Source organism: Buttiauxella cochleicola, from assembly GCF_021282435.1.
GTDB lineage: Bacteria > Pseudomonadota > Gammaproteobacteria > Enterobacterales > Enterobacteriaceae > Buttiauxella > Buttiauxella massiliensis.
Genome location: NZ_JAJSOT010000011.1, coordinates 57,672 through 115,342, shown reverse-complemented (window position 1 = coordinate 115,342; position 57,671 = coordinate 57,672). Strand labels below are relative to the sequence as shown.

Annotated in this window: 54 protein-coding genes (2 of these 54 cut by a window edge); 28 read left to right on the top strand and 26 right to left on the bottom strand. The window is 50.9% G+C overall.

Annotated elements, in window-relative coordinates; all coding sequences use genetic code 11:
- The 3 genes in view from LVQ77_RS20420 to argC are tightly spaced (at most 28 nt apart) and all read right to left on the bottom strand, a layout consistent with a single transcriptional unit that may run on beyond the window.
- Positions 1–402, bottom strand: partial view of an argininosuccinate synthase gene (locus LVQ77_RS20420; RefSeq protein WP_232905361.1) — the 5' portion only. 816 nt of this gene lie to the left of the window's left edge; the window shows 402 of its 1,218 coding nt (coding positions 1–402); it begins with the start codon at positions 400–402; the stop codon falls past the left edge of the window.
- A 28-nt stretch (positions 403–430) separates the two neighbouring features.
- Positions 431–1,207, bottom strand: coding sequence for an acetylglutamate kinase (gene argB / locus LVQ77_RS20415; RefSeq protein ID WP_120066756.1), 777 nt, complete (start codon positions 1,205–1,207; stop codon positions 431–433).
- A 15-nt stretch (positions 1,208–1,222) separates the two neighbouring features.
- Positions 1,223–2,227 (bottom strand): N-acetyl-gamma-glutamyl-phosphate reductase, encoded by a 1,005-nt coding sequence (gene argC / locus LVQ77_RS20410; RefSeq protein ID WP_232866031.1) that lies wholly within the window; start codon positions 2,225–2,227, stop codon positions 1,223–1,225.
- A gap of 184 nt (positions 2,228–2,411) precedes the next feature.
- Between argC and argE the strand changes: the two genes are divergently transcribed.
- From argE to LVQ77_RS20395, 3 genes are all read left to right on the top strand, one after another.
- Complete coding sequence (argE, locus tag LVQ77_RS20405; RefSeq protein ID WP_232905360.1) at positions 2,412–3,563, top strand: acetylornithine deacetylase; 1,152 nt, start codon at positions 2,412–2,414, stop codon at positions 3,561–3,563.
- A gap of 241 nt (positions 3,564–3,804) precedes the next feature.
- Positions 3,805–6,456, top strand: a complete 2,652-nt coding sequence (gene ppc, locus LVQ77_RS20400; protein ID WP_064515102.1) for a phosphoenolpyruvate carboxylase — start codon at positions 3,805–3,807, stop codon at positions 6,454–6,456.
- Between the two features lie 115 nt (positions 6,457–6,571).
- Positions 6,572–7,432: a helix-turn-helix transcriptional regulator gene (locus LVQ77_RS20395; RefSeq protein ID WP_232866029.1), complete on the top strand. Its 861-nt coding sequence runs from the start codon at positions 6,572–6,574 to the stop codon at positions 7,430–7,432.
- Here LVQ77_RS20395 and LVQ77_RS20390 read toward each other — a convergent pair.
- Genes LVQ77_RS20390 through LVQ77_RS20370 form a run of 5 tightly spaced genes read right to left on the bottom strand, consistent with a single transcriptional unit; the run spans position 7,419 to position 12,378 of the window.
- Positions 7,419–7,763, bottom strand: coding sequence for a PTS fructose-like transporter subunit IIB (locus LVQ77_RS20390; protein WP_232866028.1), 345 nt, complete (start codon positions 7,761–7,763; stop codon positions 7,419–7,421). The two genes, LVQ77_RS20395 and LVQ77_RS20390, sit on opposite strands and share 14 nt — an antisense overlap.
- A gap of 21 nt (positions 7,764–7,784) precedes the next feature.
- A complete protein-coding gene (locus tag LVQ77_RS20385) occupies positions 7,785–8,660 on the bottom strand; it encodes a [formate-C-acetyltransferase]-activating enzyme (protein ID WP_232905359.1) in 876 nt (291 codons plus the stop codon).
- Positions 8,626–10,923 carry a formate C-acetyltransferase gene (locus LVQ77_RS20380; protein WP_232905358.1) on the bottom strand — a complete coding sequence of 766 codons (2,298 nt, stop codon included), beginning with the start codon at positions 10,921–10,923 and terminating at the stop codon, positions 8,626–8,628. Before LVQ77_RS20380 ends, LVQ77_RS20385 begins: the two co-directional genes overlap by 35 nt.
- 29 nt (positions 10,924–10,952) lie before the next feature.
- Entirely contained in the window at positions 10,953–11,273 is a 321-nt protein-coding gene (locus LVQ77_RS20375) for a PTS fructose-like transporter subunit IIB (RefSeq protein ID WP_034461400.1), read from the bottom strand.
- A gap of 22 nt (positions 11,274–11,295) precedes the next feature.
- A complete protein-coding gene (locus LVQ77_RS20370) occupies positions 11,296–12,378 on the bottom strand; it encodes a PTS fructose transporter subunit EIIC (RefSeq protein ID WP_232866025.1) in 1,083 nt (360 codons plus the stop codon).
- A 308-nt stretch (positions 12,379–12,686) separates the two neighbouring features.
- On the opposite strand from LVQ77_RS20370, the gene ptsP reads away from it, so the two are divergent.
- Genes ptsP through gldA form a run of 3 tightly spaced genes read left to right on the top strand, consistent with a single transcriptional unit; the run spans position 12,687 to position 16,998 of the window.
- On the top strand, positions 12,687–15,188 hold the full coding sequence (gene ptsP, locus LVQ77_RS20365; protein WP_232905357.1) for a phosphoenolpyruvate--protein phosphotransferase: 2,502 nt from the start codon (positions 12,687–12,689) through the stop codon (positions 15,186–15,188).
- A gap of 21 nt (positions 15,189–15,209) precedes the next feature.
- The gene (fsa, locus tag LVQ77_RS20360; protein WP_232905356.1) at positions 15,210–15,872 is read left to right on the top strand and encodes a fructose-6-phosphate aldolase; all 663 of its coding nucleotides are present in this window, start codon (positions 15,210–15,212) and stop codon (positions 15,870–15,872) included.
- Positions 15,873–15,894: 22 nt separating this feature from the next.
- Complete coding sequence (gene gldA / locus LVQ77_RS20355; RefSeq protein WP_232905355.1) at positions 15,895–16,998, top strand: bifunctional L-1,2-propanediol dehydrogenase/glycerol dehydrogenase; 1,104 nt, start codon at positions 15,895–15,897, stop codon at positions 16,996–16,998.
- Positions 16,999–17,052: 54 nt separating this feature from the next.
- On the opposite strand, the gene katG is transcribed toward gldA, so the two are convergent.
- The 4 genes from katG to metB form a co-directional block, all read right to left on the bottom strand.
- The gene (gene katG / locus LVQ77_RS20350; protein ID WP_232905354.1) at positions 17,053–19,233 is read right to left on the bottom strand and encodes a catalase/peroxidase HPI; all 2,181 of its coding nucleotides are present in this window, start codon (positions 19,231–19,233) and stop codon (positions 17,053–17,055) included.
- A gap of 243 nt (positions 19,234–19,476) precedes the next feature.
- A complete protein-coding gene (gene metF / locus LVQ77_RS20345; protein WP_232905353.1) occupies positions 19,477–20,367 on the bottom strand; it encodes a methylenetetrahydrofolate reductase in 891 nt (296 codons plus the stop codon).
- A gap of 228 nt (positions 20,368–20,595) precedes the next feature.
- Positions 20,596–23,028 carry a bifunctional aspartate kinase/homoserine dehydrogenase II gene (locus tag LVQ77_RS20340; RefSeq protein ID WP_232905352.1) on the bottom strand — a complete coding sequence of 811 codons (2,433 nt, stop codon included), beginning with the start codon at positions 23,026–23,028 and terminating at the stop codon, positions 20,596–20,598.
- Positions 23,029–23,030: 2 nt separating this feature from the next.
- Complete coding sequence (gene metB, locus LVQ77_RS20335; protein WP_134187637.1) at positions 23,031–24,191, bottom strand: cystathionine gamma-synthase; 1,161 nt, start codon at positions 24,189–24,191, stop codon at positions 23,031–23,033.
- Between the two features lie 263 nt (positions 24,192–24,454).
- Between metB and metJ the strand changes: the two genes are divergently transcribed.
- Positions 24,455–24,772, top strand: a complete 318-nt coding sequence (gene metJ / locus LVQ77_RS20330) for a met regulon transcriptional regulator MetJ (RefSeq protein WP_034461414.1) — start codon at positions 24,455–24,457, stop codon at positions 24,770–24,772.
- 191 nt (positions 24,773–24,963) lie between these two features.
- Here the strand turns inward: metJ and rpmE are convergent, their stop codons facing one another.
- A complete protein-coding gene (rpmE, locus tag LVQ77_RS20325; RefSeq protein WP_124022232.1) occupies positions 24,964–25,179 on the bottom strand; it encodes a 50S ribosomal protein L31 in 216 nt (71 codons plus the stop codon).
- Positions 25,180–25,387: 208 nt separating this feature from the next.
- Between rpmE and priA the strand changes: the two genes are divergently transcribed.
- The 7 genes from priA to rraA all read left to right on the top strand — a co-directional run bounded on the left by priA (position 25,388) and on the right by rraA (position 33,405).
- Positions 25,388–27,583, top strand: coding sequence for a primosomal protein N' (gene priA / locus LVQ77_RS20320; RefSeq protein ID WP_232866018.1), 2,196 nt, complete (start codon positions 25,388–25,390; stop codon positions 27,581–27,583).
- 165 nt (positions 27,584–27,748) lie between these two features.
- The gene (gene cytR / locus LVQ77_RS20315; RefSeq protein WP_232905351.1) at positions 27,749–28,783 is read left to right on the top strand and encodes a DNA-binding transcriptional regulator CytR; all 1,035 of its coding nucleotides are present in this window, start codon (positions 27,749–27,751) and stop codon (positions 28,781–28,783) included.
- A gap of 89 nt (positions 28,784–28,872) precedes the next feature.
- Entirely contained in the window at positions 28,873–29,856 is a 984-nt protein-coding gene (ftsN, locus tag LVQ77_RS20310; protein WP_232866017.1) for a cell division protein FtsN, read from the top strand.
- A 90-nt stretch (positions 29,857–29,946) separates the two neighbouring features.
- Positions 29,947–30,477, top strand: coding sequence for an ATP-dependent protease subunit HslV (gene hslV, locus LVQ77_RS20305; protein ID WP_232866016.1), 531 nt, complete (start codon positions 29,947–29,949; stop codon positions 30,475–30,477).
- A 9-nt stretch (positions 30,478–30,486) separates the two neighbouring features.
- A complete protein-coding gene (gene hslU, locus LVQ77_RS20300; RefSeq protein WP_151995365.1) occupies positions 30,487–31,821 on the top strand; it encodes an ATP-dependent protease ATPase subunit HslU in 1,335 nt (444 codons plus the stop codon).
- Between the two features lie 76 nt (positions 31,822–31,897).
- Positions 31,898–32,827 (top strand): 1,4-dihydroxy-2-naphthoate polyprenyltransferase, encoded by a 930-nt coding sequence (gene menA / locus LVQ77_RS20295; RefSeq protein WP_151995366.1) that lies wholly within the window; start codon positions 31,898–31,900, stop codon positions 32,825–32,827.
- Between the two features lie 92 nt (positions 32,828–32,919).
- The gene (gene rraA, locus LVQ77_RS20290) at positions 32,920–33,405 is read left to right on the top strand and encodes a ribonuclease E activity regulator RraA (RefSeq protein WP_120066734.1); all 486 of its coding nucleotides are present in this window, start codon (positions 32,920–32,922) and stop codon (positions 33,403–33,405) included.
- 45 nt (positions 33,406–33,450) lie between these two features.
- On the opposite strand, the gene zapB is transcribed toward rraA, so the two are convergent.
- Entirely contained in the window at positions 33,451–33,690 is a 240-nt protein-coding gene (gene zapB / locus LVQ77_RS20285) for a septal ring assembly protein ZapB (RefSeq protein ID WP_034461423.1), read from the bottom strand.
- 444 nt (positions 33,691–34,134) lie between these two features.
- On the opposite strand from zapB, the gene LVQ77_RS20280 reads away from it, so the two are divergent.
- The 4 genes from LVQ77_RS20280 (at position 34,135) to fpr (ending at position 38,476) form a co-directional block, all read left to right on the top strand.
- Complete coding sequence (locus LVQ77_RS20280) at positions 34,135–34,986, top strand: MIP/aquaporin family protein (protein WP_232866015.1); 852 nt, start codon at positions 34,135–34,137, stop codon at positions 34,984–34,986.
- Between the two features lie 21 nt (positions 34,987–35,007).
- Positions 35,008–36,522 carry a glycerol kinase GlpK gene (gene glpK / locus LVQ77_RS20275; RefSeq protein WP_064515068.1) on the top strand — a complete coding sequence of 505 codons (1,515 nt, stop codon included), beginning with the start codon at positions 35,008–35,010 and terminating at the stop codon, positions 36,520–36,522.
- 95 nt (positions 36,523–36,617) lie between these two features.
- Complete coding sequence (glpX, locus tag LVQ77_RS20270; protein WP_064515066.1) at positions 36,618–37,628, top strand: class II fructose-bisphosphatase; 1,011 nt, start codon at positions 36,618–36,620, stop codon at positions 37,626–37,628.
- 101 nt (positions 37,629–37,729) lie between these two features.
- Positions 37,730–38,476, top strand: coding sequence for a ferredoxin--NADP(+) reductase (fpr, locus tag LVQ77_RS20265; RefSeq protein WP_154154153.1), 747 nt, complete (start codon positions 37,730–37,732; stop codon positions 38,474–38,476).
- A gap of 2 nt (positions 38,477–38,478) precedes the next feature.
- Here fpr and LVQ77_RS20260 read toward each other — a convergent pair whose 3' ends face one another.
- On the bottom strand, positions 38,479–38,898 hold the full coding sequence (locus LVQ77_RS20260; RefSeq protein ID WP_034461428.1) for a DUF805 domain-containing protein: 420 nt from the start codon (positions 38,896–38,898) through the stop codon (positions 38,479–38,481).
- Between the two features lie 147 nt (positions 38,899–39,045).
- On the opposite strand from LVQ77_RS20260, the gene LVQ77_RS20255 reads away from it, so the two are divergent.
- Entirely contained in the window at positions 39,046–39,612 is a 567-nt protein-coding gene (locus tag LVQ77_RS20255) for a DUF1454 family protein (RefSeq protein WP_370645071.1), read from the top strand.
- Between the two features lie 109 nt (positions 39,613–39,721).
- On the top strand, positions 39,722–40,489 hold the full coding sequence (gene tpiA / locus LVQ77_RS20250; protein WP_064515060.1) for a triose-phosphate isomerase: 768 nt from the start codon (positions 39,722–39,724) through the stop codon (positions 40,487–40,489).
- Between the two features lie 44 nt (positions 40,490–40,533).
- On the opposite strand, the gene LVQ77_RS20245 is transcribed toward tpiA, so the two are convergent.
- From LVQ77_RS20245 to cpxP, 5 genes are all read right to left on the bottom strand, one after another.
- On the bottom strand, positions 40,534–41,292 hold the full coding sequence (locus LVQ77_RS20245; protein WP_370645070.1) for a CDP-diacylglycerol diphosphatase: 759 nt from the start codon (positions 41,290–41,292) through the stop codon (positions 40,534–40,536).
- Positions 41,293–41,387: 95 nt separating this feature from the next.
- Positions 41,388–42,377: a sulfate/thiosulfate ABC transporter substrate-binding protein Sbp gene (gene sbp, locus LVQ77_RS20240; RefSeq protein WP_232905348.1), complete on the bottom strand. Its 990-nt coding sequence runs from the start codon at positions 42,375–42,377 to the stop codon at positions 41,388–41,390.
- 152 nt (positions 42,378–42,529) lie between these two features.
- Positions 42,530–43,492 carry a 6-phosphofructokinase gene (gene pfkA, locus LVQ77_RS20235; RefSeq protein ID WP_064515054.1) on the bottom strand — a complete coding sequence of 321 codons (963 nt, stop codon included), beginning with the start codon at positions 43,490–43,492 and terminating at the stop codon, positions 42,530–42,532.
- 183 nt (positions 43,493–43,675) lie between these two features.
- Positions 43,676–44,578, bottom strand: a complete 903-nt coding sequence (gene fieF / locus LVQ77_RS20230) for a CDF family cation-efflux transporter FieF (RefSeq protein WP_151995373.1) — start codon at positions 44,576–44,578, stop codon at positions 43,676–43,678.
- A gap of 124 nt (positions 44,579–44,702) precedes the next feature.
- On the bottom strand, positions 44,703–45,215 hold the full coding sequence (gene cpxP / locus LVQ77_RS20225) for a cell-envelope stress modulator CpxP (RefSeq protein WP_232866010.1): 513 nt from the start codon (positions 45,213–45,215) through the stop codon (positions 44,703–44,705).
- A 150-nt stretch (positions 45,216–45,365) separates the two neighbouring features.
- Here cpxP and cpxR point away from each other — a divergent pair, with 150 nt between their 5' ends.
- The 3 genes from cpxR to trmL all read left to right on the top strand — a co-directional run bounded on the left by cpxR (position 45,366) and on the right by trmL (position 47,994).
- Positions 45,366–46,064: an envelope stress response regulator transcription factor CpxR gene (cpxR, locus tag LVQ77_RS20220; RefSeq protein WP_034461436.1), complete on the top strand. Its 699-nt coding sequence runs from the start codon at positions 45,366–45,368 to the stop codon at positions 46,062–46,064.
- A complete protein-coding gene (gene cpxA / locus LVQ77_RS20215) occupies positions 46,061–47,431 on the top strand; it encodes an envelope stress sensor histidine kinase CpxA (protein ID WP_151995375.1) in 1,371 nt (456 codons plus the stop codon). The genes cpxR and cpxA overlap by 4 nt, the downstream gene beginning before the upstream one ends.
- Before the next feature lie 89 nt (positions 47,432–47,520).
- Positions 47,521–47,994, top strand: coding sequence for a tRNA (uridine(34)/cytosine(34)/5-carboxymethylaminomethyluridine(34)-2'-O)-methyltransferase TrmL (gene trmL / locus LVQ77_RS20210; RefSeq protein WP_064515046.1), 474 nt, complete (start codon positions 47,521–47,523; stop codon positions 47,992–47,994).
- Here the strand turns inward: trmL and cysE are convergent.
- The 5 genes from cysE to LVQ77_RS20185 all read right to left on the bottom strand — a co-directional run bounded on the left by cysE (position 47,991) and on the right by LVQ77_RS20185 (position 51,168).
- Positions 47,991–48,812 carry a serine O-acetyltransferase gene (cysE, locus tag LVQ77_RS20205; RefSeq protein WP_151995376.1) on the bottom strand — a complete coding sequence of 274 codons (822 nt, stop codon included), beginning with the start codon at positions 48,810–48,812 and terminating at the stop codon, positions 47,991–47,993. The two genes, trmL and cysE, sit on opposite strands and share 4 nt — an antisense overlap.
- Before the next feature lie 94 nt (positions 48,813–48,906).
- The gene (gene gpsA, locus LVQ77_RS20200; RefSeq protein ID WP_232905347.1) at positions 48,907–49,926 is read right to left on the bottom strand and encodes an NAD(P)H-dependent glycerol-3-phosphate dehydrogenase; all 1,020 of its coding nucleotides are present in this window, start codon (positions 49,924–49,926) and stop codon (positions 48,907–48,909) included.
- Positions 49,926–50,399 carry a protein-export chaperone SecB gene (gene secB, locus LVQ77_RS20195; RefSeq protein ID WP_034461441.1) on the bottom strand — a complete coding sequence of 158 codons (474 nt, stop codon included), beginning with the start codon at positions 50,397–50,399 and terminating at the stop codon, positions 49,926–49,928. Before secB ends, gpsA begins: the two co-directional genes overlap by 1 nt.
- 61 nt (positions 50,400–50,460) lie before the next feature.
- Positions 50,461–50,712: a glutaredoxin 3 gene (gene grxC, locus LVQ77_RS20190; protein WP_064515041.1), complete on the bottom strand. Its 252-nt coding sequence runs from the start codon at positions 50,710–50,712 to the stop codon at positions 50,461–50,463.
- A 24-nt stretch (positions 50,713–50,736) separates the two neighbouring features.
- Positions 50,737–51,168, bottom strand: a complete 432-nt coding sequence (locus tag LVQ77_RS20185) for a rhodanese-like domain-containing protein (RefSeq protein WP_134187649.1) — start codon at positions 51,166–51,168, stop codon at positions 50,737–50,739.
- A 245-nt stretch (positions 51,169–51,413) separates the two neighbouring features.
- Here LVQ77_RS20185 and gpmM point away from each other — a divergent pair, with 245 nt between their 5' ends.
- From gpmM to LVQ77_RS20160, 5 genes are all read left to right on the top strand, one after another.
- Positions 51,414–52,961 (top strand): 2,3-bisphosphoglycerate-independent phosphoglycerate mutase, encoded by a 1,548-nt coding sequence (gene gpmM / locus LVQ77_RS20180; RefSeq protein WP_232905346.1) that lies wholly within the window; start codon positions 51,414–51,416, stop codon positions 52,959–52,961.
- A 9-nt stretch (positions 52,962–52,970) separates the two neighbouring features.
- A complete protein-coding gene (gene envC, locus LVQ77_RS20175) occupies positions 52,971–54,254 on the top strand; it encodes a murein hydrolase activator EnvC (RefSeq protein ID WP_232866007.1) in 1,284 nt (427 codons plus the stop codon).
- Between the two features lie 3 nt (positions 54,255–54,257).
- Entirely contained in the window at positions 54,258–55,229 is a 972-nt protein-coding gene (locus LVQ77_RS20170; protein ID WP_370639867.1) for a divergent polysaccharide deacetylase family protein, read from the top strand.
- A 61-nt stretch (positions 55,230–55,290) separates the two neighbouring features.
- Positions 55,291–56,523, top strand: a complete 1,233-nt coding sequence (locus LVQ77_RS20165) for a glycosyltransferase (RefSeq protein ID WP_232905345.1) — start codon at positions 55,291–55,293, stop codon at positions 56,521–56,523.
- Entirely contained in the window at positions 56,516–57,436 is a 921-nt protein-coding gene (locus tag LVQ77_RS20160; RefSeq protein ID WP_232866005.1) for a hypothetical protein, read from the top strand. Before LVQ77_RS20165 ends, LVQ77_RS20160 begins: the two co-directional genes overlap by 8 nt.
- Before the next feature lie 51 nt (positions 57,437–57,487).
- Here LVQ77_RS20160 and tdh read toward each other — a convergent pair whose 3' ends face one another.
- Positions 57,488–57,671, bottom strand: partial view of an L-threonine 3-dehydrogenase gene (gene tdh, locus LVQ77_RS20155; protein ID WP_151995384.1) — the 3' portion only. The gene runs 842 nt beyond the window's last position; 184 of the gene's 1,026 nt are visible here — the last part of the coding sequence; its start codon lies off the right edge, out of view; it ends in the stop codon at positions 57,488–57,490.

The window sequence follows — 57,671 nt, the reverse complement described above, 5'->3', positions numbered from 1 at the left end:
TTCGAAACGCACCTGGTCGTTGCCTTTGCCGGTCGCACCGTGGCACAGCGCATCTGCGCCCACTTTGTTTGCCACATCCACCAGCGCTTTGGCGATCAAAGGACGCGCCATTGATGTACCTAGCAGATAGGTGCCTTCGTACAGTGCGCCAGTTTGCAGAACCGGGTAAACGTAATCGCTGATGAACTCTTCACGCGCATCAACGACGTAGCATTCAGTTGCACCGGAACGCAGTGCTTTTTGCTCAACGCCTTTCAGGTCTTCACGGTCCTGGCCGATATCCACCACACATGCGACCACTTCACAGCCGCCGTAGTTTTCTTTCAACCAAGGAATAATGGCAGAAGTATCCAGGCCGCCAGAGTATGCGAGAACGATTTTTTTGATGCCGTGATTTTGCATTGTCTTATCCTTCAAATCTTTTTCTAATTTAAGCGAGAATACGGGTGCCAATAGCCACACCGTTAAACAAAGAAGGTAACTGCTCCGCATGACGCCAGGATGCAATATCCACCGGGCGACCCAGCGTGCGTGCTGCATCCAGCGCCGCGTTAACTTTAACTATCATGCCGTCGGTAATAATGCCCTGAGCGATTAGCTGCTCAGCTTTCGCCGCCGTCATTTCTGCAATACGTTGACCTTTGCCATCCAGAATACCGCTAACGTCTGACAGCAGAATCAGGTCTGCACCGAGTGTTGCCGCCAGCGCTGTTGCGGCCTGGTCGGCATTCACATTCATCAACTCACCTTCAGCAGTGACGCCAATAGAGCTGACAATCGGCAGAAAACCAGAATCCAAAAGAGTGGTAATCAGCTTAGCGGAACCCGGTTTCGCCAGGCCTACGTGGCCCAACTCTTCGTCGAGTTTGGTCACGGTGACGCTGTCGCCATCGCCGAGGCAAAGACCGACACCATTGATGCCATGCTTTTTCGCCCACGCCAACAAGGTTTTGTTCGCCGTTCCCGCCAGCGCACCGGTAATAATGTCAATCTGGTCGGCAGGCGTCACACGCAGGCCGTTTTTCTTGGTCACCGGCAGAGAGAGTTTTTTCATTAGTTCGTCTACCAGGCAGCCGCCGCCGTGCACAATCACCAGCGGGCGTTGATGGGATTCGCGGTAATTGACAAGCGCGGTAAACAGACGCTCCAGCGCTTCTTCGCTATCAAGCAGTACGCCGCCTAATTTGATAATTAATGGATTCATCATGTCACCCGGCATCAATTAAATAAGAGACTGCGTTTCGGCAAAGCCAAAACGAATATTAAGGCATTGCACAGCCTGAGCTGATGCGCCTTTCAGAAGATTGTCTTCCGTGGCGACGACAATCAGATGCTCACCCTGTACTGCAAAACCGATATCGCAGAATGGTAACCCAACCACATTTTTCAGTGCCGGCACGCCTTTGTCATACAGGCGCACTAACGGTTTATTCTGGTACGCCTGATTAAAAACATCGGCGATTTGTTGCTGCGTCACACCCGCGTTCAGGCGGCAGGTGATGGTTTCCAGAATCCCACGCGGGAAATTGCCCAGGTGAGGTGTGAAAATCACCGGAGTACCAAGATGCGTCGAAATTTCTGGATGATGGCGATGATTAAAAATGCCATACGGTTGCAAGCTGACTTCGCAGAAACTGTTGGAAATCGCGGCCTTACGCCCTGCTCCACTGACCCCGCTGGTTGCGTTAATCACTGGCCACTGCGTCAAATCCAGCAACCCGGCATCAATCAGCGGTTTTAACGCCAGTTGCGCCGCAGTCGGATAGCAGCCAGGGACTGAGATCAAACTGGTTTCTTTCAGTTTGTCGCTCTGCCATTCAGCAAGGCCATACACCGCCTGCTCCAGCAGTTCCGGATGTTGATGGGTAAAACCGTAATAGCGCTGATAGAACTCAGCATCGTTAACGCGGAATGCACCAGAAAGGTCGATAACGACACAGCCTTTTGCCAGGAATTGTGGCGCCAGATCGTGGCTCACTTCATGGGCAGTTGCGAGGAACACAACATCGACACCGTCAGTAAATTCGCTGATATCCGACATCGCCTGTAACGGCATGTCGACAATACCTTTTAATTGCGGATGCAATTCAGATATCAATTTTCCTGCGTCATTACTTTGCGCTGAAACCGTCAATGCGGTTATGTTCATATGAGGATGGCGATTCAAATAGTTCACAAGCTCTGCGCCTGCATAACCGCTGGCACCAACAATCAGCGTATTCAACATCTCGGCTGTACACCTTCTTAGGTTGTGTCTGCTAAAGGTGTCAGCTGGTAAGCCATCACCCAACGTGCAATTACGTGGTTAAATCCACCGGAACCTGGGGTTCCCTTACGGCAGTTAATATTGTATTTTTATTCAATATAATTGCATGATTATGTATACCAACCCGAGCTAAGGCCTGTCAACAGTGAAGATGAAATTACCTCCTTTTATCGAGATTTACCGCGCGTTGATCGCGACTCCTTCCATCAGCGCCACCGACAGCGCGTTGGATCAGAGCAATGAGTCTTTAATCAATTTATTGGCTGGATGGTTCCGCGACCTGGGCTTCAATGTAGAAGTACAACCGGTTCCTGGTACGCGCAATAAATTCAATATGCTGGCGAGTACCGGAAACGGTGCTGGTGGCTTACTGCTGGCAGGGCATACCGATACGGTGCCGTTTGATGATGGCCGCTGGACACGCGACCCGTTCACGCTGACTGAGCACGAAAACAAGCTGTACGGTCTCGGCACCGCCGATATGAAAGGGTTCTTTGCCTTTATTCTTGATTCATTGCGTGATGTCGATGTGACGAAGCTTAAAAAGCCACTCTATATTCTGGCGACGGCTGATGAAGAAACGACGATGACGGGCGCTCGCTATTTCTCTGAGACCACCCATATTCGCCCGGACTGCGCCATCATTGGTGAACCGACATCATTGCAGCCAGTCCGCGCACATAAAGGTCATATCTCTAATGCGATTCGGATTCTTGGCCAGTCCGGCCACTCCAGCGATCCTGCCCGCGGCGTAAATGCTATCGAGCTGATGCACGATGCAATTGGCCATATTATGTCGCTGAAAAACACCCTGAAAGACCGCTATCACCACGATGCATTTACCGTGCCGTATCCAACGCTGAACCTCGGCCACATTAGCGGTGGCGATGCCGCCAACCGTATTTGTGCCTGTTGCGAACTGCATATGGATATTCGCCCGCTGCCGGGGCTGACATTAAACGATCTGAACGGTTTGCTGAACGAAGCGCTGGAACCGGTGAGCCAGAAATGGCCGGGTCGCCTGACGATTTCTGAACTGCACCCGCCAATTCCTGGCTATGAATGCGCCAAAGATCATCAGTTGGTGCAAGTGGTTGAGAAATTACTCGGCGCACAAACCGAAGTGGTGAACTACTGCACCGAAGCGCCATTTATTCAGACTCTTTGCCCGACATTGGTACTTGGCCCTGGTTCCATCAACCAGGCGCACCAGCCGGATGAATACATCGAAACACGTTTTATCGAGCCAACTCGCAAACTGATTACTCAGGTAGTGCATCATTTTTGCTGGCATTGAAAAATAGCGTGTATGGGGGTTTTGCCCCCTTTTTAAGCTACTTTTTAGCGGATCCTCATAAGAAACGCTTATCTACGAAGTTAGTAATTAAATTTCATGAATTAGCGCAATTTATTCGTTTGCTGAAACGATTTCGTAGCAATTGACGAAATCAGACTTACGTGGCTTTATAAAGACGGTGTTGAACCTTCACGGGTGAAATTAAATTACATATTAGATTGGATAGGGTGTCTGGGGTCATATGAACGAACAGTATTCCGCTTTGCGAAGTAATGTCAGTATGCTCGGCAAGTTGCTCGGGGATACCATCAAGGATGCGTTAGGTGAAAACATTCTTGACCGCGTAGAAACAATCCGCAAATTGTCGAAGTCCTCCCGGGCTGGCAATGAAGCTAATCGTCAGGAGCTGCTAACCACATTGCAGAACCTGTCTAACGATGAACTACTCCCTGTAGCCCGTGCATTCAGCCAATTCTTGAATCTGGCCAACACCGCCGAGCAATATCACAGCATTTCAGCCAATGGCGAAGCCGCCAGCAATCCCGAAGTTATCGCTAAGACTCTCCAAAAATTAAAAAACCAGCCGGACCTTAGTGAAGCCGCCATTCGTGATGCTGTTGAGTCTTTGTCACTGGAATTAGTGCTGACCGCACACCCAACCGAAATCACCCGTCGCACCCTGATTCACAAACTGGTTGAAGTAAACAGTTGCCTGAAGCAACTCGACCACAGCGACATCGCCGATTACGAGCGTAACCAGATTATGCGCCGTCTGCGCCAACTGGTCGCTCAGGCGTGGCACACCGATGAAATCCGTAAGCACCGCCCTTCCCCTGTAGATGAAGCAAAATGGGGCTTTGCGGTAGTAGAAAACAGCCTGTGGGAAGGGGTTCCAAACTACCTGCGTGAGCTGAACGAGCAACTTGAAGACAATCTGAATTACAAACTGCCGGTCGATTTTGTTCCGGTACGTTTCACTTCATGGATGGGCGGCGACCGCGACGGCAACCCGAACGTAACTGCTGATATTACCCGTCACGTTCTGCTGCTAAGCCGCTGGAAAGCAACCGACCTGTTCCTGCGCGATATTCAGGTACTGATTTCCGAACTGTCGATGGTGGAATGTACGCCAGAGCTGAGTGAACTGGCAGGCCCAGACGCTGCACAAGAACCATATCGCTGCATCATGAAAGGCATTCGTCAGCAATTACTGGCGACACAAGCCTGGCTGGAAGCTCGCCTGAAAGGCCAGCGTCTGCCAAAACCTGAAGGTTTGTTAACACAAAACGAACAGCTTTGGGACCCGCTTTATGCGTGTTACCAATCGCTGCAAGCATGTGGAATGGGCATTATCGCCAACGGTCAGTTGCTTGATACCCTGCGCCGCGTGAAAAGCTTCGGCGTGCCATTAGTACGCATTGATGTGCGCCAGGAAAGTACTCGTCATACCGAAGCACTCGGTGAGATGACGCGTTACCTGGGTATTGGCGATTACGAAAGCTGGTCTGAAGCCGACAAACAAGCCTTCCTTATCCGCGAGCTGAATTCAAAACGCCCTCTGCTGCCACGCCAGTGGGAGCCGAGCGATGACACCCGCGAAGTGCTGGAAACCTGCAAAGTGGTTGCCGAAGCACCGCGTGGCTCTATCGCTGCGTATGTTATCTCCATGGCGAAAACGCCTTCTGACGTACTGGCCGTTCATCTGCTACTAAAAGAAGCTGGCTGCACCTTCGCTCTGCCGGTTGCACCACTGTTTGAAACACTCGACGACCTGAACAACGCCGACGACGTCATGACTCAGTTGCTAAACATCGACTGGTATCGCGGCTTTATTCAGGGCAAACAGATGGTCATGATTGGCTATTCTGATTCCGCAAAAGATGCAGGCGTGATGGCAGCATCCTGGGCGCAATACCAGGCTCAGGACGCACTGATCAAAACCTGCGAGAAAGCCGGAATTACCCTGACGCTGTTCCACGGACGTGGTGGTTCTATCGGCCGCGGCGGTGCGCCTGCGCACGCAGCTCTGCTTTCTCAACCGCCGGGCAGCCTGAAAGGTGGCCTGCGTGTGACCGAGCAAGGCGAGATGATTCGCTTTAAATACGGTCTGCCGGAAATCACCATCAGCAGCCTGTCGCTCTACACCAGCGCGATTCTGGAAGCCAACCTGTTGCCGCCGCCAGAGCCGAAAAAAGAGTGGAAACATATCATGGAGGATCTGTCAGTGACCTCCTGTGATATGTACCGTGGATATATCCGCGAAAATGAAGACTTCGTGCCGTACTTCCGCTCGGCAACACCAGAGTTGGAACTGGGTAAACTGCCGCTGGGCTCACGCCCTGCGAAGCGTAAACCTAACGGTGGCGTTGAATCCCTGCGTGCCATTCCGTGGATCTTCGCCTGGACGCAGAACCGCCTGATGTTGCCAGCCTGGCTGGGTGCCGGTGCTGCGCTACAAAAAGTGGTCGAAGATGGCAAACAAGATGTGCTGGAAACGATGTGCCGCGACTGGCCATTCTTCTCCACACGCCTCGGCATGCTGGAAATGGTGTTTGCAAAAGCTGACCTGTGGCTTGCGGAATACTACGATCAGCGCCTGGTGAAACCTGAACTGTGGGGCCTGGGCACACAGTTGCGTGACCAACTGGAAGCCGATATCAAAGTGGTTCTGGATATCGCCAACGATTCACACCTGATGGCTGACCTGCCATGGATTGCCGAGTCCATCCAGTTGCGTAACATCTATACCGACCCACTGAACGTCTTGCAGGCCGAATTGCTGCATCGTTCACGTCAGTTGGAAGATAAAGGTGAAGAGCCAAATGCGCAGGTAGAACAAGCATTGATGGTGACGATTGCAGGTGTTGCAGCAGGTATGCGTAACACAGGCTAACGACTTCATTCCTCATTCAAACCTCGCTGCGGCGAGGTTTTTTGTTTTTACGCATACGCACTTATCCGGCGTTATGGCACGATGAACATCCCTGTTTAGCCTGGTGTGAACTGTTATGAACTACGATATTAATCAAATCATTTCCCGGCTACTAAACAACACGCCGGGCATTCAACAGGTTTGGCTGGCCGATAACCAGACCCCGCCGCCATCGCTGGCGTATCAGGTTGATTTTCCACGTATAGAGATAATCCTCGATGGCATAGTGGTAGATACTTGCCATGCAGGGCAAACGGTCTGCATGAAAGAACATGATGTGCTCTATATCCCCGCGAAATGCTGGAACAGCCCGCAGTGGAAAACACCGGTCACCACGTTGAATATTTTATTCGGCAAACAGCAATTGGGTTTCAGCGTGATGCACTGGGATGGCGAGAAATTTCACATGCTCGGCAAGCAAAATGTTGCACGCCGCGGCCCGCGGATTGGCTCATTTTTGCTACAGGCACTTAATGAATTGATGATGCAAGCGTACGACCAACAAACCACACGCTTTATTATCAGCAGCATCCTCAGCCACTGCACAGACCTGCTCGGCAGCCAAATCCAGACATCATCACGCAGCCAGGCCTTATTTGAAGCGATACGTGAATACATAGATACCAAATACCCGGAACCCCTAACCCGTGAATCCGTAGCACAGGCATTCTATATTTCACCGAATTATCTCTCGCACCTGTTCCAGAAAACCGGGGCCGTTGGTTTTAACGAATACCTAAATTACACTCGCCTGGAACATGCCAAAACGCTGCTTAAACGTTACGATCTGAAAGTTAAGGAAGTGGCTCACGCCTGCGGATTCATCGACAGTAACTATTTTTGCCGCCTGTTTAGAAAGAATACGGACAGGTCACCGTCTGAATATCGACGCCAATATCATAGCCAGTTGACCGAAAAATCCATCAACTCAGAATGATGTGCGTGTGTTGCGGAGTACCAAAGATTCGTCGCACTGCGGACATCGTTTTTTGCGGCTCCCGAAGGAATGCATTAATACCGGTTTGTACGCAACGGCAATGATTGAAGCGTGTTGCTCCCGCCAGTTCAATATCAGTAATTAGCAATACAACATCGGCTTGCTCAATATCCATTTGGGTCAGTTCGTTTTCAATTCCCAGCGCTCCCTGAGTCTCTATTTTTACTGACCATTTTTCTTGCTGGCAGAGTTTTTCGAGCCGTTCGGCAGCCATATAGGTGTGAGCGACACCGCTAACACATGCCGTTACTGCAACCAGATGTCGAGTCATCCTCACGCTCCTCCATTAAGGCTAGCCACCCATTGTCACACGGAAACCGGCATTTTCTGCCATCTGTTGCAACGGGGCGATATCTGATACGCCAGGTGGCGCAATACCCTCCATATTCCATGACCGACCCAGTAACTGATATTTCGGCTCACCGTACTGATGGAATGGAAGTAAATGAAGATCGGTAAGTTTTAATGGAGCCAGGAACTGCAGGATCTCCACCATATTACCTCTTTCAAGAGTGTAGCCGGGTATCAGCGGAACCCGTGGAATTACATGAATTCCAGACTCCACCAGCATCTTTAGGTTCTGCAGAACTCTGGGCTGGTTGATGTTCAGCACTGATTTTGCCTTTTCACTGTCCATAATCTTCACATCGAACAACACTTCATCACACTGCTTTGCCAGAGCGAGAATTTTCTCAGGAGCGGCATCACCGGCCGTCTCAATTGCGGTATGAATACCTAACAATTTTAGACGTTTTAAAAATCGCGTAGCAAAAGCCGCCTGCATCAAAACTTCCCCGCCAGAAAGCGTCACTCCACCACCTGAAGAACGGAAGAAAACGTCGTCTTTAAGAACCTCTTTTTCCAGCTGAGCCAGAGAGTAATCGCGACCGATTCTTTCCATTGCTCCAGAAGGGCATTCATCTGCATCATTCAGACAGGCTGAGCAATGCAGGCACTTTGACAATCGTCTTACGGTTTCAATTTTCCCGGAAATAGACTCCGGGTTAGCGCACCATGGACAGTAATGTGGGCAACCTTTAAAGAAAACTACTGTACGGATCCCATGACCATCATTTAGAGAGTAGCGCTGAATATTGAAGATCCGTGCTTTTATTGCATCGTCTTCAATAACCTCACAGTTGATGCGCTGTACGGCGGATAATGTCATCCTGAATCTCCTTCGACAGCTCAACAAAGAAGGCGCTGTATCCCGCAACCCGAACTACCAATCCAGCGAAATCCTGCGGGCGTAGTTGAGCCTCACGAAGGGTTTCGGCATTGACGACGTTGAATTGAATATGCTGCAATTTAAGCTTCGTGAACGCGCCAATGAAATCTGCCAGTTTATGAAGCCCAGCATCACCTTCCAGCGTGCTGGGAGTGAATTTGACGTTCAACAACGTACCGTTGGAGAGTAAATAATTATCCAATTTACTGACCGATTTCAGCACCGCCGTTGGCCCCTGACAGTCCTGGCCCAACATTGGAGATAAACCACCATCAGCCAATTGCTCACCCGCATAACGCCCGTCAGGAGTGGCACCGACGACTGCCCCCAATGGCACATGGGCTGAAACGGTGTAAGAGCCTGGAGTAAAATATCCACCGCGTGGATTACGATACTTCTCGACCTCTTTACAGTAGAAACGCAGCAGATCAGCACTAATGTTGTCTACTTCATCAATATCGTTGCCGTACTTCTCGAAGCGGTTCATCAACCGTGCGCGTATTTTTTCCCCTTCTGGGGTAGCAAAGTTCTCTTTCAATACCGCCAGAAGTTCATCAAAACTTAAGCGTTGCTGTTCAAACACCATGCCATTTAGGGCATATAGCGAATCACTCAAGTTAGCGATACCTATCCCTTGAACACCAGAGAAGTTATAACGGGCACCACCCTCAGTAATGTCTTTACCATGGGAAAGACAATCATCGATAAACGATGAAAGCAGCGGAACAGGCGCCCAATCACGGTGGCCGATATCACAAATGTTACTACCCTCAACCATCAGCTTGATGTAGTGGCGAATTTTGTCACGGATTTGCTGCAACAAATTCTGATAATCCAGTTCGCTATTCCCTTCGTTTTCAAGCAGCACAATTTCCATGACCTTCAAAAGATTGAACATGGCAATATCATGCAAACCGTAGGTTCTCCCAGGAATTGATAGCTCCACACATCCAACAACGGCGTAATCACGAGCATCCTCAAGCGACACTCCCCGATTAAGGAAAGCAGGCACCACAACTTCGTCATTAAAAATTTGTGGAATCCCAGTTCCCAGCCGCACAGTTTCAGCTGTTTTTAGCAAGAAGGGGCGGTCAATCAGTTCATTCACGCGCACCCCAAGATTCGGCTGCGGCAGTTGAATACTCTGGTAGGCATCCAGACACAAGAAGGAGAGTACATTTACCGCGCTGCGCCCATTTTCTGTCAGACCACCAAGCAAAATGGTGTATCCCGTTGGGAAGCCGGCGAAATAACGGGCGCTACTGGTGGAGCGCAGCAGGACGATGTCATTACATTTCACCCACAGCGATTCCAACAGTTCGCGCAGGAATGCTGGACTTTCGCCGCGATTAAGCGACGCCTGATAAAATGGCAGCATGTACTGATCAAATCGGCCAAGCGATAGCGAACTGGCGTTGGATTCGTACTGCAAAATGATATTCATGTACCAAAACAGCTGACATGCCTGCCAGAAATCTTCTGGTCTGGAAGCTGCGTTATGGCGGGAAATCTCGGCGATTTTCTGTAACTCATCGCGACGACAGGTGTCTGTGCATTCTGCAGCCAACGTCTCAGCCAGCTCGGCATAGCGCAAGATATGTCGCTGTGAAGCCTCCAGTAAAATCAATGCCGCTTGATAGAAGTGATTTCCTGGTGCTTGCTGGCAATGCTCTCGCAATTCCACCACCAACTTACCCAACCCATTCTGCAGCAGCCGCGGGTAATCAATAATGATATGCCCCTGCCCTTTATCGGTCTGGTTGACGCTAAAAATTTGCGTTTTTACTGCCGCTTTGACTTCATCCGTCATCTGACTATTGATGAAATCTTTCATTGAGCGTTTTTCCCAGTAAGGATAAAGCTGTTCGCGGTAAAGCTCTTTATCCTGCTCACTGATCTCAAAACGGTCTTGTGGGCGAGTCGAAAACTGCTCCAACTCTTTAAGCAGCCAGTAAGGGTCCATCTCCGGTGACATAATTCCGGCACGCGGTTTCACGGTTCGATTACCCGCGATCAACTCATCATTACGAATCGCTATTTGCACATTATCCAGAATGTACGCTGTTGCCTTAGCGCGACGTAACAACACATGTTCACCTTCTGTTGTACGGTGGCTAGCGGTATACAACATGGCGCGTTCCAGCGAAATTTCTCGCGGCTGGGCAAACAGTGCTAATTTCAGGCGTTCGATACGATGAGTCATGATGTGTTCCTTACTGGTCATTCAAAGGCTCAGGCTGTTTGCGCCAGATGGGCTTCAATTTTGCTCATGATGGCGTCAGCACGTTTCACCGCATCGCTAATGTTGACACGCACAATGGTTTTACCGGCAAAGCGCTCTTCCATTTTGATGCCAATATCTTTGGTCAAAATCACCATATCAGCACTGGCAACATCTGCAGCACTCAGTTCATTTTCAAGACCAATAGAACCCTGGGTTTCCACCTTCACTTCCCATCCTTTTGCTTTGGCTGCACTTTCCAGTGCTTCGGCAGCCATATAAGTATGTGCAACACCTGACGGGCAAGCGGTAACAGCAATAATCTTAGTCATGGTTAATTCCTTTTCGGCTCAATCAGTTAATTTCAAAATCCAGATCCAAATCATCTTCCGCTTTCGCTGGCATATCAGTCTGTTTTTTACGGGCAAAGGTTTTCAACAGGTTCACGCTAACTGCCGTGACGACCGCTCCTACCAATAACGCCACGATAAAACCAAGCTTGCCGTCAACAACCGGTAACACGATTAACCCACCCCAACCTGCGTAGCATTGTGCTCCCATCAACGCAGCGGTAACCGTTCCGCATACAGAACCCAGCATGATGGAAGGAATAACGCGTAATGGGTCAGCAGCAGCGAATGGAATAGCCCCTTCAGTCACACCAACACAGCCCATAACCACCGCCGCTTTACCCGCTTCACGCTCTTCTCCGGTAAAGTTTTTACGATTCATTAGCGTTGCCAGGCCAAGACCCAGAGGTGGAACAGCAATACCGACAGCAGCAATGGCCACTACGCTATACACACCCTGCGCTACGCAAATCAGCATAAAAGCATAAGCAACTTTGTTAACCGGGCCGCCCATATCAAACGCCAACATCAGCCCCATAATCACCGCCAGAACAACGATGCTGCCTTGCTGCATCCCTTGTAACCAATGGGTTAGATTGCTGGTTAATGTACCGACAGGCTCGCCCAGACCCCACATCATGATGCCCGCAGTAATAAAAGTGCCGATAATAGGAATGACAAAGATAGGCATCACCGAGCGCAGTATTTTTGGTACGGGGATTCTCTTGAGATAGAAGACAACAATGCCACCGATGATCCCCGCAATAATCGCCCCGAAGAAACCAGCGCCGAAACTGTTACCGACCCAGGCACCAATCGCACAAGGCGCCAGCGCCGCGCGTTCTGCAATGGAATAACCGATGTAAGCCGCAAGGAAAGGCACCATCAGCGTTAAACCAGCCACGCCAATATCGAATAGTTTTTTCAGGTTGGGATCGTTGAGCGCATCTGGTACCGCGCCTTTGCCATACAGCATGACGGAAACAGCCAGCAAAATACCGCCTGCAACCACGAATGGAATCATATGCGACACGCCTGTCATTAGATGCTGCCGCGTATTTTTGAGGATCTGGACCAACTCTTTCATAAAGCACTCCTGGCCTAAGCGGCTCATGTCCTAAATATTGGGGACACAATAGGCAATCCCGTCGTTGGCAGACAGTGGACAAAAATGCCATTTACTGGATTTTTGTAATGCTTAAGGAAAAATGAGATCCGTCTCAAAAGTTAGAGTTAATGGCCTCACCATTAACTAAGGCTGGTTTTGTGAGATATCTCGCAAATAAAACCAGACAATACATTTGTCCAGCTTTTGACAGTTTTGTCCCGTGGCGACTCCCGATGCAGGGCTCTTATCCTGTAGCCATTGTTTAGAGTTAGCTCAGGAGAACGTCTATGGCACTGGTTATCAATTTTCGTTGTGACTTACCCAACGGGGTACATGCCCGCCCAGCCAGTCATGTTGAAACACTGTGCAATCAGTTTTCTTCGACTGTTGAATGGATTAACTTGCGCACAGAGCGCCGTGGAAATGCCAAGAGTGCATTGGCACTTATTGGTACGGGGACGTTAAAAGGAGACGACTGCCAGTTACTGATCGCAGGCAGTGATGAAGAAGGAGCCTTCAACAGGCTTTCCGTTTTCATGCAGGACGAATTCCCTCACTGTGATGCTCCTCTACCAGAAACGCACAATAGTGAAGCTGCCCCGATTCCTGAATCCCTTGCACGCCTGAATCCCACGCTGTTTCATGCAAATCCGGTTTGTGGCGGAAGTGCCAGTGGCACACTGATACAACTCGCTTCCCTCGATTTAAACAAACTGGGGGAATTACCTGCGGCAGGAAATATAGATGAAGAGCAGGAGAAACTTGAGAGCGGGCTCGAAAAATTACTGAAAACCATCAACCTCCAGTTACTAGGAAATGACGGCACAGCGAGCGCCATTCTTGAGGCTCACCGTTCTTTGGCAAGCGATGCTTCATTGCGCACACTGCTTCTGGAACATGTCCATAATGGTGCCAGCAGTGCCACTGCTGTGGTAAAAACAGCAGAACACTTTTGTAATCAATTTTCCCAGTCAGGCAGTGCTTATCTGGAAGAGCGTGTGCTTGATGTTCGGGATGTCTGTTTTCAACTACTACAACATATCTATGGGGAACAGCGCTTCCCAGCACCTGGCAAGCTTCAGCAAGCCGCTATCTGTTTAGCTGATGAAATTACGCCAAGCCAGTTTCTTGAGCTGGATAAAACCCTACTCAAAGGTCTCCTGTTACGTAGTGGCGGAACCACCTCTCACACTGTCATTCTTGCTCGATCATTTAATATTCCAACTTTGGTGGGCGTTGATATCGACGCACTCACGCCGTGGTTGCAACAAACAGTGCAGATTGACGGTGATCTTGGTTTGGTCGTGGTAAATCTTAGCGAAGCGGTAAAACGCTATTACCAGCAAGAGGCTTATGTGCAGCAAGTCCTGCGCGATCAGCAAAAAGTCTGGCTCAACCAACCAGGACGTACTGCTGATGGTCTTCGTCTGGAAGTGGCAGCAAACATTGCTCATTGCGTTGAATCAGCTCCGGCATTTAATAACGGAGCAGAGGCTGTGGGCCTGTTTCGGACTGAAATGCTCTACATGGACCGCGCTCATGCCCCTTCCGAAGATGAGCTTTACAACATTTATTGTCAGGCGTTGGAAGGTGCAAACGGGCGCAGCATTATTGTGCGCACAATAGATATCGGCGGCGACAAGCCGGTGGATTACCTGAATATTCCTGCAGAAAACAATCCATTCCTCGGCTATCGCGCCGTACGTATTTATCAGGAATACCTGTCACTTTTCCACATTCAGTTACGCTCAATTTTGCGGGCATCTGCACATGGATCGTTAAAAATCATGATCCCGATGATCTCCTCAATGGAAGAGATCTTGTGGGTTAAAGATCAACTCGCGGAAGTGAAGCAGTCACTACGTAGCGAACATATCCCATTTGATGAAAAAATCCCCTTAGGCATCATGCTTGAAGTGCCATCGGTAATGTTCATTATCGACCAATGCTGCGAAGAAATTGATTTCTTTAGTATTGGCAGCAACGACCTGACGCAATATCTACTGGCCGTTGACCGCGACAATGCGAAGGTCACCCGTCATTACAACAGCCTGAACCCTGCTTTCTTACGAGCTCTGGATTACGCCGTGCAGGCAGTGCATCGCCAGGGGAAATGGATTGGGCTATGTGGCGAGCTGGGAGCAAAAGGCTCAGTTCTCCCGCTGCTTGTAGGTCTGGGGCTTGATGAAATCAGCATGAGTGCACCATCCATACCCGCAACAAAGGCACGTCTGGCCCAGCTTGACAGCCGAGCCTGTCGCCAGTTGCTTAATCAGGCGATGGCGTGTCGCACTTCTCTTGAAGTCGAACACTTATTGGCGCAATTCCGTATGACTCAGCAGGATGCACCGTTGATCACAACTCAGTGCATCTCCCTTGATAACAACTGGGGCAGCAAAGAAGAGGTCATTAAGGGAATGACCGATAACCTACTTATCGCTGGGCGCTGCCGTTACCCACGCAAACTTGAGGCCGATTTATGGGCGCGGGAAGCGGTGTTCTCTACGGGGCTGGGCTTTAGCTTCGCTATTCCGCACAGTAAATCAGAACATATCGAACAATCGACGATTAGCGTCGCCCGGCTCCCTGCCCCCGTTCAGTGGGGAGACGATGAGGCACAATTTATCATTATGTTGACGCTAAATAAGCATGCGGCAGGCGACCAGCATATGCGAATTTTCTCCCGCCTTGCGCGCCGCATCATGCATGCAGAATTCCGTGACTCCTTGGTAAATGCCACAAATGGCGAAGCCATCGCGGTTCTGCTAGCCCGTGAACTGGAACTGTAACTCACCCAAGAGGAAAAATTGATGGAGCTTTATCTCGATACAGCAAACGTTGCGGAAGTAGAACGTCTGGCGCGAATCTTCCCATTACAGGGAGTGACAACCAATCCGAGTATTATCGCCGCCAATGGCGAATCTATATGGGACGTACTGCCGCGTCTGCAAAATGCAGTGGGTAAAGAAGGTCGTCTGTTTGCACAGGTGATGAGCCGCAGCGCAGATGGAATGGTTGCAGAGGCGCAGAAACTCAGAGAGTGCGTTCCGGGTCTGGTGGTAAAAATTCCCGTTACTTTTGAGGGTCTGGCGGCGATTAAGCAGCTAACTGCTTTGGGTATTCCTACGCTGGGAACAGCTGTTTATAGCGCTGCTCAGGGATTGTTAGCTGCTCTCGCCGGAGCTGAGTACGTTGCTCCATATGTTAACCGCGTTGATGCGCAAGGCGGGGATGGCATTCGTATGGTTCAGGAGCTGCAAGCTTTGCTTGAGCTTCACGCTCCTGATAGCAAAGTTCTGGCAGCCAGTTTTAAAACTCCGCGTCAGGCACTGGATTGTTTACTGGCAGGATGCGAATCCATCACGCTTCCCCTTGATGTCGCCCAACAATTTTTGGCTGCGCCAGCAGTAGAATCGGCTGTGGTGAAGTTTGAAGAAGACTGGCAGAAAGCGTTTGGTCGCCTGAGCCTGTAACGGACACAAAAGGAGGCAGTGAATGGATCGCATAATACAGTCACCGGGTAAGTATATTCAGGGCGCTGAGGTTATTTGCCGCCTCGGCAACTATCTCAAACCACTGGCTGAGCGCTGGCTAGTGGTCGGAGACAAATTTGTCTTAGGGTTTGCCGAGTCCACACTAGAAAAAAGCTTCAAAGAGGCCGGACTGGGATTCGAAATCACACCTTTTGGCGGCGAATGCTCGCAAAATGAGATCGACCGTCTACGTAGCGTAGCTGAGAAAGCACGATGCGGCGCCGTGCTCGGTATCGGCGGCGGTAAAACGCTGGATACCGCCAAAGCACTGGCCCACTTTATGGGCGTGCCGGTTGCCGTAGCGCCTACGATTGCTTCTACTGATGCACCTTGCAGCGCATTGTCCGTGATTTATACCGATGAAGGTGAGTTTGACCGCTACCTGATGCTACCGAACAACCCAAATATGGTGATTGTAGATACTCAAATCGTGGCGAATGCACCGGCACGCCTTTTAGCCGCGGGCATCGGCGATGCGCTTGCCACCTGGTTTGAGGCTCGCGCCTGCTCTCGCAGTGGTGCCACCACCATGGCGGGTGGTAAGTGTACTCAGGCAGCACTTGCGCTGGCAGAGCTTTGCTACAACACGCTGATTGAAGAAGGTGAAAAAGCGATGTTGGCCGCCGAGCTGCATGTCGTGACCCCTGCCCTTGAACGCGTGATTGAAGCCAACACATATCTGAGTGGCGTCGGCTTTGAAAGTGGTGGCCTGGCCGCAGCCCATGCGGTGCATAACGGTCTGACGGCAATCCCAGATGCACACCATTACTATCACGGTGAAAAAGTCGCATTCGGTACACTGACGCAACTGGTGCTGGAAAACGCGCCGGTAGAAGAGATTGAAACGGTCGCAGCACTTTGCCACTCCGTTGGCTTACCGATAACGCTGGCGCAACTGGATATCAAACAGGACGTTCAGGAAAAAATGCGCATCGTGGCAAAGGTGTCTTGTGCGGAAGGTGAAACTATTCACAACATGCCAGGCGGTGTCACTTCCGATCAGATTTACGCAGCACTGCTGGTCGCCGACCAGTACGGGCAACGTTTCTTGCAAGAGTGGGAATAATACCGATAAAAAAATCCCCGCTTTTTTGCGGGGATTTTCACGATTAAAGCAAGCTTACTTCAGGTCGAAGCGATCCAGATTCATCACTTTCACCCATGCCGCCACGAAGTCTTTCACAAACTTCTCTTTAGCATCACCGCAGGCATAAACTTCCGCCAGTGCACGCAGCACAGAGTTGGAACCGAAGACCAGATCCGCGCGTGTCGCTGTCTGCTTCACTTCGCCAGTTTGACGGCAGCGGCCTTCAAACAGTTCTGAAGAGTCATCAGTCGCCTTCCATTCCGTGCCCATATCCAGCAGATTGACAAAGAAATCGTTACTGAGCACACCTAAACGCTCGGTGAATACGCCATGCTTGCCGCCATCAAAATTCGCACCCAGCACACGCATACCACCAACCAACACGGTGAGTTCCGGTGCGGTCAGAGTCAGTTGCTGTGCTTTATCAATCAGCAGGGATTCTGTTGTCGCCGCATCCACACGAGCACGGTAGTTACGGAACCCATCGGCTGCAGGCTCCATCAGGTTGAACATCTCGATATCGGTCTGATCCTGGCTGGCATCAACACGCCCAGGAATAAACGGCACGCGAACGCTGATACCAGCCGCTTCCGCCGCCTGTTCAACACCCACAACACCCGCCAGCACGATGATATCGGCCAGCGACGCTTTACCAGACGCTTTCTGAATGGCTTCCAGCGCAGGCAATGCACGAACCGCTAAAGCATTCACATCCCAGTTGCGCTGAGGTGCCAGTGCCAGGCGCGCACCATTGGCTCCGCCACGTTTATCGCCGCCACGGAAAGTCGACGCCGACGCCCAGGCTACAGAAATCAATTCACTGACAGAAAGGCCAGAATGGGCAATTTCTGCTTTCAGGTGATCAATATCAGCAGGCGTTGGGCTGAATGTCGCTTTCGGCAACGGGTCCTGCCAAATCAGTTCTTCTTTTGGCACTTCCGGGCCGATGTAACGCGCAATTGGCCCCATATCGCGGTGGGTCAATTTGAACCATGCGCGAGCAAAAGCTTCATTGAAAGCTTGTGGATCATTGAGGAAGCGACGGGAAATTTTCTCGAATTCCGGATCGAAACGCAGCGTCAGGTCGGTGACCAACATTGTCGGTTTACGTTTTTTCGATGGATCAAACGGATCGGGAATAATTTCAGGTGCATCGATCGCTTCAAACTGAATTGCACCAGCAGGGCTGCGTGTCTGTACCCATTCAAATTTGAACAAGTTCTCGAAGAAGTAATTACTCCACTGGGTTGGCGTTTGTGACCAGACAACTTCCAGGCCAGATGTAATTGCATCAGCACCTGCACCACTGCCGTAGCTGCTCGTCCAGCCTAAGCCTTGGGCTTCAATCGGTGCAGCTTCTGGATCAACACCCACATGGGTTGCCTCCGCCGCACCATGGGTTTTGCCCAACGTATGACCGCCAGCGATAAGCGCTACAGTCTCTTCGTCGTTCATACCCATATTGCCGAAAGTAGCACGAATGGCAGCAGCGGCAGAGAGTGGTTCACCGCTGGCGTTTGGCCCTTCAGGGTTAACATAAATCAGCCCCATCTCGGTCGCGGCCAATGGACGTTTAGCAAGTGCCTCCGGGTCGCGATGTTCCAACCAGGCTTTTTCATTACCCCAGTTCACATCCAGATCTGGCTCCCAAACATCTTCACGTCCGGCACCAAAACCAAAGGTGCGGAAGCCGGAGTTTTCCAGTGCTACGTTCCCCGCCAGTATAAACAGGTCAGCCCAGGATATTTTCTGGCCGTATTTTTGTTTGATAGGCCATAGCAGGCGGCGAGCTTTATCAAGGCTTACGTTATCTGGCCAGGAGTTAAGTGGAGCAAAGCGTTGCTGACCACGACCTGCACCACCACGTCCGTCCAGGGAACGGTAAGTGCCGGCACCATGCCAGGCCATACGAATAAATAGCCCGGCGTAGCTGCCCCAATCGGCAGGCCACCATGGCTGGGAATCAGTTAGTAATGCTTTTAGGTCGCCTTTCAGCGCGGAATAATCGAGTTTGCTGAATTCTTTGCGGTAATCAAAATCTTCGCCGAGGGGGTTAGAGCGGTTTGAATGCTGATTGAGGAGATCAACACGGAGTTGTTTCGGCCACCAGTCCCGCGTGCTTGTTCCGGCTCCTGCACTCACATCATGACTGCCCTGATGAAACGGGCACTTCCCTGCGGACAACGTATTATGATCGTTTTCGTTTGTGCTCATCTTCCTGCTCCCTTCACTATTTTAATACCAGGATATACAGCTCTGTAGATAAGTTATAGATGAAAAAAACTACAGATTTGATAGTTATTTCCTGCTGGCTAATGAGCAACATAGCAAAAGTCTTCCGAAGAAACGTCGACAGCAACATAAACTTTCAAAACTTAACATTAGAAATGAAAGGGGTATTTGGAGGAGGAGTGGAACCAGGGGGGATGTAACGGCCCTTGCGGGCCATTGATTGCATTAAACTAACGGGCGAACACCCAGCGTGTGGCAAATTGCATAGCTCATTTCAGCACGGTTAAGCGTATAGAAATGGAAGTCTTTCACGCCTTCACGGCTGAGGATTTTCACCATATCCATCGCAATATTGGCACCGACCATTTTGCGAGTTTCTGCGTCGTTATCCAACCCTTCAAACATTTGTGCCATCCAGTGCGGAACACGCACGTTGGTCATGGTCGCGAACTTATGCGCCTGTTTGTAGTTACTCACTGGCAAAATGCCTGGCACGATTTCGACATCGATACCCGCAGCGGCGCAACGGTCACGGAAGCGCAGGTAACTTTCCACATCGAAGAAGAACTGTGTGATTGCGCGGTTTGCACCAGCATCAATCTTGCGCTTCAGGTTAATCAAATCAGCCTGTGCACTTTTCGCTTCCGGGTGAACTTCCGGGTAAGCCGCGACGGAAATATCAAAGTCACCAACATCTTTAAGCAGTGTGACCAGATCAGAAGCATACATATCTGGCTTGCCACCACCTGGAGGTAAGTCACCGCGCAGAGCGACGATATGACGGATACCGCTATTCCAGTAATCCTGCGCAATAGTACGTAACTCATCGGGAGTGGCATCAATACAAGTCAGATGCGGCGCAGCTTCCAGACCTGTACGGTCTTTAATACCTTTGATGATGCTATGGGTACGGTCACGCTCACCGGAGTTTGCGCCGTAAGTTACGGAGACAAATTTAGGTTTCAGGCTACTCAGTCGATCAATTGAGCTCCACAGGGCCTGTTCCATTTCACTGGTGCGCGGCGGGAAAAACTCAAAGGAAACGTTAATTTGCCCGGCGACTTCGGCCAGACTCTGATTTAGTGCTTCCCGCTGGTTGGCGTGAAAAAAGCTCATACCCTTACCTCATTAATCGCATTTTATTATGTGATGTTGTGTTTTGTTGCTATCCAGACGTTTAGACGTCCAGATAGCAAGATGAATGAAAAGCATGATTCCGTCAACTGAAAATTCAACACAAGAAATGAGGAATTCTCACCCAAATTGAATTTTCCTCATATTCGATTAAAAAGAATAAAAAAAGGCCAGCAATAGCTGGCCTCGATATTTTTGTGTTTCAGCGAGTTATAGCAATTGCGCCAGGCGATTGAGATCCGACTGGATAGCGCCAGCTGTTACGTCACGACCAGCACCTGGCCCACGGATAACCAGCGGGTTATCGCGATACCAACGGCTTTCGATAGCGAACACGTTGTCGCACGGTAGCAGCGAAGCCAGTGGATGCTCGGTGCGCACAGCTTCCACACCGACACGCGCTTTACCATTCGCATCGAAACGTGCCACGTAACGCAGAACCAGACCCATTTCCTGAGCGGCTTCAAAACGCTGAAGCATCTGCTCATTCAACTCATCGCCATTTTCAAAGAAATGATCAATTGAGCCCGTTTCACTACCGTTTGTTACCAGCGACTCAACACGAACCTGATCCGGTTCGATGTCGTAACCCGCTTCGCGAGCAAGGATCACCAGTTTGCGCATCACGTCTTTCCCGGAGAGATCGACGCGTGGATCGGGTTCCGTTAGCCCTTGCTGCCAGGCCTGGTCCACCAGCTCGGTAAATGGCACGGTGCCATCGAATTGCAGGAACAGCCATGAAAGCGTACCGGAGAAAATACCGCTGATAGCCAGAATGGAGTCGCCGCTCTCGCGTAGATCACGAACGGTATGGTTTACCGGCAAGCCAGCGCCCACGGTGGCGTTATACAGCCAGTGGCGACCTGTTTTGGTAAAAGCATTACGAATTTCACGGTACTTCTGGCCATTACTGGCGCCCGCAAGTTTATTGGCGCTGATAACGTGGAAACCGTGGCTGGCAAAATCGAGGTATTGATCGGCCAGTTGTTCACTCGCAGTCACATCCAGAACCACCAAATCATCATAAGGATGCGCGCGCATCCATTGGAATAGTGATTCTTCATCTTGCTCGACGGCTTCGTCGTTAAAGAAAGCGAGAGCACGGCTGGCATCCAGACCTTCATAATTCAACAAGCTGCGGCTGCTATCTACAACGCCTGAAAGCACGAATTCAAAACCGGTTCGTGCAGAGATAGTTTCTTGCTCGCGTGCAAACAGCTCCAGCCAGCGTGAACCAATGTTACCTTTGCCGAACAGAACCAGACCAATACGTTTTTCAGCACGGAACAGTGACTTATGCAGACCCTTAATGAGGTTTTCTGTTGGGCCAACACGTAGTACCGCAACCAGGCTGATACCATCTTCGGACTGCCAGATAAACTCAACAGGCTGATCTTTCAGCTGCTGCCAGAAACGGTGGCTGTGCAGTGGGTTACGGCAAACGCCCGCGCCGACCATCGCCACCAGCGCCAGCCCTTCGCGCAGGCGTAATTCGCCCGGCAGGCCAGCGTTCTGCAGCGTTTGCAGCACGCTGCCAGCCACTTCTGAGGTATAGCAAAGCTGGAGCAGGTTGCGGTCGGGATGCACACCAACCGACAGCGGGCGAATCTGGGCGCGGTTTAAAAACGTATCCAGTTCTTTGTGCGCCAGTTTGAAATCTTGCTGCGGGGAAACGTCGAGTTCAATCAGGCAAACATCATCGTGGCTGGTAACGATACGTGCACCGGTGCCGGAAGCCAGCACGCGCTCAATGCGCGTTGAGCCTTGCTCCGGTGAATAGCTACAACGCAGTTGCAGATCGATATCGCTACCGGAAACAGGCTGCAAAGTACGAGCGTGCAGCACTGGGGCGGCAAGACGGGCCAGTTCGCTGGCTTCATCCAGACGCAGCAGCGGCAGCAAGCAAGCATCTTTCACTTTACGTGGGTCAGCGCTGTAAACCCCGGCAACGTCACTCCAGATCGTCACGCGGGAAACCCCAGCCAGTGCACCAATTTGAGTTGCGGAATAGTCAGAACCGTTGCGGCCCAGCAGAACCGTTTCGCCCGCGTCGTTACGGCAGATAAAACCGGTAACCACGAGGCGTTTGTTCGGGTGCTGCGCCATCAGCTCTTGCAGCAGTGGCCAGGATAAACCTTCATTAACTTGTGGCTGGGCTGCACGTTCTGCGCGCATAAACTCGCGTGCATCCAACCATGCAGCCGGGTGACCTAACTGATTCAGCACCGCAGACATCAGGCGTGCAGACCAAATTTCACCATGGCCTACAACTTCGGAATATACTGCGTCGGTCATTTTGCCATCCAGCAAACCCGCCAGACGCTCAAGATCGTGAATAAATTGACCGATTAAAGCATCAGCAACATCAGGCGTAACCAGGCCACTAATCAACTCGCTCTGATAACGGCGCAGTGCTTGCTGAACCTGATGGGCAGAAAGGCGATCGCTTTGGCTTAATTTTAACCAGTTAATCAACTGGTTAGTTGTGCTACCCGCAGCGGAAACAACCATCATGTCGCCAGGTTTTGAATACTCGGCCATGATCCCCGCAACGCGCAGATAGCACTTCACATCTGCCAGACTACTGCCACCAAATTTATGCAGCTGACGACCCGACGCCCCTGCTGGTGCTGAAACACTCATGCTTACCCCTCGGCTGCAACCCGGAACGCATTTTCCAGGTCAGCAATTAAATCTTCGCTATCTTCAATGCCAGTCGAAATACGCAACAAGGTTTCAGAGATCCCCGCTGCAGCACGCGCTTCTGGCGCCATGCCCGCGTGGGTCATCGTCGCCGCGTGTGAAATCAAACTTTCTACTCCACCCAGCGATTCTGCCAGTGTGAAGAGAGTCAGGCTACTCAGGAAACGACGCAGCGTTTGCTCGTCGCCATTAAATTCAAAACTTAGCATCGCGCCAAAACCTTTTTGCTGACGAGCAGCAATTTCATGGCCCTGGTTTTCAGGCAGCGAAGGATGATACAGCTTTTTCACCAGCGGCTGAGTTTGCAGGAAATCAACAATCGCCTGTGCATTGCGTTGTGCCACTTCCATACGTGGTGAAAGCGTGCGCAAACCGCGCAATAGCAAATAACTATCAAAAGCACCGCCAGTCACGCCAATGTTATTTGCCCACCAGGCAAGCTCAGTGACAGTTTCGGCATCTTTCGCAATCACGACACCCGCAACAACATCTGAGTGACCATTCAGGTATTTAGTACATGAGTGCAGAACTAAATCCGCACCCAATGCCAGCGGGTTTTGCAAAGCCGGGCTCAAGAAGGTGTTATCCACCACACTAATTGCCCCTACTTCACGCGCGGCGGCGCAGATTTTCGCAATATCTACCACTCGTAACAAGGGATTACTTGGGCTTTCGACCAGCACGAGTTTTGGTTTTTCGTTAAGTGCCGCAGTTAAAGCCGCTTCATCTCCTTGATCGACAAACAAAACGCGATATGCGCCGCGCTTTGCCAGGCTATCAAACAAACGGTAGCTACCGCCGTAACAGTCATGCGGAGCCACTAACAGGTCTCCAGGCTTAAGGTAAACGGTGGTTACCAGATGGATTGCCGACATACCGGTATTCGTCAGCACTGCGCCCGCTCCGCCTTCCAGCTCTGCCAGTGCGCGCTGAACAACATCACGCGTAGGATTGCCACGACGCGAATAGTCATGCGCGCGCGGTTCGTTAAACCCGGTGAAATTATAAGTACTGGAGAGATGGATTGGCGGTACAACGCAGCCGTATTGCTCGTCATCGTTCAAACCGCTACGTACTGCGATAGTTGCCTGTTTGCGCGTCATGGCTCTCGAATCCTTGCTGGTCGAATAAAGGTCAGGTACCAGAGTAAACACTGCCGAGTTAGACGTCAATACATCTGGACATCTAAACTTCTTTGCGTATAGATTGAGCAAACACGCAATAGCCGTTAAAATTATACGCTTTAGGGTGATAGCGTCGCAGACCGCGAATCAATAAACGCTTACACTACGACCAGATAATCGCTTCTGCCGCGCATATTACCGGTGGAGGCCTAAATACATTGATTAAGAGGATTAAGTATCTCATGGCTGAATGGAGCGGCGAATATATCAGCCCTTACGCTGAGCACGGGAAGAAGAGTGAGCAAGTAAAAAAAATTACGGTGTCCATTCCTCTGAAGGTGTTAAAAATCCTCACCGATGAGCGTACCCGTCGCCAGGTGAATAACCTGCGTCACGCAACAAACAGTGAGCTCCTGTGTGAAGCATTCCTACATGCGTTTACCGGCCAGCCACTGCCAAATGATGCAGATCTGCGCAAAGAGCGTAGTGATGAAATTCCTGAAGCGGCGAAAGTGATTATGCGCGAGCTGGGGATCGATCCAGAGACGTGGGAATACTAATTACAGGAATTATCCTTATTCCCTATAGCATTCGAGTCGTAGGTAGGCGGCAAGGGAGCAAATCCCCGGGAGCTTACTGAAATAAGTGACTGGGGTGAGTGAGTGCAGCCAACACCCCTACGGCTTGAATGATGACGGGAATAACAAAAAAGGCGCCGTTAGGCGCCTTTCTCTTACTACCGTGCAGCGAATTACTTCTTCGCGCCTGGAACGCTGAAACGCTTGTTGAAGCGGTCAACGCGGCCACCGGTAGCAACATCACGCTGCTTGCCAGTGTAGAACGGGTGGCATTCGCCACAAACGTCCAGGTTCAGATCATGACCCACGGTAGAGCGAATCTTGATAGAATTACCGCAAGAGCAGTTTGCAGTAACTTCTGCGTAGTTCGGGTGAATATTCTTTTTCATGGAAAACCTCAGTATAAGGCCGCGTCGCTCTTCCAGCCCTAACGCCAGACACCACGCGAAGTTGATAGATTAGGTTTTTTGATACCAAAAACTGCGCATCAAAGGCGGCGAATCATACAGAACCCCGCCAGCGTATGCAAACTGATCCGCATTTTCTGGAACACACAGTGTACACTATCTCGTCATTTTTATCAGTTCGGAAATATTAATGCCTGTCGCCCACGTTGCTTTACCGGTTCCCCTTGCCCGTACTTTTGACTATCTCATTCCCGCTGGAATGCAGGTGGCATTAGGCTGTCGCGTCACGGTGCCGTTTGGTAAACGCCAGGCTGTCGGGATCGTTGTCTCGGTTAGCGAGCACAGCGAATTGCCGCTAAAAGATCTAAAACCGGTGGCAGACGTTCTGGATGGCGCTTCGTTGTTTCCAGATTCGCTATGGCGCGTTCTGCTGTGGGCGGCCGAGTATTATCATCATCCCATCGGCGATGTGCTTTTCCATGCGCTGCCTGGTTTGCTGCGCGAAGGAAAACCCGCGCACCACGCGCCGTTGTGGTACTGGTTTGCCACCGAAGAAGGCAAAGCGGTTGATCTCAACAGCCTGAAACGCGCCCCTAAACAACAACAAGCGCTGGCAGCGGTACGGCAAAATATCATCTGGCGTCACCAGGTGAGCGAAATGGAAATCAGCGAGCCTGGGTTACAAGCGCTGCGGGCCAAAGGTTTATGTGACCTGAAAAGTGCCGCCCCTGCGACGACGGACTGGCGCGATAGCTATTCCGTTGAAGGCGAGCGTTTACGCCTGAACACCGAGCAGGCCACCGCCATTGGGGCCATTCATAGTTCTGTCGACAATTTCGCCGTCTGGCTGCTGGCGGGGATTACCGGCTCGGGCAAAACGGAAGTTTATCTTAGCGTGTTGGAAAACGTGCTGGCACAAGGCAAACAAGCGCTGGTTCTGGTACCTGAAATTGGCCTGACGCCGCAAACCATCGCCCGTTTCCGTGAGCGTTTTAACGCGCCGGTCGAAGTGCTGCACTCCGGACTTAATGACAGTGAACGTCTTGCTGTGTGGTTAAAAGCCCGCAGCGGCGAAGCCGCGATTGTGATTGGCACCCGCTCGTCTCTGTTCACACCGTTTTGCCGACTTGGCGTCATTGTTATAGATGAAGAGCACGACAGCTCTTACAAGCAGCATGAAGGCTGGCGTTATCACGCTCGTGATTTAGCCGTGTACCGCGCACATGCGGAAGATATTCCCATCATCCTCGGCTCAGCAACCCCCGCCCTTGAAACATTGCACAATGTTCAACTGGGGAAATATCGCCAGCTACGCCTGACAAAACGCGCCGGTAATGCGCGCCCGGCAACACAGCAAGTGGTGGACTTAAAAGGCCAGCCACTGAAATCCGGCCTGGCGCCTGCGCTTATCAAAAAAATTGGCCAGCATCTTAAAGCTGACAACCAGGTGATCCTGTTTCTTAACCGCCGCGGGTTTGCTCCCGCTCTGCTGTGCCATGAATGCGGCTGGATAGCGGAGTGCCCGCGCTGCGACCACTACTACACCTATCATCAGGGCCAGCGTCATTTACGTTGCCACCATTGCGACAGCCAAAGAGCGATTCCCCAGCAATGTCCGCATTGTGGTTCCACCAACCTGGTTCCGGTTGGTATGGGAACAGAGCAGCTTGAGCACAGCCTTGAGCCTGAATTTCCGGGTGTGCCGATTTCGCGTATTGACCGCGACACCACCAGCCGTAAAGGCGCGCTTGAGCAGCAACTGGCGGAAGTCCATCGCGGCGGTGCTCGGATTCTGATTGGTACGCAGATGCTCGCAAAAGGGCATCACTTCCCGGATGTGACTCTGGTGGCTTTGCTGGATGTTGATGGCGCACTATTTTCTGCCGATTTCCGTGCAGCGGAGCGTTTTGCACAGCTTTATGTCCAGGTGTCTGGCCGCGCAGGGCGCGCCGGTAAACAAGGCGAAGTTATGCTGCAAACTCACCATCCTGACCATCCTTTATTACAAACGCTGCTCACCAAAGGTTATGACGACTTCGCAAGCCAGGCACTGAAAGAGCGCCAGACGGTGTTCTTACCACCGTTTACCAGCCACATCATGTTCCGTGCAGAAGACCAAAATAACCATCAGGCGCCGCTCTTCTTGCAGCAGTTACGAAACCTGCTTGAGTCCAGCCCGTTACGAGATGATCAGCTCTGGGTTATGGGTCCGGTGCCATGCTTACAGCCTAAACGCGGTGGGCGTTTCCGTTGGCAAATTCTGCTGCAACACCCTTCGCGCGCACGCCTGCAACGACTGGTCAGTCATTCGTTGAAGCTGGTCAATACTTTACCGGAATCACGCAAAGTGAAGTGGACGCTGGATGTTGATCCAATTGACGGCTAGCACAAAGTCCTGTGGTTATGCGAAGCGGATCGAAAATTTCAACAACCATCACACTTTTAATGAAATAACTGTAACCAACGAACATCAATTTCTGCTAAGAATGTGGACATGGTCAGACACCACGGACGTTGTCAGCACCTGTACAGTGCACGCGAGGAGAAGAAGTTGAAGCCGAAGAATCAGGTTGCCAATGCAACCATGAAAGATGTTGCCGTTCAGGCGAAAGTCTCAACTGCAACGGTGTCCAGAGCATTAATGAACCCGGACAAAGTATCGCAAAGCACTCGTAATCGTGTGGAACAAGCGGCAATAGCCGTAGGTTATTTGCCCCACTCCCTGGGGCGAAATTTAAAGCGTAATGAATCACGCACCATTCTGGTTATTGTCCCGGATATCTGCGACCCCTTCTTTAGCGAAATCATCCGCGGTATCGAAGTGACGGCTGCCGAACAGGGCTACCTGGTGCTGATTGGCGATTGCGCCCACCAAAATCAGCAGGAAAAAACCTTCATTAATCTGATTATCACCAAGCAGATTGATGGCATGTTGTTGCTAGGCTCACGCCTTCCCTTTGATGCCAGTATTGAAGAACAACGCAATTTGCCGCCGATGGTAATGGCAAACGAATTTGCTCCTGAGCTGGAATTGCCTACGGTTCATATCGATAACCTGACTGCAGCGTTTAACGCCGTTTATTATTTACAGCAGCTCGGCCATCAAAAAATTGCCTGTATTGCTGGCCCGGAAGAGATGCCGCTTTGTCACTATCGCTTGCAGGGGTATGTCCAGGCATTACGTCGTACGGGGGCAGTAATCGATCCGCACTACATTGCGCGTGGTAACTTCACTTATGAAGCCGGTGCCGCTGCATTGTCGCAGCTGATGGCACTACCCAATCCGCCGACTGCGGTGTTCTGCCATAGCGATGTGATGGCGCTGGGCGCACTGTCTCAGGCCAGGCGAAATGGCTTACGAGTGCCGGAAGACTTATCGATTATGGGCTTTGATGACATCGCACTTTCACAGTTCTGTGACCCACCGCTCACCACCGTAGCGCAACCCCGTTTTGATATCGGGAGGGAAGCTATGCTGTTGTTATTGGATCAACTTAACGGGCACACCGTGAGTAGTGGTTCGCGTTTGCTGGACTGTGAACTCATTGAACGAGGCTCCACCAGCGCACCTGGCAGTAGAAAATGACCCGCTTTAGGACACTGGATTCTGGTCAAAGGGATATCCATTAAGTAACATGGCGGGCTGATAAACGAATAAAATATAGCGAATCAATAGTGGCACAACGAGATTATGTACGCCGCGGGCAATCGGCAGGTACGCGGCGTAAGAAAAGTAACACCCGCAGCAAGCAACGCAGCCTACCATCTGTCTCGCCGACAATGGTCGCAATTGCGGCCGCCGTTCTGGTGACCTTTATTGGTGCTCTCTACTTCATTACTCATCATAAAAAAGATGAAAGCGAAACCCTGCCTGGCCACAAAGTCACAGGAAATGGTCTGCCACCTAAACCGGAAGAGCGCTGGCGTTATATCAAAGAACTGGAAAATCGCCAGACGGGTGTGCGTGCCCCAACCGAACCTTCTGCCGGTGGTGAAGTGCAGAATAAAGATCAGCTCACCAGCGAACAGCGCCAGTTACTGGAACAGATGCAGGCCGATATGCGCCAGCAACCTACTCAGTTGAACGAAGTACCGTGGAATGAGCAAACGCCAGAACAGCGTCAGAGCACCTTACAGCGCCAAAAAATTATTCAGCAGCAAACGCAACAGCAGCAGTTCACCGCTCAACAAGTTGCCCCACAACCGCGTGCCGTTCAGCAGCAGTCGCAGCCTGTAACACAGCCACGTACCGTGCAGCAGCAACCGCGTACAACGACATCAAACGCGCAGCCTTATCAGGATTTGTTGCAAACGCCGCCGCATAATACTCAGCAGCGTGCAGCACAGCCTGAGACGCAGCCGAAAGCAGCGCCGATTACCCGTGAAGAAGTAGTCAAACAGGCTCCGGCACCTCAGGATAAGCCAAAGGATGAGAAACGCTGGATGGTACAGTGTGGCTCCTTCAAGGGTGCCGAACAGGCAGAAACTGTCCGTGCACAGCTTGCTTTCGAAGGTTTTGATTCACGCATCACGACCAACAATGGCTGGAACCGAGTCGTCATTGGCCCAATCAAGGGCAAAGAGAAAGCTGACGGTACGATCAATCAGCTGAAGATGGCAGGCCACTCTAACTGTATCCGTCTTGGCGCTGGGGGTTGAAACCCCCAAAATCCCCCCCATCTATAATTGCATTCGACCCCGATATAATGTCGGGGTACTTATTTAGCTGATGCAATAAGGGGTCTGCTCGTGACAACAATAGTAAGTGTGCGCCGTAACGGCCATGTCGTAATCGGTGGTGATGGTCAGGCCACGCTCGGCAACACCGTAATGAAAGGCAACGTCAAAAAAGTACGTCGTTTGTATAACGATAAAGTGATTGCTGGTTTTGCCGGCGGTACTGCGGATGCCTTTACCCTTTTCGAACTGTTTGAGCGCAAGCTAGAAATGCACCAGGGCCACCTGGTGAAAGCTGCGGTTGAACTGGCAAAAGACTGGCGTACCGATCGTATGCTGCGCAAACTCGAAGCGCTGCTTGCCGTCGCCGATGAAAATTCATCTCTTATCATCACCGGTAATGGTGACGTTATTCAGCCAGAAGATGACCTGATTGCAATTGGTTCCGGTGGCCCGTATGCCCAGGCAGCGGCACGCGCCCTTCTTGAAAATACCGAACTGGGTGCTCGTGACATCGTAGAGAAATCGCTGGGGATTGCCGGTGATATCTGCATCTACACCAACCATTTCCACACTATTGAAGAATTAGCGTCTAAGGCGTAAGGAATCCCCATGTCTGAAATGACTCCACGCGAAATTGTCAGCGAACTGAACAAACACATCATTGGCCAGGACAATGCCAAGCGTTCCGTGGCGATTGCGCTGCGTAACCGCTGGCGCCGTATGCAGCTTGATGAAGAGCTGCGTCATGAAGTTACGCCAAAAAACATTCTGATGATCGGCCCAACTGGCGTGGGTAAAACCGAAATCGCCCGTCGTCTGGCAAAACTTGCCAACGCACCGTTCATCAAAGTCGAAGCCACCAAATTCACCGAAGTGGGTTATGTTGGTAAAGAAGTTGATTCTATCATCCGCGATCTGACCGATTCTGCGATGAAAATGGTTCGCCTGCAATCCATCGAGAAAAACCGCTACCGTGCCGAAGAAATGGCCGAAGAGCGCATTCTTGATGTGCTGATCCCTCCTGCTAAGAACAACTGGGGTCAAAACGAAACGGCACCTGAGCCATCTACAGCGCGTCAGTCTTTCCGTAAAAAATTGCGTGAAGGCCAGTTAGACGATAAAGAAATTGAAATCGATCTGGCTGCGGCACCGATGGGCGTTGAGATCATGGCTCCTCCTGGCATGGAAGAAATGACCAGCCAGTTGCAGTCTATGTTCCAGAACCTGGGCGGCCAGAAGCAAAAACCACGCAAGCTGAAAATCAAAGAGGCGATGAAACTTCTGATTGAAGAAGAAGCCGCCAAGCTTGTGAACCCGGAAGAGTTGAAGCAAGACGCCATTGATGCCGTCGAGCAACACGGCATCGTGTTTATCGATGAGATCGACAAAATCTGTAAGCGTGGTGGCAACAGTTCCGGCCCGGACGTTTCCCGTGAAGGCGTTCAGCGTGACTTACTGCCGCTGGTTGAAGGCTGCACCGTTTCGACTAAACACGGTATGGTCAAAACTGACCACATCCTGTTTATCGCATCTGGCGCATTCCAGGTCGCAAGTCCGTCAGACCTGATCCCAGAATTGCAGGGTCGTCTGCCAATTCGTGTGGAACTTCAGGCACTGACTGTTGAAGATTTCGAGCGCATTCTGACTGAGCCAAACGCGTCTATCACCGTGCAGTACAAAGCGCTGCTAGGCACCGAAGGCGTGAATATCGACTTTACCGAAGACGGTATTCGCCGCATTGCTCAGGCCGCATGGCAAGTGAACGAGTCCACCGAAAACATCGGGGCGCGTCGTCTGCACACTGTGTTAGAACGCCTGGTTGAAGATATCTCTTACGATGCCAGCGAAATGAACGGCCAATCCATCCTGATTGACGGCGAATATGTCAGCAAACATCTGGATGAGTTGGTAGCAGATGAAGACTTGAGCCGTTTTATCCTATAATCCCGCTCAACGTATTTTCTTCATTTGAAATGGAGGGCTTATGCCCTCCATTTTTTTATATCTAACAGAGAGAACTATGAGCGAATCGCACTCTGTAAGCACGACTCAAGCCTGGCTTGAAAGCTTGCGCCCACGCACATTACCACTGGCATTTGCCTCTATCGTCTGTGGATCCGCGCTGGCTTTCTGGCAAGGCGTGTTCAACCCCGCTATTGCATTGCTGGCACTGCTGACTGCCGGGTTACTACAAATCCTCTCAAACCTGGCGAATGACTACGGTGATGCGGTAAAAGGCAGCGACAAAGAAGACAGAATCGGGCCATTGCGCGGCATGCAAAAAGGCGTGATTACCCAGGCGCAGATGAAAAAGGCGCTGATTATCACAGTGGTATTAATCTGCGTTTCTGGCCTGGCGCTGGTCGCGGTTGCTTGCCGTACGCTGGCAGATTTTCTCGGTTTCCTGGTGCTCGGTTTGCTGGCTATCATCGCGGCTATTACTTACACCGTCGGAACTCGTCCGTATGGTTACATGGGGCTTGGGGACATTTCAGTACTGGTCTTCTTTGGTTGGTTAAGTGTGGCTGGTACCTGGTATCTGCAGGCTCACGCTCTAGCACCGTTAGTGTTTTTACCCGCGACAGCTTGCGGATTACTGGCAACAGCTGTGCTGAACATCAATAACTTGCGCGATATCGACAGCGACCGTGAGAACGGTAAAAACACGCTGGCTGTGCGCCTGGGCCCAGTGCTTGCCCGTCGCTATCATGCTTGCCTGTTAATGGGGGCGCTGGCGTGCCTGGCGGTATTTAACCTGGTGTGGCTGCAAAGCCTCTGGGGATGGCTGTTTGTGCTTGCAGCACCACTACTGATTAAGCAGGCTCGTTTCGTACTGCGTGAGATGGAACCGGTCGCCATGCGCCCAATGCTCGAACGAACTGTTAAAGCTGCATTGCTGACTAACTTGTTGTTTGCGGTAGGAGTTGTGCTCAGTACGGTGTCGTTTTAGCTGACAAATATCAATTAACAATTGATGATTTTGCCAACAGTTGGGATTAAGCGATATACTGACAACTCATGCAGCAACAGAACCTTAATCCTATGAAATATGATACTTCCGAGCTTTGCGACATCTATCAGGAAGATGTCAACGTCGTTGAACCGCTGTTTTCCAACTTCGGTGGGCGGTCGTCCTTTGGCGGGCAAATCATCACGGTGAAATGTTTCGAGGACAACGGATTGTTGTATGATCTGCTCGAAAAAAATGGCCGTGGCCGAGTGCTGGTGATTGATGGTGGTGGTTCAGTTCGCCGTGCGTTGATTGACGCAGAACTTGCCCAACTGGCGACTCAAAACGAGTGGGAAGGCATTGTGGTATACGGTGCCGTGCGTCAGGTTGATGACCTGGAAGAACTGGATATTGGTATTCAGGCGATTGCCGCTATTCCTGTTGGTTCCGCAGGTGTTGGCGTTGGCGAAAGTGACGTGCGCGTTAACTTTGGCGGCGTGACATTCTTCTCCGGCGACCATCTGTATGCGGACAATACCGGCATTATCCTTTCCGAAGATCCCCTCGATATCGAATAACAAAACGGGCGCCCTGGGGCGCCCGTTCTTTTTCTAGCTTAAGTCTTACACTTCTTCCATCTTACCCAGCAGCGCATGCAGACGATCCTGCCAAACGTGCTGCTGTTCTTTCAGAGAATTGTTTTCGCGCACTAGTTCTTCATGGTTGCTCTGAGACTGCTGAACTTGCTGAGACAAATTATTGTTGGTCTCTTTCAGCTCTTCAATTTCCATTTGCAGCAGGGTAATGGTATCAATCGCCTGCTGTACTTTTGCTTCCAGTTTCTCAAACACTTCAAATGACATTTCTGAACCTCTTCTGAATTGCAAGGCGTTGATGGATTTCTAAATCCCCGTCCCGGATGTTCCCCGATGACACCTTATGAATATATGCGCTCCACGCAGCGTGTCTCGATTGTAAGTAGCGTGAGTAGCCGTGTCCAGCGAGTTCAAGCGCTCTTTGCATAACATAACGTTTTTCAGCATATGCCGAATGACCATGAGCGCTAAAATCACTATTTGTTAACCCATTGATTACTTCCATGAGCGTTTGCGTTGTCTTTTCTGGGTGATAATGCGCACACTTCAGCGCGAAATCGCTCATTTTTATGACGAACAACACAAATTTAAAGTTCGATATTTCTCGTTTATGTTCGTTAACGATAAATTAACACTATGCCTACATGGCACCTGCGCGGCAGGGAAGCCCGAACAAACAATAATCATTAATTTTGCCTTCAGGACCCTACTATGAGTCAGACAGCTCCATCAACCTTGAAAGGTCAGTGCATCGCCGAGTTCATGGGTACCGCGTTGTTGATTTTCTTTGGTGTCGGATGTGTCGCCGCCTTAAAAGTCGCGGGCGCAAGCTTCGGGCAGTGGGAAATCAGTATCATCTGGGGTTTGGGAGTAGCGATGGCTATCTACCTGACTGCAGGAGTTTCCGGTGCACATCTTAACCCGGCGGTGACTATCGCACTTTGCCTGTTCGCCTGCTTCGATAAACGTAAAGTGGTGCCGTTTATTCTTTCGCAAGTTGCAGGTGCGTTCTGTGCCGCAGCTTTGGTCTATGGCCTGTATTACAATTTATTCCTGGATTACGAGCAGACGCACCACATGGTACGCGGCAGTGTGGAAAGCCTGGATTTGGCAGGTATCTTCTCAACCTACCCTAACCCACACATCAATCTGGTGCAGGCTTTTGCCGTAGAGATGGTGATCACAGCCATTCTGATGGGGGTTATTCTGGCGCTGACTGACGATGGCAATGGCATCCCGCGTGGCCCATTAGCACCATTGCTGATTGGCTTACTGATTGCGGTAATCGGTGCTTCAATGGGGCCGTTGACCGGATTTGCGATGAATCCAGCACGTGACTTTGGCCCGAAACTTTTCGCCTGGTTAGCTGGCTGGGGCGACGTCGCCTTCACCGGTGGCCGCGATATTCCTTACTTCCTGGTGCCAGTATTTGGCCCGATTGTAGGCGCGGCGTTAGGTGCCTTTGGTTACCGTAAACTTATTGGCCACCATTTACCTTGTGATGTTTGTGTTGAAGATGAAGAAAAATCCAGCGCATCCACACAACAAAATGCTTCTTTGTAAGACTGACTTCAGGACAAAATTATGACCCACGAAAAAAAATATATTGTCGCACTCGATCAGGGTACAACCAGCTCCCGCGCCGTCGTCCTGGATCATGATGCCAACGTTGTTAGCGTTTCACAGCGCGAGTTTCAGCAAATCTATCCAAAAGCAGGATGGGTTGAACATGACCCAATGGAGATCTGGGCAACACAAAGCTCCACACTTGTAGAAGTGCTGGCTAAAGCGGACATTAACTCCGACCAAATCGCCGCCATTGGTATCACTAACCAGCGTGAAACCGCGATTGTCTGGGAAAAAGAGACCGGCAAACCAATTTATAACGCCATCGTCTGGCAGTGCCGTCGTACCGCAGAGATCTGCGAACAACTCAAACGCGACGGCCTGGAAGAGTACATCAAATCAGCAACCGGCCTGGTCGTTGACCCGTATTTCTCTGGTACCAAAGTGAAGTGGATTCTTGACCACGTTGAAGGCTCACGTGAGCGTGCTCGCCGTGGCGAATTGCTGTTTGGTACAGTCGATACCTGGCTTATCTGGAAAATGACTCAAGGGCGCGTGCACGTTACTGACTACACCAACGCCTCCCGTACCATGTTGTTTAACATCCACGATCTCACCTGGGATGACCGCATGCTCGAAGCGCTGGATATCCCACGTGAGATGCTGCCAGAAGTGCGTAAATCCTCCGAAGTTTACGGTCAGACTAACATCGGTGGTAAAGGCGGTACGCGTATTCCTATCGCTGGGATCGCCGGTGACCAGCAGGCGGCACTCTTCGGCCAGCTGTGCGTGAAGGAAGGGATGGCGAAAAACACTTACGGTACCGGCTGCTTTATGCTGATGAACACCGGTACGCAGGCGGTGAAATCGACTCACGGGTTGTTGACGACGATTGCTTGCGGCCCACGCGGTGAAGTGAACTATGCGCTGGAAGGTGCAGTATTCATGGGTGGCGCCTCTATCCAGTGGCTACGCGATGAGATGAAACTGATTAGCGACGCGACTGATTCCGAGTACTTTGCAACGAAAGTGAAAGACACCAACGGAGTATATGTCGTCCCTGCGTTTACCGGTCTGGGCGCTCCTTACTGGGACCCGTATGCCCGTGGCGCAATCTTCGGTCTGACTCGTGGCGTCAATGCAAACCATATTATCCGCGCAACACTTGAATCCATCGCTTACCAAACGCGTGATGTGCTGGAAGCGATGCAGGCTGACGCTGATATTCGCCTGCACGCTCTGCGCGTAGACGGCGGAGCTGTCGCAAATAACTTCCTGATGCAATTCCAGGCGGATATTTTAGGCACCCGCGTTGAGCGCCCGGAAGTGCGTGAAGTCACAGCGTTAGGTGCTGCTTATCTTGCAGGCCTGGCCGTTGGTTTCTGGCAGAATCTGGATGAAGTAAGCGAGAAAGCAGTTATCGAGAAAGAGTTCCGTCCGGGTATCGAAACAACCGAACGTAACGTCCGTTACGCTGGCTGGAAAAAAGCCGTTAAGCGTGCACTTGCGTGGGAAGACCACGACGAAAGTTAATTGCCTCCCCCTTCCCCTCTCCATGCCGAGAGGGGATCCCCCCTCCCCGCCTGTGCTAAACTCGGTCGCAATTCTGCTTCTTAAATGAGTGTGTGATGAGACGAGAACTTGCGATTGAATTTTCCCGCGTAACCGAAGCTGCAGCACTGGCTGGTTATAAATGGTTGGGCCGTGGCGATAAAAATACGGCGGATGGCGCAGCCGTTCACGCCATGCGTATCATGCTTAATCAGGTCAATATTGACGGCCAGATTGTGATTGGTGAAGGGGAAATCGACGAAGCGCCGATGCTCTACATTGGCGAAAAAGTCGGGACCGGCCAGGGCGACGCTGTAGATATCGCCGTTGACCCGATTGAAGGCACGCGCATGACGGCAATGGGCCAGGCCAACGCGCTGGCCGTTTTAGCAGTTGGCGATAAAGGCAGTTTCCTGAACGCACCTGACATGTACATGGAAAAACTGATTGTTGGCCCTGGTGCTAAAGGCATTATCGACCTCAATCTGCCGTTGGCTGAAAACCTCTATAACATTGCTGTTGCACTCAACAAACCGCTGAGTGAACTCACTGTGACCATTCTCGCCAAACCGCGCCACGACGCCACCATTGCTGAACTGCAAAAACTTGGCGTGCGTGTTTTCGCCATCCCTGATGGTGATGTTGCGGCATCCATTCTGACCTGCATGCCAGATAGCGAAGTCGATGTAATGTACGGTATCGGCGGCGCACCTGAGGGCGTGATTTCCGCAGCCGTTATTCGCGCGTTGGATGGCGACATGCAAGGCCGCCTGTTGGCCCGCCACCACGTTAAAGGCGATAGCGAAGAAAACCGTGTGATGGGTGAGAAAGAGCTTGAGCGCTGCAAAGCGATGGGCATTGAAGCGGGTGTGGTATTGAAACTCGACGATATGGCGCGTAACGACAACGTGATTTTCTCCGCGACCGGTATCACCAAAGGTGATTTGCTGGACGGCATTACCCGTAAAGGGAATATGGCGACCACTGAAACACTGCTGATTCGTGGTAAATCGCGCACCATTCGCCGCATCAAATCTATTCACTATCTCGACCGCAAAGATCCAGACGTACAAACACATATTCTGTAAGACTGCCGTTTGTCTGAATGAGCTTTCCAGCTTTAACCGGCTGGAAATCTCACAGTTTTCTGGTGAAGATAGGGCAATAGACACAGAGGGGAATGAACATCATGGCGGAATGGGTCAAAGGTAAAGTCATCCAGATTGAAAACTGGACGGACGCTCTATTTAGTCTCACTGTGCATGCGCCTGTCGCCCCTTTCACCGCCGGGCAATTCACCAAGCTTGGGATGGAAATTGATGGCGAACGCGTGCAGCGCGCCTATTCCTACGTCAACGCGCCGAGCGACCCTAATCTTGAGTTTTATCTAGTCACGGTGCCTGAGGGCAAACTCAGCCCACGCCTGCATGCTCTGCAACCCGGTGACGAAATTATGCTGGTGAGCGAAGCCGCGGGGTTCTTTGTCCTGGATGAAGTCCCGGATTGTCAGACTTTATGGATGCTGGCAACGGGTACCGCATTAGGCCCCTATCTTTCGATTTTGCAGGAAGGCAAAGACCTGGATCGTTTCGAGAATATCGTTTTGCTGCATGCCGTGCGTTATGCGCAAGACTTGAGTTATTTGCCATTGATGCAAAAACTTCAGCAGCAGTACGAAGGGAAATTGCGGATTCAGACCGTGGTGAGCCGGGAATCAATTCCGGGTTCATTGACCGGACGCGTGCCTGCACTTATCGAGAGCGGTGAACTGGAAGCGGCTGTAGGTCTGCCGATGAATACCGAAACTAGCCATGTGATGTTGTGCGGCAACCCGCAGATGGTACGTGATACGCAGCAGCTGCTGAAAGATACCCGGCAGATGACCAAACATTTGCGCCGCCGACCGGGCCATATGACAGCTGAACACTACTGGTAGTGTTAGCGGTACTTCACTTCGCTTGTATCTTTACCAAAGCGATTCTCACCCTGGGTGCCAACAAATGCACCCAGGTCCATAATGACCATCACAAGAATCAAGGTTGGGATAAAACGCCCAAGTCCCCACTGCGCTAATGTGCCGAATGTTTCCCAATTTCCGGCAAGCAACAGCCATGCCGGAATAAACAGTAGCGCCCACCAGCCTTTCTTATTGCGATCGTGCAGACGTTTCACAATCACAGCAGCAGTCGGGATCAAAGAACCCGATAAGAAGAAACCGGCGGTGGAATAAGGCATAATTTCAGCACCCGCGAGGGTGAAGAGAATGATCAGCGCGACTAACCAAACGCCAATCCAAATCCAGAAGTCACGGCGTCCAATACGTCCGTTAAAAGAGAACAGCCATTGCTGTATGGTCATGGTAAGGTCCATTTTATTGTTTAGCGCCGTAGTGTACCCTGGCTATGCCGGGTTTTGACAAGCCAACGGAATGCCGATTTAATCGGGAAGCAGAATTCACAGGAGAATTTGTCAATGAGACATCTGTTTGCAGCTCTGGCTTTACTGATGCTACCCGCCGCGGTGGTTTGGGCCGACCCGCCTTCAGATTCCGCTTCGACGCTACAAGCCGCGCCGTATTTACTGGCGGGTGCGCCAACGTTCGATATGAATATCACGCAGTTTCGGGAAAAGTTCACCGCAGAAAACCCGTCTTTGCCGATCAATGAATTCCGCGCTATCGACTCCAGCGCCGATGAAGTAAACCTGATGCGTGCTGCCAGCAAAATAAACGAAAATCTCTACGCATCTACTGCACTTGAGCGCGGTACGTTGAAAATAAAGTCGATGCAGATAACGTGGTTGCCGATTCAGGGCCCGGAGCAAAAAGCGGCGCGAGCGAAAGCTTCTGAATACATGTCAGCGCTGATTCGCACTTTTACCCCGTCGCTTTCAAAACCGCAAAGCGTGGCAAAACTCACCAAATTACTCAGCGATGGAAAGAACAAACGTTATTACGCGCAAACTGATGGCGCTATTCGCTATGTTGTTGCGGATAACGGTGAAAAGGGGCTTACCTTCGCAGTTGAACCGATTAAGCTAACGCTATCAGAGACACTGAACAACGGCGAATAAATGACAAAAAGCAAAGCCTTTAGTCTGTTGAGTCTCTATACTGTTTCACAGACCATGCTGCCTGAACGGCAGCGATTCTTTTATTAGTTTGACCTTGTGGAGAATTAAGATGCGACATCCTTTGGTGATGGGTAACTGGAAACTGAACGGCAGCAAGCACATGGTACACGAGCTGATTGCTGGCTTACGCAAAGAACTGGCTGGCGTTGCTGGCTGTGGCGTTGCTATCGCTCCTCCTACTATGTATCTGGATCTGGCTAAACATGCCGCTTCTGGCAGCCACATCATTCTTGGTGCTCAGAACGTTGACCTGAACCTGTCTGGCGCATTTACCGGTGAAGTTTCTGCTGAAATGCTGAAAGATGTTGGTGCTAAATACATCATCATCGGTCACTCAGAGCGTCGTACTTACCACGCAGAGTCTGACGAACTGATCGCTAAGAAATTCGCCATTCTGAAAGAAGTTGGCCTGATTCCGGTTCTTTGCATTGGCGAAACCGAAGCAGAAAACGAAGCGGGCAAAACTGAAGAAGTTTGTGCACGTCAGATTGACGCTGTTCTGAAAACTCAGGGCGCGGCTGCATTCGAAGGCGTGGTAATCGCTTACGAACCAGTATGGGCAATCGGTACGGGCAAATCAGCAACTCCAGCTCAGGCTCAGGCTGTTCACAAATTCATTCGTGACCACATCGCTAAAGCTGATGCTAAAGTCGCTGAACAAGTGATCATCCAGTACGGCGGTTCCGTAAACGACAAAAACGCAGCAGAGCTGTTTGCTCAGCCGGACATCGATGGTGCCCTGGTTGGCGGCGCATCTCTGAAAGCTGACGCTTTCGCCGTTATCGTTAAAGCTGCTGCAAAAGCGAAACAAGCGTAAGTATTCTCGCTTAGAAATATTAAGGCTCTGCTCCGGCAGGGCCTTTATTTTTTCAGCAATCCGCAATCGTGATCTTGTATTTGCTCCGCAGATGCGAGGTTCAAACGCAGTAAGTTCCGCTCTGTAGCCAAAATGACCCAATCCCCGTCAGCCAGTTTCGCCATCGCCAGACTGTAACGCCCCATATGTTCGCGAGCTTGGGGAACCTGGTTTGCCAGCATGATGAACGGGCCACGTTGCGAAAACTCCGCCGCACTCACTTTTCTGGCGATGTACTGGTTTCCCGCCAGTGATTCCGGAAACGCCTGCCATTGGTTGCTCAGCGTATTTGCATACTGATTCAACTGCCCACGCACATCTGCCCGCAGACAAGAAATATGAATATGAAGCTGGTTTTGAGTTCGCCCGCTTGTGGAATTAATCGTGAGCGAAATTACATCATCAGGCACATGCGACCCACGGCGAACACTCATCATTTCGCGCTGCTGCCACGCCAGCCAGAAGAAATTGGGGGTTTGCGCCTGCAATAGTTCAGGGCTTTCCATCCCTTTCATTTTCGCGGTAGGCATCAGCAAATATTGAAGCGGGCCATGAATATCTTTCAGCAACACGTATCCAGAAGTTAATTCCACTTTGGCGCAGGGTTCAGGGTTTTGGTTTTTTTGCTGATTGGGAACGCATTGCTGGCTGACGATACGCCAGAGCGCATCAGGGTGATGCAGATATTGCCGCAGACTAAACCAAGCGATAGCGGCAACAATCAACAGGAATATAGTGACAACTACCGTGCGTCGACACCGCAGCATTGAAACCTCAGGGGCTGGAGAGAGTTGCTCAGCGTAACGCAAACGGCGGGAACTCAAAAGCAAAACGGCCCCAAGCGGGGCCGTCTTTAAACTTAACGCTGACTAATCTGGTCGAAGGTTCCGCCATTCGAGAAGTGTTCTTTCTGCGCTTTTGTCCAGCCGCCAAACTCTTCATCAATGGTGTACAACTTCAGTTTAGGGAAGGCGTTTTCATATTTCTTCGCCACATCCGCATTACGTGGGCGGTAGTAATTCTTCGCTGCAATTTCCTGGCCTTCCGGCGAGTAGAGATACTTCAGGTAAGCTGCGGCAACTTCCTGAGTTCCTTTCTTCGCCACCACTTTATCCACTACGGAAACTGTCGGCTCAGCAAGAATAGACTCACTCGGAGTGACAATTTCAAACTTGTCTTTACCCAACTCTTTGGTTGCCAGCAGCGCTTCGTTTTCCCAGGCAATCAACACATCACCAATATTACGCTCAACGAAGGTATTGGTTGAACCACGCGCGCCAGAATCCAGCACTTCAACGTTCTTGTACAGTGCCTTCACGAAATCCTGCGCTTTGGCCTGGTCGTTGTTGTTGTGATGCAGGGCGTAACCCCACGCTGCCAGATAATTCCAGCGCGCACCGCCTGAGCTTTTCGGGTTCGGGGTAATAACTGAAACGCCCGGTTTAATCAGATCGTTCCAGTCATGAATTTGTTTCGGGTTACCTTTGCGTACCAGGAAAACGATGGTTGAAGTGTAAGGTGCGGAGTTATCCGGCAGGCGTTTGATCCAGTTTTTGTCGATACGGCCACGCTCGGCAATAGCATCCACATCGTAGGCCAGCGCCAAGGTTACGACATCAGCTTCAATACCATTGATTACCGATGTGGCTTGTTTACCGGAACCACCATGAGACTGGCGGATAACAACGTTATCGCCGGTTTGTTGTTTCCAGTGTGCACTGAACGCCTTGTTGTACTCGTCATAAAGTTCGCGAGTGGGATCGTATGAGACGTTAAGTAACTGAATATCTTTTGCCAGTACGCTGGTTGACGCCAACAGCAATGTAAGTCCAACTCCCCACTTATTCATCGTTCGCTCTCTTTAATCAGATTTGATGAAAGCAGCGTGCCAGATTTTTAACCATTCATTAAAGAATAAAAAAAGATTGGCTATAACTATCGAGCATATAACAAACGATAAAAAGCCGGGTTTCCCCGGCTTCAATTTTCACTGTTAGTGAATTAGTAGAGTTTCTTCGCGCAATCCAACCAGTCACCTTTGAACGGACGCTTCATACTTTCGATAGCGTCGATGATGTCGTGGTGAACCAGTTTCTCATTCTGAATGCCTACGCAACGGCCGCCGTGGCCTTGCAGCAGCAGTTCGATGGAGTAAGCGCCCATGCGGGAAGCCAGAATACGGTCGTAAGCAACCGGTGAACCGCCGCGCTGAATGTGGCCCAGAACGGTGGCGCGAGTTTCGCGTTTGGTTTCTGTCTCGATATATTGAGCCAGCTCGTCGATATCGCAGATGTGCTCGGTAATCGCCACGATAGCGTGTTTTTTACCTTTCGCGATGCCCGCTTTGATTTCTTCAACCAGGTCTTCGCGATTGAACTCAACTTCTGGCAGGACAACAAACTCACAACCACCCGCAATTGACGCAGCTAAGGTCAGGTCGCCACAGTAACGGCCCATCACTTCCACGATAGAAATACGCTGGTGTGAAGAAGAGGTGTCACGCAGACGGTCGATTGCTTCTACAACTGTTTCCAGCGCGGTGAAGAAACCGATAGTGTAATCGGTACCTTTAATGTCGTTATCAATGGTGCCTGGCAGACCAATGCATGGGAAGCCCATTTCGGTCAGGCGCATTGCACCCATATAGGAGCCATCACCACCGATAACAACCAGTGCATCGATACCGCGTTTTTTCAAATTCTCGATAGCCACTTCACGGATTTTCTCATCACGAAACTCCGGGAAACGAGCGGAACCCAGGAAGGTACCACCGCGGTTAATCATATCGGACACGCTATAACGGTCCAGATTCACCATGCGGTCTTCATACAGACCCAGATAGCCGTCATAAACACCTACGACTTCCAGACCTTCCGACAATGCTGCACGAACAACACCACGAATCGCGGCGTTCATACCCGGCGCATCACCGCCACTCGTCAACACACCAATTTTTTTGATCATGACTACCTCTGAACTTTTGAATGCAAATTAATCCTGTTGCCGGAAACGGCCTGCGGCATGCCGAGGCGTCGACTCTGCTACAAATAGTATAACAACCGCTTCTTGCTGAATTGATTCAGGTCAGGCCATATGCCGGTATCTTAACCACAAAACGTCGGTTCAGCCTGACCTTACAACGAAAAATTAAAGCTCAAAATGCCCTTGTTGCTGCGTCGGAACAACCGAGCAGGGGTCCTGGTGAATAATCACATCTGACCCAGGGAAGCGACGCAATATCGCTTGCTCCACTTGTTCGGCGATAACATGCGCCTGAACCAGTGGTAGATTGTCTTCCATTTCAATATGGACTTGAATAAAGCGAGTCGGCCCTGACTGCCGCGTACGTAAGTCATGCGCCCCTTTGACCCCTGGCCATGCATTGATGATATCAATAATTGCCTGACGTTCATCATCCGGTAAAGCACGGTCCAAAAGAGATTGTACGGCTTCATGCCCCATTCGAATCGCGTTATATAAAATATAGACGCCAATACCTAAAGCAAAGATCGAATCCGCACGGTGCCAGCCATACCAGGACAGCGCCAATGCAACGAGAATTGCTCCGTTCATCATAACATCAGACTGATAATGAAGCATATCTGCCCGAACGGCCTGACTTTGCGTCTTTCTCACAACCCAGCGCTGGAAGGTCACAAGTATTAACGTGCTGAATAATGCAATGACCGTGACTACGACGCCAACTAAAGGTTGTTTCATCTGTGACGGTTCAGCTAAATGTTGGATCCCCGTCAAAAAAAGGAATAACGCAGAACCTGAAATAAACATACTTTGCGCGAGTGCTGCCAGCGATTCCGCTTTGCCATGGCCAAAGGTATGCTCTTCATCCGCCGGTTGCAGTGAGTAACGTACGACAAGAAGGTTAGTCAGCGACGCAGCAATGTCCACCAGCGAATCCACCAATGCCGCCAGAATACTGACCGAACCGGTATACCACCAGGCGAAAATCTTGATCAAAAGTAACAATGATGCCATTACCGTTGCGGCGATTGCTGCACGGCTGACCAGTTTCCCATATTGTTGATTCATAGGGGCTCCAGCAAATGATTGCTGGCTAGTATAGCGGATTCATCTGAACCTTCAGGCAAAAAAAACCCGCCTGTTAAGGCGGGGAAGACAGGGATGGTGTCTATGGCAAGGAAAACAGGGTTTGTTACTGGTTACTATGCTTACTGCTACTACTCAGTGCCTGCATCGAAGACATCTGTTGCAGGTCCGCCAGTTCACGGAATTGATCCATGCGCTGTTGGTGTTTGTCATTTAAAACGGCCTGTTGCTCAGGGCTTAACAAGCGGTACATTTGGTTGCGTACTTTCGCCATTTCAACCTGGCGAGTCACTTGTTCTTGTGCCATTTTTTCAGCCTGGACACGCACTGCCGTTTCATCAAAATTGTCTGCGGTGACCAGATTATGCATGGTCTCCATTTCGCTTACATTCACGGGTGGGCTATCATGCCGTGCCCGTTGCATAAGATCGCGCATTTGTTGGCGCTGTTGTTCGGTAAGGTTTATCCCATCGAACATATGGCTCTGGAGGTGATTACGCTTTACTAAACCTTCACCGCCCTGGTACCAGTTATCGCTGGCCGGTAACTCTTTGGCTTGGCTCGCCAGGGTTATCAGAGTCAATGTAGAGGCCATGACGGCAGCGGTAACATTGCGCATCACTTGCTCCTGAAATCATCTGTGCTGCGATTCAACGAGATTCAGTCTACGATTCCCGCTGCAAACTAGCGTCAGGGGGTGTAAAACAACGTAAAGTCATAGATTAGCGCGCCTTGATGACGTAATTTCTGCCTCGGAGGTAATTTAACAATGAATAAAATTCTGCTAGTTGATGATGACCGAGAGCTTACTTCCCTGTTAAAGGAACTGCTCGACATGGAAGGTTTTAACGTAATTGTTGCCCACGACGGCGAACAAGCGTTGGAACTTCTTGATGACACCATTGACCTTTTATTGCTCGACGTGATGATGCCAAAGAAAAATGGCATTGATACTTTGAAAGAGTTGCGCCAGTCACACCAGACCCCAGTCATTATGCTAACAGCGCGAGGAAGTGAGCTGGATCGCGTTCTCGGCCTCGAGCTGGGTGCCGATGACTATCTGCCTAAACCATTCAACGATCGTGAGCTGGTGGCTCGTATACGCGCTATTTTGCGTCGTTCACACTGGAGTGAGCAGCAACAAAACAGTGACAGTGGCTCACCGACTGTCGAAGTTGACGGTTTAAGCCTTAACCCAGGCCGCCAGGAAGCCAGCTTTGATGGACAAGCGCTGGATTTGACCGGTACTGAATTCACCCTGCTCTATTTGCTGGCACAGCATCTGGGCCAGGTGGTTTCGCGCGAACATTTAAGCCAGGAAGTTCTGGGTAAACGCCTGACACCTTTCGACCGTGCAATCGACATGCATATTTCCAATTTGCGTCGTAAATTGCCGGATCGCAAAGATGGTCATCCGTGGTTTAAAACATTACGTGGCCGCGGCTACCTGATGGTGTCTGCTTCATGATAAGTAGCCTTACCGCGCGTATTTTTGCCATCTTCTGGTTGACGCTGGCCTTAGTGCTGATGCTAGTGCTGATGCTGCCGAAGCTGGATTCGCGTCAAATGACCGAATTGATGGAGAATGAGCAACGTCAAGGCATCATGATTGAACAGCATGTCGAAGCGGAACTTGAAAACGACCCACCAAACGACTTGATGTGGTGGCGTCGCTTGTTCCGGGCCATTGATAAATGGGCACCGCCGGGCCAGCGTTTGTTACTCGTGACCAGCGAAGGGCGAGTTATTGGCGCCCAGCGCAATGAAATGCAGATCATTCGTAACTTTATCGGCCAGTCTGATAACGCCGATCATCCGCAAAAGAAAAAATACGGCCGCGTAGAATTGGTGGGGCCATTCGCTGTACGTGATGGTGAGGATAACTACCAGCTCTACCTGATTCGCCCTGCAAGTAATTCCCAGTCTGATTTTATTAACCTGCTGTTTGATAGACCTTTACTGTTACTCATTGTCACGATGCTGGTCAGTTCACCGCTGCTGTTATGGCTGGCGTGGAGCCTGGCAAAACCGGCACGTAAGTTGAAAAACGCGGCGGATGAAGTGGCTCAGGGGAATTTGCGTCAGCATCCTGAACTTGAATCCGGGCCGCAAGAGTTTCTCGCCGCCGGAGCCAGTTTTAACCAGATGATTACCGCACTGGAAAGGATGATGACAAGCCAACAAAGGTTGTTGTCTGATATCTCTCACGAACTGCGTACCCCGTTAACCCGTTTGCAATTAGGCACAGCTTTGTTGCGCCGCAAAACGGGTGAAAGCAAGGAGCTGGAGCGCATCGAAACGGAAGCTCAGCGTCTTGATGGCATGATCAACGACTTGTTAGTGATGTCCCGCAACCAGCAGAAAAACGCGCTGGCGAGCGAGACGATGAAAGCCAATCAAATTTGGTCCGAAGTGCTGGATAACGCCGCCTTTGAAGCCGAACAGATGGGCAAATCGCTGGAAGTGACTTATCCGCCAGGCCCGTGGTTGATGTACGGTAACCCTAACGCACTGGAAAGCGCGTTAGAAAATATCGTCCGCAACGCATTACGTTATTCGCACACGAAAATTGCAGTCAACTTCTCCGTTGATAATAAAGGGATTACTGTCACGGTGGATGATGATGGCCCAGGCGTCAGCCCGGAAGATCGTGAACAAATATTCCGTCCGTTCTATCGCACAGACGAAGCGCGCGATCGCGAATCTGGTGGAACTGGGTTGGGGCTTGCGATTGTAGAAACTGCCGTTCAGCAACATCGTGGTTGGGTGAAAGCCGATGACAGCCCGTTGGGCGGATTGCGGTTAGTGCTTTGGCTGCCGCTGTATCATCGTTAATTTTTAGCCATAAAGAACAGGTCCTTCGGGGCCTGTTTTCCTTCCTGCCATAAATTGATATTCTGCGCGCCAGGTCTTATGGGGGCAGTATGCTAAATATCGTTTTGTTTGAACCAGAAATCCCACCCAATACCGGGAATATTATTCGTCTATGCGCCAATACCGGCTTCCGGTTGCATATCATCGAGCCGACAGGCTTTGGCTGGGACGATAAGCGTCTACGCCGCGCAGGGCTGGATTATCATGAGTTTGCAGCCGTTAATCGCCATCACAACTATGACGCATTTTTAGCGGCGGAAAACCCACAACGAATTTTTGCATTAACCACAAAGGGTACGCCTGCGCACAGCGCAGTAAGCTATCAGGATGGGGATTATTTGGTGTTTGGCCCGGAAACGCGCGGCCTGCCAGCAACGATTCTTGATGCTTTGCCTGCTGAGCAAAAAATCCGTATTCCGATGATGCCGGATAGCCGCAGCATGAATTTGTCGAACGCAGTATCGGTGGTGGTGTATGAAGCGTGGCGCCAGCTTGGGTATCCCGGCGCCGTTCTGAGAAGTTAGATTCCGTCGCCGTACTCGAAGCCGTTGTTGGCTCCGTTGAAATGCTGATCCATATCGATGGCAGGCATATCACTTTCAGGCTTGCCAACAATTCGCGCAGGAACGCCAGCCGCCGTAGTATGAGGCGGCACTGGTTGTAACACCACAGAACCCGCACCAATTTTCGCCCCGCGCCCAATTTCAATGTTGCCGAGGATTTTTGCCCCGGCACCAATCATCACGCCTTCACGAATTTTCGGGTGTCGATCACCGCTGGTTTTGCCGGTACCGCCCAGCGTTACCGACTGCAAAATAGACACGTCGTTTTCGACGATGGCCGTTTCACCGATCACAATGCCGGTGGCGTGATCGAGCATGATCCCACAGCCAATTTTCGCCGCTGGGTGAATATCTACCTGAAATGAAACCGAAACCTGATTTTGCAGGAATATCGCCAAAGCCCTGCGCCCCTCCTTCCACAGCCAATGGCCGATACGGTAGGACTGCAAAGCATGAAAACCTTTCAGGTATAACAGCGGGGTAGAATATTTATCGACTGCCGGGTCACGGGTGCGCACGGCCTGAATATCACAGGCAGCGGAGGCAATCATTTGTGGCTCTGCCGCATATGCTTCTTCGACAACTTCACGAATCGCAATGGCTGGCATAATTGGTGAGGCAAGTTTATTGGCGAGCATATAGCTCAGCGCACTGCCCAGGTTTTCGTGCTTGAGGAGAGTTGCGTGGTAAAAACTGGCCAACATCGGTTCACAATCGGCAAGCGCTCGCGCTTCGGCTTTAATGTTGCTCCACACCAGATCCAGTTCTTCAGACGACATTGCTCTCTCCAGACAGAAAAACAGCGCCCGGCACAAAGTACCGGAACGCTTCAGTTATTGCGGTTGTGTTGTTCCATCAAGTCGTAGCTATTTTTTAGCCTGAGTTCCGTTCATCCTTGCGCGTTCGACCCAGCAACGTCAATGCTGCCTCGCGCGCGTTTTTTCCGCAATATAATACCTGATAAATTTCCTCGGTTATTGGCATTTCAACGCCAAAACGCGCCGCCAACTCCCGCACTTCTTTGGTGTTGCGATAACCTTCAACCACCTGGCCGATTTTCTGCTGTGCCGAATCCACATCCGCACCCTGCCCCAGCGCCATGCCAAAGCGACGGTTACGTGACTGGTTATCGGTACACGTCAGGACCAAATCACCCAAACCAGCCATTCCCATAAATGTTTCCGGGTCGGCACCTAAAGCACTACCAAGACGTGTCATTTCCGCAAGACCGCGAGTGATTAGCGCCGTACGAGCATTCGCGCCGAAGCCAATACCGTCAGACATGCCCGCGCCAATCGCAATCACGTTCTTCACCGCACCGCCCAACTGCACGCCGATGAAATCCGGGTTGCTGTAGACACGGAAGCTTTTGCCGCAGTGCAGCAACTGCTGGAGATCCTGAGCGAAGGTTTCATCGGTTGCTGCCAGCGCAATTGCCGTTGGTAAACCCGCTGCCAGCTCTTTGGCAAACGTAGGGCCGGAGATCACCGCCAGAGGAATATCATCCCCTAACGCTTCACGCGCCACGTCTTGCAACAGACGTCCGGTTTCCGCTTCCAGACCTTTTGTTGCCCAGACGATACGCGCGTCTTTGCGCATCAGCGGTTTAATTTGACGCAGCACTTCGCCAAATACATGGCTCGGTACGACTACCAGAATATTACGGCTGGCCGCCAAAGCTTTCGCTAAGTCGCTTTCAAGGTGAAGAGTGTCAGGGAAAGGTACGTCAGGAAGAAACGCAGCATTACAGCGATCGGCCTGCAATACAGCAAGGTGTTTAGGGTCATGGCCCCACAGAACAACGTGGTGACCATTACGCGCCAGTGTGATGGCAAGAGCGGTGCCGTACGAGCCGGCACCGATCACAGTCATTGAAGCATTAAGGCTGTTCATCAGGCATCCTGATGGTTTTCAGCACCTTCGCCTTCGCCAGATTGCTGCTGCAGGTAGCTCATGAACAGCGCATCGAAGTTAACCGGTGCAAGGTTCAGCTGCGGGAAGGTGCCACGAGAAACCAGGCTAGTGATTGCTTCACGTGCATAAGGGAACAGAATGTTCGGGCAGTACGCACCCAGGCAATGGGCCATCTGCGGACCTTCGATCCCACCGATGGAGAAGATACCAGCCTGCTGAACTTCACACAGGAACGCAGTGTCTTCACCCAGTGTTGCGGTCACGGTTACACGCAACACAACTTCATAAACGTCGTCTGCCAGTTGGCTTGAAGCAGTATCGAGATCCAGCTTCACTTCAGGCTGCCAGTCTTTCTGGAATACGTGTGGTGCATTTGGTGCTTCGAAAGAGATGTCCTTGGTGTAGACACGCTGAATCTGGAAAGCCATTTCTGTGTTGTTTTGTTCTGACATTGTTAAACCCTTAAAAAATTAATACGTCCTTTAAACGGCAGTAAGCGACAAAGGAACTGCACTAGCGCAGCAGGGGATCGAGTCCACCACGAGCGTCGAGTGCATACAAGTCATCGCAACCACCAATGTGCTGTGCATCAATAAAAATCTGCGGCACTGTGGTGCGCCCACTGCGTTTAATCATCTCTTCACGCTTAACAGCATCGCCATCAATCGCTAATTCCTGAAACTTGACCCCTTTGCTTTGCAGCAGGTCTTTTGCACGGTGGCAAAATGGACAGGTTGCTTTAGTGTAGATTTCAATATTCGCCATGGTTTTACCTCAGTGTGCGTAGCATTATTTACCGCGAACTAATGGCAGGTTTTCCCCGCTCCAGCCAGCAATACCTTCTTTCAGCAAAGTCACCTTTTCAAAACCAGCTTTCGTCAATAACGCCGCTGATTCCTGAGAGGAAATACCATTACCACAAACGACGATCACAGGCTGCGCTTTATGTTTTTCCAGCTCACCGAAGTTGCCACTTTTAATATCAGTGGTCAGTACATTCAATGAGTTAGCGATATGACCTTTACGGTAATCATCACGCGAACGCACGTCGACAACAACGGCATCTTCTTTGTTGATAAGGCGTGTTGCTTCACCACGGGTGATGACCTTAACTTTAGAGGTTAAACCTTTAAAGGTCATGAAAAGTACGGCGGCCAGTAAGCCAACCCACGCCAGACTAAGTATGGGATGGCGACTAACGAATTGCATAATTTCTTGCATGGGGGGGTGTAACTCCCGACTAAGTAATATGAAAAAACCAGGTGAGGAGTATACATTTGCGTTGTGCCAAATACAGCCAGTCTGCGCCAGGTAATGTAGATTCTGCGGACTGTTACGAAAAAAATTACCGCAACGACGTAAAACCGATCACAATCCAGCCTCTTTCTTTGATCTTCTGCGGCTATTTACCCCGCAGCCTGTAGTAAAATTACGCAAATTTTGTCTTTGACTTAGAGGTTGTCGCAATGTCAGTTACTAAAAAACCTATGGTTCTGGTGATTCTGGATGGTTATGGTCACCGCGAAGAGCAGCAGGATAACGCTATTCTGAATGCTAAAACCCCGGTTATGGATAGCCTGTGGGCCCAGCGTCCGCATACTTTGATCAACGCATCTGGCCTGGAAGTCGGTCTGCCAGAAGGCCAAATGGGTAACTCCGAAGTTGGCCACGTAAACCTCGGCGCAGGCCGCATTGTTTACCAGGACTTGACTCGTCTGGATGTTGAAATTAAAGAACGTACTTTCTTTGCCAACCCAACGCTGACTGCAGCTGTAGACAAAGCCGTTGCCGCTGGCAAAGCGGTTCACATCATGGGCCTGGCATCAGCCGGTGGCGTTCACAGCCACGAAGAACATATTCTGGCGATGATTGAACTGGCAGCAGAACGAGGTGCTGAAGCAATCTACCTGCACGCATTCCTGGATGGTCGCGATACCCCGCCACGCAGCGCTGAATCCTCTCTGAAGAAGTTTGCCGACAAGTTTGCCGCGCTGGGCAAAGGCCGCGTTGCGTCCCTGATTGGCCGTTACTACGCTATGGACCGCGACAACCGTTGGGATCGCGTTGAACTGGCTTACGACCTGCTGACTCTGGCTCAAGGCGAATACCAGGCAGAAACCGCTGTTGCGGGTCTGGAAGCAGCTTACGCTCGCGATGAGAACGACGAATTCGTTAAACCGACTGTGATTCGTGCAGAAGGTGAAGCAGATGCAGCCATGAACGACGGCGATGCACTGATCTTCATGAACTTCCGTGCGGACCGTGCTCGTCAAATCACCCGTACTTTCGTTAATGCTGACTTCGACGGTTTCGTGCGTAAGAAAGTGGTTAACTTCGGCGATTTCGTGATGCTGACCGAATATGCAGCAGACATCAAAGCCGCTTGCGCTTATCCACCAGCTTCACTGACCAATACCTTTGGCGAGTGGATGGCGAAGCACGATAAAACTCAGTTGCGCATCTCCGAAACTGAAAAATATGCTCACGTTACCTTCTTCTATAACGGTGGCGTTGAAGAGCCATTCGCTGGCGAAGACCGCATTCTGATTAACTCTCCGAAAGTTGCGACTTATGACATGCAACCGGAAATGAGTTCCGCAGAACTGACCGAAAAACTGCTGGCAGCGATTAACAGCGGCAAGTACGACACCATCATTTGTAACTATCCAAATGGCGATATGGTGGGTCACACCGGTGTTTACGAAGCGGCGATTGCAGCCATTGAAGCGCTGGATAACTGTATCGCGCAGGTTGTTACTGCGGTTGAAAACGTCGGTGGGCAATTGCTGATCACCGCTGACCACGGTAACGCAGAGCAGATGGCTGACCCGGCAACTGGCCAGGCGCACACCGCGCACACCAGCCTGCCTGTTCCATTGATTTATGTGGGTGACCGTAGTGTGAAAGCGGTAGAAGGCGGCAAGCTTTCTGATATCGCACCAACTATGTTGAGCCTGATGGGTATGGAAATCCCGCAAGAGATGACTGGCAAGCCGCTGTTCATCGTGGAATAATCCCTCCCCATGAGGGGAAAGGCGATTTTTTCAATAACATGGGCCGTGAAAACGAAGCTGTTTTCAGTCAGGCCTATGATGTACGCCAGCGTGTTAAGCGCTGGCGTATTGTTATGCCCCATGATCAGCCACGCCGACGATCGCGCCGAGTTAAAATCTATCCAGCAGGATATTGCTACTCAAGAACGTGCGGTACGCCAGCAACAGCAACAACGCTCTACATTACTCGCTCAACTCCAGGCACAAGAAAAAGCTATCGCCGAGGCCAGCCGCAAACTGCGCGATACGCAAAACACGCTTGCCGAACTCAACCGCCAAATCGACACCATGAATGCTTCCCTCGCGAAACTGCAAAAGCAGCAGGCCTCGCAGGAACGCAATCTGGCCGCACAACTCGACGCTTCTTTCCGTCAGGGTCAACACACCGGCATTCAGCTGATTTTAAGCGGTGAAGAAAGCCAGCGCGGGCAACGCTTGCAGGCCTATTTTGGTTACCTGAACGCAGCGCGTCAGGAAACTATCGAGAACCTTAAGCAAACCAAAGCGGAAGTTGACGAGCAAAAAGCGAGTCTTGAGTCGAAGCAAACCGAACAACAGACATTGCTCTACGAACAGCAAGCCCAGCAAACCAGGCTGGAAAGTGCCCGTAACGAGCGCAAAAAGACGCTATCCACTCTCGAATCTTCTTTGCAGCAAGATCAGCAAAAGCTGAGCGAAATGCGCCAGAACCAATCCCGCTTGCAGGGGCAAATTGCCCGTGCAGAAGCCGCAGCTAAGGCTCGAGCAGAAAAAGAAGCTCGCGAAGCTGAACAGGTTCGCGATCGCCAAAAAGAAGCGAGCAGCAAAGGCAGTACTTACAAACCGACCGAAAGTGAACGCTCGCTGATTTCACGTACAGGTGGTTTGGGTGCCGCTCGTGGGCAAGCTTTCTGGCCGGTCCGCGGTTCAATCCTTCATCGTTATGGCGAACAGCTCCAGGGTGAACTACGTTGGAAAGGGATTGTTATCGCCGCCGGTGAAGGCACTGAAGTTAAAGCCATTGCCGATGGACGCGTAATTCTTGCCGACTGGTTGCAAGGTTACGGCCTCGTTGTCGTGGTTGAACACGGCAAAGGCGATATGAGTTTGTACGGTTACAACCAAAGCGCGTTGGTTAATGTTGGAACACAAGTTCGCGCCGGCCAGGCTATTGCTCTGGTGGGTAACAGTGGTGGTCAGGGCCGCCCGTCACTTTATTTCGAAATTCGCCGCCAGGGCCAGGCAGTCAATCCACAACCGTGGTTGGGAAGATAAGTTTTGCTTCAATTCCGTCGTGTGTTTTTCTCTCTCGTCAGCACACTCATGCTGACAACCCCTGTTTACGCCGGAAAGCTGGCAATCGTTATAGATGACTTCGGTTATCGCCCCGCGCAAGAAAATCAGGTTATCGCACTCCCCTCTAATATTTCCGTGGCTGTTTTACCCAACGCTCCTCACGCCCGCGAAATGGCGACCAAAGCACATAATGCCGGGCATGAAGTGCTAATCCATTTACCGATGGCTCCGCTCAGCAAACAGCCGCTGGAAAAAGATACTTTGCGCCCGGATATGAGCAGCGGTGAAATCGAACGCATTATTCGCGAAGCGGTTAATGATGTTCCATATGCTGTGGGGTTGAATAACCACATGGGTAGCGCGATGACATCCAGCCTGTTTGGCATGCAAAAAGTGATGCAGGCGCTGGGGCAATATAATCTCTATTTCCTCGACAGCATGACGATTGGCAATAGCCAGTCAATGCGGGCGGCAGCGGGAACTAACGTCAAGGTTATCAAACGCAAAGTCTTCCTCGACGATACGCAAAATGAAGCCGATATCCGTTTCCAGTTTAATCGTGCAGTAGAGTTAGCACGCCGAAATGGCTCTGCGATAGCCATCGGCCACCCGCATCCAACAACCGTGCGCGTATTGCAACAGATGGTGTACAACTTGCCTTCAGATATTACGTTGGTCCGCCCGAGCAGCTTGTTGAACGAACCGCAGGTTGATACCTCGAAACCAAACAATACTCGCCCTGTAGTGCCCGGCAAACCGACGGAGCAACCGCGTAATCCATTTAAAGGCATTAGTTTGTGCAAACCGAAACAACCTTTGCAACCTGTCTATGCCACCACGTTCTTTACTGTGTTGAGTGAAAGCATCAGCCAGAGCCAATTAATGCAATATATGCAGCATCAGTGGCAGGGCTGGGGAAAAAGCACATCCACAGTTGGAAATGTCGCGGGATAGTTATCACGGTTGATAGCCCTTATAATGCCGCGTTGAATAAAGCTACAGGAGTCGGTCTACGATGACGCAACAGCGGCATAAAATTCTCTTGCTGGATAACGGTAAAGAGTGGGGCGGCGGTACCAACAGTATGTTGGAACTGCTCAAACGTATTGACCGCCAACGGTTTGATATCACGTGCTGCTTTTACTACAACTATGCGCGCGGTGAAGGTGAAACCATTGAGAAAGTGCTGAAGAGCATTCAGATTCCTGTCATTTTTATTCCACAACGCAAGCAACCTGGCTGGGCAAAAATCTGCAAGGAAGTTGCTCGCTCATTTTTGTTTTTCAGCAAGTCAGGGCGCAAAAAAGTCACCGCATATATTGATGAGCAATGGCGCATCAAACCTAACGCGATGGCATTGCGTGAGCGGTTGCAGAAAGATGGCTACGAAATTCTCTATATGAATAACCAGCCTGGCTCTAACCTGGAAGGATATCTGGCCGCCGAGCCGCTCAATGTTGCGGTAGTACAGCACTGCCGTATCGAACCGGTAATGAGTCAGGCGATTACAAAAATCGTCAACCGCACAGGCGACGCTATAATCGCCGTCTCTCATGGCGTGGAAAGCGTGCTGCTTAACCACGGCGTGAAAAGATCTCTCTGCACGACTGTTCCTAACGCCATTGATATTCACCAGCCCTTACCTTCGGGCGAGGCGGTACGCCGCTCGTTGGGCATTGGCGACGATACATTTTTGTTTGGTAGTATCGGGTCACTTATCCCAAGAAAATCCTGCCACCATACGTTGGAAGCTTTGCACCGTTTTCAGCAGCAACATCCCGACGCAAAATGGAAATTTGTTCTGGTAGGCGAAGGGGCCGATCGCGAAAAACTACAGCGCCAGGCCGCTGATTATGGATTTGCCGATCGGGTTATCTTTACCGGCTTTCGTAACAACCCCCTGGATTATCTGGCCGCATTTGATGTCTTTATTCTGGCATCGAAAAGCGAAGGGTTACCGCGTGTGGTGCTCGAATCCATGCTGCTTAAAACAGTGGTGATCGGTTCAAATGTGACGGGGACGGCAGAGTTAATCGACTCCGGACGTACCGGTCTGCTTTATCCTTATGGCGATACCGTCATGCTCGCTTCGCATCTTCAGCAAGTATGGCAAGATAGCGCATTACGTGATGCCCTCACACAAGCCGCCTACCAACGCGTGATTGATAACTATGCGATCGAACACTATGTTGCCGGTGTCGAAGCCGTACTTGGCGCAGTAAAACCAACCCGGAATGAATATGTTTAAATTTCTGAACCCAAAATATCGCCATATTACGGCGCGACATAATATCCCTTATCAGGAACCTGCGGCCGGAAGTGTGGCAGTGCCAGTGACATCGATTGTCATTCCTTGCGCAGGTGCGGATTACATCGAAGAAGGCTTACTTTCTGCACAATTCGCGGCACGTTTCGCCCCGGATGTGGAGGAAATTGTGATTGTTTCCGATCGCCCGGCGCACGAATTTGGTGAGCTTCCACCGAAAACCCGTATCGCGACTCTTGAGCTCCCACAGCGCGAGGAAGGGTACCGTTACAAGCAAATTTATCTCAGCCGTTTAATCAAACTGAATGCGCCGTTGCAGGCACGCACAGACGGTATTTTGATGATCGATTCCGATCTCAACTTGCTGCAAATGCCGCGCTTTAAAATTGAAGAGCACCACATTTACTCCAGTTTCCGTCAGGGCAAAATGATCGCCAAACTGGACAAAGCACCGGTTGATAAAGTCCCGGCATATTATAAAGACACCGTGCGCCCGTATATTGTGGATCACGTTAACGGGGCATTCCTGGCGGCAACGCGTAAAACCTGGCGTCGAATTTGCCCGTTATGGCTCACGCTATTCCAGGACACCTGGGAGTTGATGGACGATAGCCAGCCACCAACCGATCAGCTGCCACTAGCCGCTTTGCTGGATATGCTCGATATCAAAACCGTGAATTTAGGTGACTGGATGAACTGGCCGGTATCCAAGAAAATTGGCGGCACACCATCGGTGATTCCAAAACAAGTTGTGGGCGCGCATGGCGGTTTCCCACTTTCTGAATGGCAAAAATATCTGGTTTCGCCGGATAGTGAATTGCTGTTTAAAGGGCAGGATTACACGCGAAAAGTACGTTATCTGACGGATGCTGAAAAGCAGACGGCAAGCGAGTAAAGATGTTAAAAAGGCCGGTTTCCCGGCCTTTTTTAATCAACTCAGCAAGAATTAATCCCAGCTAAGAATGACTTTACCAGACTGCCCGGAACGCATGGCATCAAAACCTTTCTGGAAATCATCGATACCAAAACGGTGAGTGATGATTGGTGACAGATCCAGGCCAGACTGAATCAGCGCCGCCATTTTGTACCAGGTTTCGAACATTTCGCGCCCGTAAATACCTTTGATGAAC

Bases quoted from the DNA above. Each gene is read 5' to 3' on its own strand.
- argB (WP_120066756.1), bottom strand. From the start codon at position 1,207: ATGATGAATCCATTAATTATCAAATTAGGCGGCGTACTGCTTGATAGC.
- argC (WP_232866031.1), bottom strand. From the start codon at position 2,227: ATGTTGAATACGCTGATTGTTGGTGCCAGCGGTTATGCAGGCGCAGAG.
- ppc (WP_064515102.1), top strand. From the start codon at position 3,805: ATGAACGAACAGTATTCCGCTTTGCGAAGTAATGTCAGTATGCTCGGC.
- LVQ77_RS20395 (WP_232866029.1), top strand. From the start codon at position 6,572: ATGAACTACGATATTAATCAAATCATTTCCCGGCTACTAAACAACACG.
- LVQ77_RS20390 (WP_232866028.1), bottom strand. From the start codon at position 7,763: ATGACTCGACATCTGGTTGCAGTAACGGCATGTGTTAGCGGTGTCGCT.
- LVQ77_RS20385 (WP_232905359.1), bottom strand. From the start codon at position 8,660: ATGACATTATCCGCCGTACAGCGCATCAACTGTGAGGTTATTGAAGAC.
- LVQ77_RS20380 (WP_232905358.1), bottom strand. From the start codon at position 10,923: ATGACTCATCGTATCGAACGCCTGAAATTAGCACTGTTTGCCCAGCCG.
- LVQ77_RS20375 (WP_034461400.1), bottom strand. From the start codon at position 11,273: ATGACTAAGATTATTGCTGTTACCGCTTGCCCGTCAGGTGTTGCACAT.
- LVQ77_RS20370 (WP_232866025.1), bottom strand. From the start codon at position 12,378: ATGAAAGAGTTGGTCCAGATCCTCAAAAATACGCGGCAGCATCTAATG.
- ptsP (WP_232905357.1), top strand. From the start codon at position 12,687: ATGGCACTGGTTATCAATTTTCGTTGTGACTTACCCAACGGGGTACAT.
- fsa (WP_232905356.1), top strand. From the start codon at position 15,210: ATGGAGCTTTATCTCGATACAGCAAACGTTGCGGAAGTAGAACGTCTG.
- gldA (WP_232905355.1), top strand. From the start codon at position 15,895: ATGGATCGCATAATACAGTCACCGGGTAAGTATATTCAGGGCGCTGAG.
- katG (WP_232905354.1), bottom strand. From the start codon at position 19,233: ATGAGCACAAACGAAAACGATCATAATACGTTGTCCGCAGGGAAGTGC.
- metF (WP_232905353.1), bottom strand. From the start codon at position 20,367: ATGAGCTTTTTTCACGCCAACCAGCGGGAAGCACTAAATCAGAGTCTG.
- LVQ77_RS20340 (WP_232905352.1), bottom strand. From the start codon at position 23,028: ATGAGTGTTTCAGCACCAGCAGGGGCGTCGGGTCGTCAGCTGCATAAA.
- metB (WP_134187637.1), bottom strand. From the start codon at position 24,191: ATGACGCGCAAACAGGCAACTATCGCAGTACGTAGCGGTTTGAACGAT.
- metJ (WP_034461414.1), top strand. From the start codon at position 24,455: ATGGCTGAATGGAGCGGCGAATATATCAGCCCTTACGCTGAGCACGGG.
- rpmE (WP_124022232.1), bottom strand. From the start codon at position 25,179: ATGAAAAAGAATATTCACCCGAACTACGCAGAAGTTACTGCAAACTGC.
- priA (WP_232866018.1), top strand. From the start codon at position 25,388: ATGCCTGTCGCCCACGTTGCTTTACCGGTTCCCCTTGCCCGTACTTTT.
- hslU (WP_151995365.1), top strand. From the start codon at position 30,487: ATGTCTGAAATGACTCCACGCGAAATTGTCAGCGAACTGAACAAACAC.
- menA (WP_151995366.1), top strand. From the start codon at position 31,898: ATGAGCGAATCGCACTCTGTAAGCACGACTCAAGCCTGGCTTGAAAGC.
- rraA (WP_120066734.1), top strand. From the start codon at position 32,920: ATGAAATATGATACTTCCGAGCTTTGCGACATCTATCAGGAAGATGTC.
- zapB (WP_034461423.1), bottom strand. From the start codon at position 33,690: ATGTCATTTGAAGTGTTTGAGAAACTGGAAGCAAAAGTACAGCAGGCG.
- LVQ77_RS20280 (WP_232866015.1), top strand. From the start codon at position 34,135: ATGAGTCAGACAGCTCCATCAACCTTGAAAGGTCAGTGCATCGCCGAG.
- glpK (WP_064515068.1), top strand. From the start codon at position 35,008: ATGACCCACGAAAAAAAATATATTGTCGCACTCGATCAGGGTACAACC.
- glpX (WP_064515066.1), top strand. From the start codon at position 36,618: ATGAGACGAGAACTTGCGATTGAATTTTCCCGCGTAACCGAAGCTGCA.
- fpr (WP_154154153.1), top strand. From the start codon at position 37,730: ATGGCGGAATGGGTCAAAGGTAAAGTCATCCAGATTGAAAACTGGACG.
- LVQ77_RS20260 (WP_034461428.1), bottom strand. From the start codon at position 38,898: ATGACCATACAGCAATGGCTGTTCTCTTTTAACGGACGTATTGGACGC.
- LVQ77_RS20255 (WP_370645071.1), top strand. From the start codon at position 39,046: ATGCTACCCGCCGCGGTGGTTTGGGCCGACCCGCCTTCAGATTCCGCT.
- tpiA (WP_064515060.1), top strand. From the start codon at position 39,722: ATGCGACATCCTTTGGTGATGGGTAACTGGAAACTGAACGGCAGCAAG.
- sbp (WP_232905348.1), bottom strand. From the start codon at position 42,377: ATGAATAAGTGGGGAGTTGGACTTACATTGCTGTTGGCGTCAACCAGC.
- pfkA (WP_064515054.1), bottom strand. From the start codon at position 43,492: ATGATCAAAAAAATTGGTGTGTTGACGAGTGGCGGTGATGCGCCGGGT.
- fieF (WP_151995373.1), bottom strand. From the start codon at position 44,578: ATGAATCAACAATATGGGAAACTGGTCAGCCGTGCAGCAATCGCCGCA.
- cpxP (WP_232866010.1), bottom strand. From the start codon at position 45,215: ATGCGCAATGTTACCGCTGCCGTCATGGCCTCTACATTGACTCTGATA.
- cpxR (WP_034461436.1), top strand. From the start codon at position 45,366: ATGAATAAAATTCTGCTAGTTGATGATGACCGAGAGCTTACTTCCCTG.
- cpxA (WP_151995375.1), top strand. From the start codon at position 46,061: ATGATAAGTAGCCTTACCGCGCGTATTTTTGCCATCTTCTGGTTGACG.
- trmL (WP_064515046.1), top strand. From the start codon at position 47,521: ATGCTAAATATCGTTTTGTTTGAACCAGAAATCCCACCCAATACCGGG.
- cysE (WP_151995376.1), bottom strand. From the start codon at position 48,812: ATGTCGTCTGAAGAACTGGATCTGGTGTGGAGCAACATTAAAGCCGAA.
- gpsA (WP_232905347.1), bottom strand. From the start codon at position 49,926: ATGAACAGCCTTAATGCTTCAATGACTGTGATCGGTGCCGGCTCGTAC.
- secB (WP_034461441.1), bottom strand. From the start codon at position 50,399: ATGTCAGAACAAAACAACACAGAAATGGCTTTCCAGATTCAGCGTGTC.
- grxC (WP_064515041.1), bottom strand. From the start codon at position 50,712: ATGGCGAATATTGAAATCTACACTAAAGCAACCTGTCCATTTTGCCAC.
- LVQ77_RS20185 (WP_134187649.1), bottom strand. From the start codon at position 51,168: ATGCAAGAAATTATGCAATTCGTTAGTCGCCATCCCATACTTAGTCTG.
- gpmM (WP_232905346.1), top strand. From the start codon at position 51,414: ATGTCAGTTACTAAAAAACCTATGGTTCTGGTGATTCTGGATGGTTAT.
- envC (WP_232866007.1), top strand. From the start codon at position 52,971: ATGAGGGGAAAGGCGATTTTTTCAATAACATGGGCCGTGAAAACGAAG.
- LVQ77_RS20165 (WP_232905345.1), top strand. From the start codon at position 55,291: ATGACGCAACAGCGGCATAAAATTCTCTTGCTGGATAACGGTAAAGAG.
- LVQ77_RS20160 (WP_232866005.1), top strand. From the start codon at position 56,516: ATGTTTAAATTTCTGAACCCAAAATATCGCCATATTACGGCGCGACAT.